This is a genomic window from Streptomyces sp. NBC_00872 (genome assembly GCF_045161915.1).
Lineage (GTDB): Bacteria > Actinomycetota > Actinomycetes > Streptomycetales > Streptomycetaceae > Streptomyces.
In genome coordinates this window covers 4,829,734-4,887,404 of record NZ_CP108806.1, presented here as the reverse complement: position 1 = coordinate 4,887,404, position 57,671 = coordinate 4,829,734, and the positions used below count along the sequence as shown (strand labels likewise).

At 69.0% G+C, this 57,671-nt stretch carries 40 protein-coding genes, 4 tRNA genes, 1 other RNA gene and 1 pseudogene (2 of these 46 only partly in view); 19 read left to right on the top strand and 27 right to left on the bottom strand.

Translation table 11 applies throughout. The features are described from left to right. The 3 genes in view from purL to purS are tightly spaced (each overlapping or abutting the next) and all read right to left on the bottom strand, a layout consistent with a single transcriptional unit that may run on beyond the window. A protein-coding gene (purL, locus tag OG214_RS20875) for a phosphoribosylformylglycinamidine synthase subunit PurL (RefSeq protein WP_363082357.1) crosses the window boundary here: on the bottom strand, nucleotides 1-1,484 show its 5' portion. The gene continues 775 nt to the left of window position 1, outside the view; the window shows 1,484 of its 2,259 coding nt (coding positions 1-1,484); it begins with the start codon at nucleotides 1,482-1,484; its stop codon lies off the left edge, out of view. Then, on the bottom strand, nucleotides 1,484-2,164 hold the full coding sequence (gene purQ / locus OG214_RS20870; RefSeq protein ID WP_363082356.1) for a phosphoribosylformylglycinamidine synthase subunit PurQ: 681 nt from the start codon (nucleotides 2,162-2,164) through the stop codon (nucleotides 1,484-1,486). The genes purL and purQ overlap by 1 nt, the downstream gene beginning before the upstream one ends. Next, nucleotides 2,161-2,466, bottom strand: coding sequence for a phosphoribosylformylglycinamidine synthase subunit PurS (gene purS, locus OG214_RS20865; RefSeq protein ID WP_363082355.1), 306 nt, complete (start codon nucleotides 2,464-2,466; stop codon nucleotides 2,161-2,163). Before purS ends, purQ begins: the two co-directional genes overlap by 4 nt. Before the next feature lie 437 nt (nucleotides 2,467-2,903). Between purS and OG214_RS20860 the strand changes: the two genes are divergently transcribed. The 9 genes from OG214_RS20860 to OG214_RS20820 all read left to right on the top strand — a co-directional run bounded on the left by OG214_RS20860 (nucleotide 2,904) and on the right by OG214_RS20820 (nucleotide 9,984). Further along, nucleotides 2,904-3,239, top strand: coding sequence for an Lsr2 family protein (locus OG214_RS20860; RefSeq protein WP_363082354.1), 336 nt, complete (start codon nucleotides 2,904-2,906; stop codon nucleotides 3,237-3,239). A 130-nt stretch (nucleotides 3,240-3,369) separates the two neighbouring features. Then, nucleotides 3,370-3,441 (top strand) — tRNA-Gly (locus OG214_RS20855). A 68-nt stretch (nucleotides 3,442-3,509) separates the two neighbouring features. Continuing rightward, nucleotides 3,510-3,582, top strand: a tRNA-Gly gene (locus OG214_RS20850). A gap of 668 nt (nucleotides 3,583-4,250) precedes the next feature. After that, entirely contained in the window at nucleotides 4,251-5,819 is a 1,569-nt protein-coding gene (locus OG214_RS20845; RefSeq protein WP_405985594.1) for a multicopper oxidase family protein, read from the top strand. 121 nt (nucleotides 5,820-5,940) lie between these two features. Continuing rightward, nucleotides 5,941-6,915: an ABC transporter ATP-binding protein gene (locus OG214_RS20840; protein WP_405985593.1), complete on the top strand. Its 975-nt coding sequence runs from the start codon at nucleotides 5,941-5,943 to the stop codon at nucleotides 6,913-6,915. A 20-nt stretch (nucleotides 6,916-6,935) separates the two neighbouring features. Continuing rightward, entirely contained in the window at nucleotides 6,936-7,808 is an 873-nt protein-coding gene (locus OG214_RS20835) for an ABC transporter permease (protein WP_405987563.1), read from the top strand. A 54-nt stretch (nucleotides 7,809-7,862) separates the two neighbouring features. Then, nucleotides 7,863-9,236 carry a sensor histidine kinase gene (locus OG214_RS20830; RefSeq protein ID WP_405985592.1) on the top strand — a complete coding sequence of 458 codons (1,374 nt, stop codon included), beginning with the start codon at nucleotides 7,863-7,865 and terminating at the stop codon, nucleotides 9,234-9,236. Further along, on the top strand, nucleotides 9,233-9,889 hold the full coding sequence (locus OG214_RS20825) for a response regulator (RefSeq protein ID WP_405985591.1): 657 nt from the start codon (nucleotides 9,233-9,235) through the stop codon (nucleotides 9,887-9,889). The genes OG214_RS20830 and OG214_RS20825 overlap by 4 nt, the downstream gene beginning before the upstream one ends. Before the next feature lie 22 nt (nucleotides 9,890-9,911). Beyond that, a tRNA-Gly gene (locus tag OG214_RS20820) sits at nucleotides 9,912-9,984 on the top strand. Between the two features lie 60 nt (nucleotides 9,985-10,044). Here the strand turns inward: OG214_RS20820 and OG214_RS20815 are convergent. The 6 genes from OG214_RS20815 to ffs form a co-directional block, all read right to left on the bottom strand. After that, nucleotides 10,045-10,947, bottom strand: coding sequence for a phosphoribosylaminoimidazolesuccinocarboxamide synthase (locus OG214_RS20815; RefSeq protein WP_363082348.1), 903 nt, complete (start codon nucleotides 10,945-10,947; stop codon nucleotides 10,045-10,047). A gap of 159 nt (nucleotides 10,948-11,106) precedes the next feature. Further along, nucleotides 11,107-12,603, bottom strand: a complete 1,497-nt coding sequence (locus OG214_RS20810; RefSeq protein ID WP_363082347.1) for a N,N-dimethylformamidase beta subunit family domain-containing protein — start codon at nucleotides 12,601-12,603, stop codon at nucleotides 11,107-11,109. 199 nt (nucleotides 12,604-12,802) lie between these two features. After that, entirely contained in the window at nucleotides 12,803-14,695 is a 1,893-nt protein-coding gene (locus OG214_RS20805; RefSeq protein WP_405985590.1) for a hypothetical protein, read from the bottom strand. Nucleotides 14,696-15,334: 639 nt separating this feature from the next. Continuing rightward, the gene (gene purD / locus OG214_RS20800; protein ID WP_363082345.1) at nucleotides 15,335-16,588 is read right to left on the bottom strand and encodes a phosphoribosylamine--glycine ligase; all 1,254 of its coding nucleotides are present in this window, start codon (nucleotides 16,586-16,588) and stop codon (nucleotides 15,335-15,337) included. Nucleotides 16,589-16,770: 182 nt separating this feature from the next. After that, on the bottom strand, nucleotides 16,771-19,185 hold the full coding sequence (locus OG214_RS20795; RefSeq protein ID WP_405985589.1) for a DNA polymerase III subunit gamma and tau: 2,415 nt from the start codon (nucleotides 19,183-19,185) through the stop codon (nucleotides 16,771-16,773). Nucleotides 19,186-19,235: 50 nt separating this feature from the next. Beyond that, nucleotides 19,236-19,334: signal recognition particle sRNA small type (gene ffs / locus OG214_RS20790), an RNA gene on the bottom strand. Nucleotides 19,335-19,406: 72 nt separating this feature from the next. Between ffs and OG214_RS20785 the strand changes: the two genes are divergently transcribed. Further along, nucleotides 19,407-19,494 (top strand) — tRNA-Ser (locus tag OG214_RS20785). A gap of 259 nt (nucleotides 19,495-19,753) precedes the next feature. After that, nucleotides 19,754-20,806, top strand: a complete 1,053-nt coding sequence (locus OG214_RS20780; RefSeq protein ID WP_405985588.1) for an NAD-dependent epimerase/dehydratase family protein — start codon at nucleotides 19,754-19,756, stop codon at nucleotides 20,804-20,806. Between the two features lies 1 nt (nucleotide 20,807). On the opposite strand, the gene OG214_RS20775 is transcribed toward OG214_RS20780, so the two are convergent. The 4 genes from OG214_RS20775 to OG214_RS20760 form a co-directional block, all read right to left on the bottom strand. Then, nucleotides 20,808-21,932: a DNA-binding protein gene (locus OG214_RS20775; RefSeq protein ID WP_405985587.1), complete on the bottom strand. Its 1,125-nt coding sequence runs from the start codon at nucleotides 21,930-21,932 to the stop codon at nucleotides 20,808-20,810. A 993-nt stretch (nucleotides 21,933-22,925) separates the two neighbouring features. Continuing rightward, nucleotides 22,926-23,324 (bottom strand): hypothetical protein, encoded by a 399-nt coding sequence (locus OG214_RS20770; RefSeq protein ID WP_405985586.1) that lies wholly within the window; start codon nucleotides 23,322-23,324, stop codon nucleotides 22,926-22,928. Between the two features lie 246 nt (nucleotides 23,325-23,570). Next, nucleotides 23,571-24,113 carry a hypothetical protein gene (locus OG214_RS20765; RefSeq protein WP_363081101.1) on the bottom strand — a complete coding sequence of 181 codons (543 nt, stop codon included), beginning with the start codon at nucleotides 24,111-24,113 and terminating at the stop codon, nucleotides 23,571-23,573. Nucleotides 24,114-24,141: 28 nt separating this feature from the next. Continuing rightward, nucleotides 24,142-30,333 carry a ricin-type beta-trefoil lectin domain protein gene (locus OG214_RS20760; RefSeq protein WP_405985585.1) on the bottom strand — a complete coding sequence of 2,064 codons (6,192 nt, stop codon included), beginning with the start codon at nucleotides 30,331-30,333 and terminating at the stop codon, nucleotides 24,142-24,144. Between the two features lie 99 nt (nucleotides 30,334-30,432). On the opposite strand from OG214_RS20760, the gene OG214_RS20755 reads away from it, so the two are divergent. After that, nucleotides 30,433-33,744, top strand: coding sequence for a DNRLRE domain-containing protein (locus OG214_RS20755; RefSeq protein WP_405985584.1), 3,312 nt, complete (start codon nucleotides 30,433-30,435; stop codon nucleotides 33,742-33,744). A 258-nt stretch (nucleotides 33,745-34,002) separates the two neighbouring features. Continuing rightward, on the top strand, nucleotides 34,003-35,217 hold the full coding sequence (locus OG214_RS20750; protein WP_405985583.1) for a hypothetical protein: 1,215 nt from the start codon (nucleotides 34,003-34,005) through the stop codon (nucleotides 35,215-35,217). 314 nt (nucleotides 35,218-35,531) lie between these two features. Here OG214_RS20750 and OG214_RS20745 read toward each other — a convergent pair whose 3' ends face one another. Continuing rightward, nucleotides 35,532-36,674, bottom strand: a complete 1,143-nt coding sequence (locus OG214_RS20745) for a hypothetical protein (RefSeq protein WP_405985582.1) — start codon at nucleotides 36,672-36,674, stop codon at nucleotides 35,532-35,534. Between the two features lie 188 nt (nucleotides 36,675-36,862). Between OG214_RS20745 and OG214_RS20740 the strand changes: the two genes are divergently transcribed. After that, nucleotides 36,863-37,723, top strand: a complete 861-nt coding sequence (locus tag OG214_RS20740; protein ID WP_405985581.1) for a tetratricopeptide repeat protein — start codon at nucleotides 36,863-36,865, stop codon at nucleotides 37,721-37,723. Nucleotides 37,724-37,806: 83 nt separating this feature from the next. Here OG214_RS20740 and OG214_RS20735 read toward each other — a convergent pair whose 3' ends face one another. Together OG214_RS20735 and OG214_RS20730 are read right to left on the bottom strand one after the other, a co-directional pair. Next, nucleotides 37,807-38,862, bottom strand: a complete 1,056-nt coding sequence (locus OG214_RS20735) for a hypothetical protein (RefSeq protein ID WP_405985580.1) — start codon at nucleotides 38,860-38,862, stop codon at nucleotides 37,807-37,809. Between the two features lie 55 nt (nucleotides 38,863-38,917). Next, on the bottom strand, nucleotides 38,918-39,328 hold the full coding sequence (locus tag OG214_RS20730) for a transcriptional repressor (protein ID WP_363083066.1): 411 nt from the start codon (nucleotides 39,326-39,328) through the stop codon (nucleotides 38,918-38,920). 634 nt (nucleotides 39,329-39,962) lie between these two features. On the opposite strand from OG214_RS20730, the gene katG reads away from it, so the two are divergent. Then, nucleotides 39,963-42,194: a catalase/peroxidase HPI gene (katG, locus tag OG214_RS20725; RefSeq protein WP_405985579.1), complete on the top strand. Its 2,232-nt coding sequence runs from the start codon at nucleotides 39,963-39,965 to the stop codon at nucleotides 42,192-42,194. A 157-nt stretch (nucleotides 42,195-42,351) separates the two neighbouring features. Here katG and OG214_RS20720 read toward each other — a convergent pair whose 3' ends face one another. The 6 genes from OG214_RS20720 to OG214_RS20695 form a co-directional block, all read right to left on the bottom strand. Then, nucleotides 42,352-43,761: an oxygenase MpaB family protein gene (locus tag OG214_RS20720; protein ID WP_405987562.1), complete on the bottom strand. Its 1,410-nt coding sequence runs from the start codon at nucleotides 43,759-43,761 to the stop codon at nucleotides 42,352-42,354. A gap of 158 nt (nucleotides 43,762-43,919) precedes the next feature. After that, nucleotides 43,920-44,633: a polyprenyl diphosphate synthase gene (gene uppS / locus OG214_RS20715; protein ID WP_405985578.1), complete on the bottom strand. Its 714-nt coding sequence runs from the start codon at nucleotides 44,631-44,633 to the stop codon at nucleotides 43,920-43,922. A gap of 371 nt (nucleotides 44,634-45,004) precedes the next feature. Beyond that, nucleotides 45,005-46,228 (bottom strand): HTTM domain-containing protein, encoded by a 1,224-nt coding sequence (locus OG214_RS20710; RefSeq protein ID WP_405985577.1) that lies wholly within the window; start codon nucleotides 46,226-46,228, stop codon nucleotides 45,005-45,007. After that, complete coding sequence (locus OG214_RS20705) at nucleotides 46,218-46,790, bottom strand: DUF5819 family protein (protein WP_405985576.1); 573 nt, start codon at nucleotides 46,788-46,790, stop codon at nucleotides 46,218-46,220. The genes OG214_RS20710 and OG214_RS20705 overlap by 11 nt, the downstream gene beginning before the upstream one ends. A gap of 289 nt (nucleotides 46,791-47,079) precedes the next feature. Further along, nucleotides 47,080-48,489: an ice-binding family protein gene (locus OG214_RS20700; protein ID WP_405985575.1), complete on the bottom strand. Its 1,410-nt coding sequence runs from the start codon at nucleotides 48,487-48,489 to the stop codon at nucleotides 47,080-47,082. A gap of 544 nt (nucleotides 48,490-49,033) precedes the next feature. Then, the gene (locus OG214_RS20695; protein WP_405985574.1) at nucleotides 49,034-49,435 is read right to left on the bottom strand and encodes a thiol-disulfide oxidoreductase DCC family protein; all 402 of its coding nucleotides are present in this window, start codon (nucleotides 49,433-49,435) and stop codon (nucleotides 49,034-49,036) included. A gap of 117 nt (nucleotides 49,436-49,552) precedes the next feature. On the opposite strand from OG214_RS20695, the pseudogene OG214_RS20690 reads away from it, so the two are divergent. Beyond that, nucleotides 49,553-49,729, top strand: a pseudogene (locus tag OG214_RS20690) (VapC toxin family PIN domain ribonuclease); the annotation flags it as partial. 55 nt (nucleotides 49,730-49,784) lie between these two features. On the opposite strand, the gene OG214_RS20685 reads toward OG214_RS20690, so the two are convergent. From OG214_RS20685 to OG214_RS20675, 3 genes are all read right to left on the bottom strand, one after another. Then, nucleotides 49,785-50,168, bottom strand: coding sequence for a hypothetical protein (locus OG214_RS20685; RefSeq protein ID WP_405985573.1), 384 nt, complete (start codon nucleotides 50,166-50,168; stop codon nucleotides 49,785-49,787). A gap of 87 nt (nucleotides 50,169-50,255) precedes the next feature. Next, the gene (locus OG214_RS20680) at nucleotides 50,256-51,095 is read right to left on the bottom strand and encodes an alpha/beta fold hydrolase (protein WP_405985572.1); all 840 of its coding nucleotides are present in this window, start codon (nucleotides 51,093-51,095) and stop codon (nucleotides 50,256-50,258) included. A 66-nt stretch (nucleotides 51,096-51,161) separates the two neighbouring features. After that, complete coding sequence (locus tag OG214_RS20675) at nucleotides 51,162-52,130, bottom strand: DMT family transporter (protein WP_405985571.1); 969 nt, start codon at nucleotides 52,128-52,130, stop codon at nucleotides 51,162-51,164. A gap of 221 nt (nucleotides 52,131-52,351) precedes the next feature. Between OG214_RS20675 and OG214_RS20670 the strand changes: the two genes are divergently transcribed. Continuing rightward, nucleotides 52,352-53,308: a LysR family transcriptional regulator gene (locus OG214_RS20670; RefSeq protein WP_405985570.1), complete on the top strand. Its 957-nt coding sequence runs from the start codon at nucleotides 52,352-52,354 to the stop codon at nucleotides 53,306-53,308. Nucleotides 53,309-53,484: 176 nt separating this feature from the next. Beyond that, complete coding sequence (locus OG214_RS20665) at nucleotides 53,485-54,018, top strand: EF-hand domain-containing protein (RefSeq protein ID WP_405985569.1); 534 nt, start codon at nucleotides 53,485-53,487, stop codon at nucleotides 54,016-54,018. Nucleotides 54,019-54,145: 127 nt separating this feature from the next. Here the strand turns inward: OG214_RS20665 and OG214_RS20660 are convergent, their stop codons facing one another. Beyond that, a complete protein-coding gene (locus tag OG214_RS20660; RefSeq protein WP_405985568.1) occupies nucleotides 54,146-54,988 on the bottom strand; it encodes a class I SAM-dependent methyltransferase in 843 nt (280 codons plus the stop codon). 318 nt (nucleotides 54,989-55,306) lie between these two features. Here OG214_RS20660 and OG214_RS20655 point away from each other — a divergent pair, with 318 nt between their 5' ends. After that, on the top strand, nucleotides 55,307-56,617 hold the full coding sequence (locus OG214_RS20655) for a hypothetical protein (protein WP_405985567.1): 1,311 nt from the start codon (nucleotides 55,307-55,309) through the stop codon (nucleotides 56,615-56,617). 123 nt (nucleotides 56,618-56,740) lie between these two features. On the opposite strand, the gene OG214_RS20650 is transcribed toward OG214_RS20655, so the two are convergent. Continuing rightward, nucleotides 56,741-57,671, bottom strand: partial view of an LLM class flavin-dependent oxidoreductase gene (locus OG214_RS20650; protein ID WP_405985566.1) — the 3' portion only. The gene runs 218 nt beyond the window's last position; the window shows 931 of its 1,149 coding nt (coding positions 219-1,149); its start codon lies off the right edge, out of view; it ends in the stop codon at nucleotides 56,741-56,743.

The following is a 57,671-nucleotide window of genomic DNA, read 5'->3' as shown; positions in this document are numbered from 1 at the left end:
GCGAGCGCGAGCTGCGCGCCGGTGTACGGGTCGAGCTTCGCGTACCGGCCGTTGCCGTCCGTCGCCATCGCCACACCCAGGTTCGACTCCTCGTCGATCCGGACCATACCGGCGTCCTCGGGCTGCGCGAGCACGGTGTTGCCCTGGACGAAACGGTCGTACTGGTCGGTGATCCACGCCTTCGACGCCTGGTTCGGCGACGCGACCAGCTTGAGGACCTGCTCCCTCAGCTCGGCCGACGTGACCGGGCGCGGCAGCTTGTTCGCGTCGTCCGCCTGGAGGGCGTCCTGCCACTCGGGACGGGCGTACGGCCGGTGGTAGACCGGACCGTCATGCGCCACCGACCGCGGGGGTACGTCCACGATCTGCTCGCCGTGCCAGAAGATCTCCAGCCGGTCGCCCTCGGTCACCTCACCGATGACGGTGGCGATGACGTCCCACTTCTCGCAGATCTCCATGAAGCGGTCGACGTTGCCGGGCTCGACCACCGCGCACATCCGCTCCTGCGACTCGCTCATGAGGATCTCCTCGGGCGAGAGGGTCGCGTCACGCAGCGGGACGGTGTCCAGCTCGACCCGCATACCGCCGGAGCCCGCGGACGCCAGCTCGCTCGTCGCGCAGGAGAGACCCGCGCCGCCGAGGTCCTGGATCCCGGCCACGAGCTTCTCGCGGAAGATCTCCAGGGTGCACTCGATGAGGAGCTTCTCCTGGAACGGGTCACCGACCTGTACGGCGGGCCGCTTGGCAGGTCCGGTCGATTCGAAGGTCTCACTCGCCAGGACCGACACGCCGCCGATGCCGTCGCCACCGGTACGGGCACCGTAAAGGATCACCTTGTTGCCGGGACCCGACGCCTGCGCGAGATGGATGTCCTCGTGCCTCATCACACCGATACAGCCGGCGTTGACCAGCGGGTTTCCCTGGTAGCAGGCGTCGAAGACGACCTCCCCGCCGATGTTCGGCAGGCCCAGGGAGTTGCCGTAACCGCCGATGCCCGCGACCACACCGGGCAGTACCCGCCTGGTGTCGGGGTGGTCGGCGGCGCCGAAGCGCAGCGGGTCCACGACCGCGACCGGCCGCGCGCCCATGGCGAGGATGTCGCGGACGATGCCGCCGACACCGGTGGCCGCGCCCTGGTAGGGCTCGATGTACGAGGGGTGGTTGTGCGACTCGACCTTGAAGGTGACCGCGTACCCCTGGCCGACGTCCACGACGCCCGCGTTCTCGCCGATGCCGACGAGCATCGCGTCATTGGCCGGGACCTTCTCGCCGAACTGCTTGAGATGCACCTTGCTGCTCTTGTACGAGCAGTGCTCGGACCACATGACGGAGTACATGGCCAGCTCCGCCCCGGTGGGCCGGCGCCCCAGGATCTCCCGGATCCGGGTGTACTCGTCCTCCTTGAGGCCGAGGTCCTTCCAGGGCTGCTCCGCCTCGGGCGTGCCGCTCGCGTGCTTGACCGTGTCGAGGGTCTTGATGGGCATCAGGCGCTTACCAGCTTCTTCAGGATCGAGGTGAAGAATCCCAGGCCGTCGGTACGGCCCGTACCGATCAGCGGCTCCACGGCGTGCTCGGGATGCGGCATCAGGCCGACGACATTGCCCGCCGCGTTGGTGATGCCGGCGATGTCACGGAGCGAGCCGTTGGGGTTGCCGTCCAGATAGCGGAAGGCGACCCGGCCCTCGGCCTCCAGCTCGTCGAGCGTGCGCTCGTCGGCGACGTACCGCCCGTCGATGTTCTTGAGGGGTACGGAGATTTCCTGGCCCGCGGAATAGTCGGCGGTCCACGCGCTCTCCGCGTTCTCCACCCGCAGTTTCTGGTCGCGGCAGATGAAGTGGAGATGGTTGTTGCGCAGCATCGCGCCGGGGAGCAGATGGGACTCGGTGAGGATCTGGAAGCCGTTGCAGATCCCGAGGACCGGCAGCCCGGCCTTCGCCTGCTCGATGATCGTCTCCATCACCGGGGAGAACCGGGAGATGGCCCCGGCCCGCAGATAGTCGCCGTAACTGAAGCCGCCGGCCAAGACGACCGCGTCGACCTGGTGAAGGTCCTTGTCGCGGTGCCAGAGGGAGACGGGCTCGGCTCCGGCGATCCGGACGGCGCGAAGGCTGTCCCGGTCGTCGAGAGTGCCGGGGAAGGTGACGACTCCGATACGAGCGGTCACTTCGGCTCCCCGACCTTCTCGGCCTCGCCCTGAGCCTTCTCGGCGTCGCCCTTCTCGGTCCCCTCGACCTTTACGACGAAGTCCTCGATCACGGTGTTGGCGAGGAAGGTCTCGGCCATCTCATGGATACGGGCGAGGGCGGCGTCGTCGACCGGCCCCGCCACCTCCAGCTCGAAGCGCTTTCCCTGGCGGACGTCGGCGATGCCCTCGAAACCCAGACGGGGCAGCGCGCGCTGCACAGCCTGTCCCTGCGGGTCGAGGATCTCCGGCTTGAGCATGACGTCGACTACGACGCGTGCCACTGGCACTCCCGGTGGTGTGGTGCGACTGGTTCTGCTGCTGTTTCTGCTGCTGCGTTCTCCGGGGAATCCCCGGGTCCCGGGGAATCCCCCAGACCCCCCGAGCTTCCCTCAGCGTACCCGGCCCGAGAATCTACGCGGGTAGATACGACCTTGCCGGATCGCCCGCCGATTTCGGCCACGGAGCAACGCACTGGAAAATCCATGGAAAAACCATGCCTCCCCATTGCATGGGACACGCTGATGCAATTGGCTGGGCTTCACAATGCGGCGCCTGCCGCTGTACAAAGGAATACAGCGGAAAGCAACATTGAACCCGAAGTCCCCAGAAGTGCCAGCTAGCCCCCTGTTAACAGCCGGAAGGCCGGTATCGCCGCACGTCAGCCGTGTTTCGCAGACGGCAGGGACCGGGCGGGTACCGCAAGAAAGGACCGATATCCGTGGCGCAGCGCGTAGTGGTCACGCTCTCCGACGACATCGACGGCGGAGAAGCGTCGGAAACGGTCACGTTCGGCCTGGACGGGAAGTCGTACGAGATCGACCTCAATCCCGCCAATGCAAAGAAACTACGCAAGGCCCTGGCACCGTTCATGGCCGCAGGCCGAAAGCAGACAAACGCCAGCAAGCACGGCAAATCCCGAACGACCTACCGGCACACCGCCCTCGCGCCCGCCCCGGCGGCCGTTCGCGCCTGGGCCCAGTCCCACAGGATGGAGGTACCGGCGCGCGGCCGGATCCCCAAGCGGGTCTACGAGGCGTTCCGCGAAGCCAGTTGAGCCGGCGTCGGCCCATGGGGCCGGCCGGGCGACGCGGCAGCGCACCGAGTTGCACAGCACCCCCACTGATCGGCTAGAGTTTGGACCACGCCGAGGGGCAAGGCCGAAAGGCCAAAACCTCGCCGAGCGTGCGGGTGTAGTTCAGTAGCAGAACGCCCCCTTTCCAAGGGGGAGGCGCAGTGTGCAATTCCTGTCACCCGCTCTGCATCGCTCTTCGGTCCACTCAGTGGATCGGGTAGGGTGATGGTCGCGCCGATCGCTCGGCGCGGTGCGGACGTGGCTCAGTTGGTAGAGCATCACCTTGCCAAGGTGAGGGTCGCGAGTTCGAATCTCGTCGTCCGCTCGGAAGCGAAGGTTCTGGTCGAAAAGAACGGCTGGAGATCTTCGCAGCACGAGATCGTTCGTAGTACGGGGTTGGTTGATCCGGCTGCGAGCAGCATCTGATCAGTGCATCAGGCACTAGTACGTATGGACGCCCGGCCGGTTTTATCGGCCGGGCGTTTCTGTGTGCGCGTATGCCTGCGCGCGGTCCGGTCCAGCGGGACGCCGCGCGGCCCGGTCCAGCGGGACGCGCGGTGTTCGGCGGAGTGAGCGGTGCCCAGCGGAGTACGTGAGTCCTGCGGGACGCGCGGTGTCCGCATCGGTCGGCCTGGGTGCGCTGTAGATGATCAGAGCGTGTGATGAACGGCACCACACCGAGCGACAAACCCGCCCAATTCCCCAGCGGGTCGATCTCCGTGACGGCGAATCCCGCACGCCAGAATGACCGGACGATGCCGTCACCGGCGCGGATTCCACCGCATTGCGCCGGATTGCTCAGCCCCGGCATCACAGTCCCGGCGTCCTGTCAGGGCGTCACGGCGTCACATCAGACCGGAGACCATGATGCGGACTCATCGGACTCGTCAGACACCTTGGACTCGTCGGACTCGTCGGACTCCTTGGACTCGTCGGACTCGTCCCAGAGGAAGTTGGTCCTTCGCCGGGGCGGTCGAAAAGGCCGGGGCGCGGGTGCTCCTCGCCGCCCTCACCGCCCTCGCCCTGATCTCGGGCTGCGGCGACCACTCCGGTGCGTCGCGGCCGATGACGGGCCCGGCACACTCGTCGTCCTCCGCGTCCTCCGTGTCCCCCGCCGCCGTCGTCTCGCCGTCACCACCGCTGACGGCCGCCCGGCCGACGGGCGCGCTCCGCAACCCCCCTGAAGTGGTGAGCAGGAACGGCTTCCTGAACACCCGCATCGTGGTCGAGCGCAAAAGGGTGGAACTCGCGGGCAAGAAGCTGTGGGCACTGACCTACAACGGCCGGTACATGCCGCCGACCCTGCGTATCAAACCCGGGGACCGCGTAAAGCTGGCGATGGTGAACAAGATCGACCAGATGACGAACCTGCACGTCCACGGCTTGCACGTCTCACCGAGCGGTCACTCCGACAACATCTTCCTGATGATCGAGCCCGGGGAGACCTACCACTACTCGTACCAGTTCCCGCGCAACCTCGCGGCGGGCACGTACTGGTACCACCCGCATCCCCACACGCTGTCCGCTCCCCAGACCGCCGGCGGGATGTCCGGGATCATCATCGTCGACGGACTGAAGCGGTATCTGCCGAAGTCACTGCGGAACATCACCGAACGGGTCGTCGCGCTCAAGGACTTCCAGCGGGTGGGTGACCAGATCAAGACCGCGGATCTGAGCATCGGCGCGCCCACGACCCGCGTGGTCAACGGACAGCTCAACCCCGCCATCCATATCCGGCCGGGCGAGACCCAGCTCTGGCGGATCGCCAACATCGGCGCCAACATCTTCTACAAGGTGGTGCTGCCGGGCCACAGATTCCGGGTGATCGCGCGCGACGGGAACCCTGTCACCAAGACATACTCCGTCGACACGATCATCATTCCGGCAGCGGCCCGCTATGACGTACTGGTGGAGGGCGGTCCGCCCGGCACCACCGAGCTGAAGACACTCCCGTACAACACGGGTCCGGCGGGCAACCAGTTCCCCGAGGCGACGCTCGCCACGCTCGTCTCGCGAGGGGAGGCCCGGACTCCGGTGAAGCCGCCCGCCGCCTTCGCGCCGGCCCGGGACCTGGCCAAGGCCAAGCTCGCCGCCCGTAGGACGATCACGTACACGGAGAACGCGGCCGGCACGGAGTACTACATCAACGGCAAGCAGTTCGACCCGAACCGCATTGATTTCACGGGGCAGTTGAACACCGTGCAGGAGTGGACGGTCCAGAACAACAGCGACGAAGTGCACTCGTTCCATGTGCACACGAACGACTTCCAGTTGATGAGCACGAACGGCAAGCCCCAGACGTTCTACGGCTACCAGGACACGGTGGACGTGCCGGCGCGCGGGAACATCGTCGTCCGGACCGCCTTCGAGAACTACACGGGAAAGACGGTGCTGCACTGCCACATCCTCAATCACGAGGACAAGGGCATGATGTCCGTCCTGGAACTCGTCGACGGCCCGCCCGGAAACGGGACCGGGACCGGAACCGGGAACGGGACCGGGACCGGGACCGGGACCGGGACCGGTAGGGACCCGGCGGCACCGGGGGTGAAGAAGGACTGACCGGCGGTCCGTGGCTGTCCTTGCCTGCCCCCGCCGGTCCGTGGCCGTCCATGACATATGTCATCGGCGGCGGTGACAGCACGCACTGCCGGGCGTCCCGGTCGGCGGGGAGCCTGAAGACATGACTGAGTCTTCGTCTTGGCTGAGCGAACCGCCGGGCACCGAACCGCCGGTGATCGATGTGGACGCGCTGCGGCGTACCTACGCGGGCGGCTTCACCGCGGTGAATGGCATCTCGTTCTCCGTGGCGCGGGGCGAGATATTCGCGCTGCTCGGGACGAACGGCGCGGGCAAGACCTCCACCGTCGAGTTGCTGGAGGGCCTCGCCCGGCCCAGCGGAGGAACGGTGCGGGTGCTGGGCAGTGATCCGTACACCCGGCGGCCGGTCGTGCGTCCCCGTGTCGGGGTGATGCTCCAGGAGGGCGGCTTCCCTTCCGATCTGACGGTCGCCGAGACCGTACGGATGTGCGCGGGCTGTACGAGCGGGGCGCGGCCCACCGGTGAGGCGCTGGAGCTGGTGGGGCTCGGCAAGCGGTCCGGCGTACGGGTCAAACAGCTCTCCGGCGGTGAGAAGCGGCGTCTCGATCTGGCGCTCGCACTGCTGGGCCGGCCCGAGGTGCTCTTCCTCGACGAGCCGACGACGGGCCTGGACGCCGAAGGGCGGCGCGACACCTGGGAGCTGGTACGGCACCTGCGGGACGGCGGCACCACAGTGCTGCTGACCACGCACTATCTGGAGGAGGCCGAGACCCTCGCCGACCGGCTGGCGATCATGCACCAGGGCCGGATCGAGGTCTCGGGGACCCCGGCCGAAGTGACAGCGGCGCGGCCGGCCCGGATCCGTTTCCTGCTGCCGGCCGATGTCCCGGCCGGGCGGCTGCCGCTGTCGCTGCGGGCCGCGGCGGAGGGACGGCGGGTGGAGATCCGTACCCATCAGCTCCAGCAGGACCTGTGCGAACTCCTGCGGTGGGCACGGGAGTCGGACGTGGAGCTGGAAGCACTGGACGCACGGTCGGCCTCCCTCGAAGAGGCCTTTCTGGAAATCGCGGCGCGGAGCGCGAGCGCGGGACCGGTCGAGATGGTGGGGGTGCGATGAGCATGGGGGATACGGCAAAGATGGGCACGGCACGCACGGGGGACAGCGGAGAGAGTACGGCGGGCGTGGGCACGGCAAGTACGAAAAGTACGGCGGGGGCGGGGGCGGCAGGATCGGCGGGAGCGGGCACGACCACGGTCGCGGGGCGTCTCGGTGCGCTCGGGAGGGCCGAGTTCACGCTGCTCGTGCGGAACAGGACGGCGCTGTTCGCCGCGCTGTTCGTGCCGGTGGCCATGATCGGGGCGATCAAGTCCTCGCTCGGGGGAATCGACCTGGGCAGGACGGGGATGAATGCCGTCGAGGCCGCCCTGTCCGGCGGGATCGGCATGGTGCTGATCATGGCGGTGTACGCCAATCTCGCCTCCGCGTACACCGCTCGGCGTGAGGAACTGGTGCTCAAGCGGCTCCGTACGATCGAGGTGTCGGACCGCGAGATACTCGCCGGTACGGCACTGCCCGCCGTGTCGCTGGCGTTCGTGCAGTCCGCCGTGATGATCGCGGCCGGAGTCGCCTTTCTCGGGATACGGGCGCCGCAGCGGCCGGTGGTGCTCGTCGGCGGGCTGCTGGCGGGACTGGTGCTGCTCACCGCGCTGGCCGCCGTGACCTCCGCGTTCACCCGTACGGTGGAGAGCGCCCAGCTCACGACCATGCCATTGTTCATGATCTCGGTCCTCGGCTCGGGACTGTTCATCCCGCTGGAGGCGCTGCCCGAGAGGATCGCCTCCGTGTGCGAACTGCTGCCGGTGACAGGGGTGATGACTCTGATCAGGGCGGGGTGGCTGGGCGGCGGGGAGGTGTACGACCTCTTCGGGGCCGCGCTCGGCGCGCTGGCGTGGACGGTGCTCGCGGTCTTCGCCGCGGAGCGATGGTTCCGGTGGGAGCCACGGCGCTGAGCCGCGGCGCCGCGTTCGAAAGGCCGTGAGGGGGAGCTGGATGGAGAGGGCACGATGTCCCGGCTGACGGGCTGGTGGCACGGCAAGAGCAAGCCGGTCAAGGTGGAGATCTACACCCGTTGGTCGTTCTACTTCCTCGGGGTCATGGAGCTGGCGCTGATCGGCGTCCCGTCGTTGACCGGCGGTCACGGCCCGCTCAGTGGATGGCTGTTCCTGCTGGTCTGCCTCCAGGCCGCGCTCTGCTGTGTGCTCCAGTCCCGGGCCCTGGACTGGCGTCTCGGCCGACGCGAGCGGCCCGTAAGGCTGACCGTGACCGTGGCCGTGATCTCGGCGGAGGGCACCTTCGTCGCCCTCGTCCTGCGCAGCACCGATGTGATCACCGATGACAGCCAGAACGCACTGCTGCTGTTCGGTTTCGCGGTCTTCGGGCTGGCGTCGATCACCATGGGTCTGCGGACACATGGCCAGATGGTGTACGCCGTGCTCGGCACGGTGGGTGGTACGGCGGCCGTCTCCCTGGCGCTGTCCCTGCCGGCCAGGATCATCGTGGCCAATACCGTCGGGATCGCCCTCGCGGGCACGGCCCTCGTCTTCACCTATGTCTTCTCGGCCTGGCTGCTCAAGGCCGTCTGGGACCTGGACGCGGCCCGGGAACTTCAGTCACGGCTCGCGGTCGCGGAGGAACGGCTGCGCTTCGGGCGCGATCTGCACGATGTCATGGGCCGCAATCTCGCGGTGATCGCGCTGAAGAGCGAGCTGGCGGTCCAGCTCGCCGAGCGCGGTCGGCCGGAGGCCGTGGCCCAGATGACCGAGGTCCAGCGGATAGCGCGGGAGGCACAGCGCGAGGTACGGGATGTCGTACGGGGATATCGCGCGGCGGATCTGCATACGGAACTCGAAGGAGCTCGTGGGGTGTTGACGGCGGCGGGCATCGACTGCCTGATCGAGGGAGCGGACGGTCTGGTCCAGGGGGAGGACGGTCCGACTGGTGGTGCTGGGCGGGGCGGGGCCGGAGCCGGTGGCCGAAGCGGGAGCGGTGGCCGGGGTCTTCCGGCCGAGGTCCAGTCGGCACTGGGGTGGGTGGTGCGCGAGGCGACGACGAACGTGCTGCGCCATGGGGACGCGCGGCGGTGCACCGTACGGCTGTCGGAGAGCGGGGAGGACGGCCAGGCGGATACCGACGCCCGGGAAGCGGTTCTCGTCGTCGAGAACGACGGTGTGCCGACGGACGTGATCCCCTCCGCCGAACGCGTACGGAACGGTTCGAACGGCGGCTCCGGTCTCGCCGGGCTGCGGGAGCGGCTCGCCGCGCTGGACGGCACGCTGGAGGCGAAGCACACGGGGGATGGCTGTTTCCGGCTGACGGCGCGGGTGCCGCTGACCGCGCCGGGCCCTGGCCCTGTCTCCGCCGAGGTCGTCGCGGTATGACTTCCCTGCCCCGCCAGGGCGCTCCCGTACCCGGTCCCGTATCCGCTCCCGTACGCGTTCTGCTCGCCGACGACGAGCATCTGATCCGGGGCGCGCTCGCCGCGCTGCTCGCGCTCGAAGACGATCTGCTGGTGGTCGCCGAGGCGGCGTCCGGGCCCGAGGCGCTGGCGATGGCGCGGGCGCACCGGCCCGATGTGGCCGTTCTCGATCTCCAGATGCCCGGTGCCGACGGTGTGAAAGTCGCCACATCGCTCCGCACGGAACTGCCCGGCTGCCGGACGATGATCGTGACCAGTCATGGCAGGCCCGGCCATCTGAAGCGGGCGCTGGCCGCGGGCGTCCGGGGCTTCGTGCCCAAGACCGTCAGCGCTCGGCAGCTCGCCGAGATCATCCGTACCGTGCACGCGGGAAACCGCTTCGTGGACCCGGAATTGGCGGCCGACGCGATCTCCGCGGGGGACTCACCGCTGACCGCGCGGGAGGCGGAGGTCCTGGAGCTGGCGGCGGACGGTGCGCCCATCGCGGAGATCGCGGAGCGTGCCTCGCTGTCGCAGGGGACCGTACGGAACTATCTCTCGTCCGCCGCGTCCAAACTCGGGGCGGAGAACCGTCATACGGCTGTGCGTCTCGCACGGCGGCGAGGTTGGGTATAGTGGCAGACGCGCCACGGCGCATGCGGACGTAGCTCAGTTGGTAGAGCGCAACCTTGCCAAGGTTGAGGTCGCCAGTTCGAACCTGGTCGTCCGCTCAGAAAGAGGAAGCCCCCGGTCGGTCGACCGGGGGCTTCTTCGTGTCACTGTGGCCGGCTCTACTGCCAGGTGTTGCCGGTGAGCTGTTCGTACACCTCCACATACCGCGCCCGGGTCGCCTCGACGACCTCCGGTGGCAGCGGCGGCGGCGGCTGCTCGCTCGCGCGGTCCCAGCCGGAGGCCGGAGAGGTCAGCCAGTCGCGTACGTACTGCTTGTCGTACGACGGCTGCGGATGACCCGGCTCCCAGGAGTCGGCCGGCCAGAAACGCGAGGAGTCGGAGGTCAGCACCTCATCGGCGAGCACCAGCCGGTCGTCGACGTCGAAGCCGAACTCGAACTTGGTGTCGGCGAGGATGATCCCGCGGACCCGGGCCAGGTCACGGGCGAGGCTGTATACGTCGAGGGTCGTCCGGCGCAGCAGGGCGGCGGTCTCGGTGCCGACCTGGCGAGCCACCTCCTCGTACGACACGTTCTCGTCGTGCTCGCCGACGGCCGCCTTCGTGGCGGGGGTGAAGATCGGACCCGGCAGCTCGGAGCCGTCGACCAGGCCTTCGGGGAGCGCGAGTCCGCAGACGGTACGGGACTCGTTGTACTCGGTGAGTCCCGAGCCGGTGAGATAGCCGCGCGCGACGCACTCCACCGGGAGCATCCGCAGCGGTTCGCAGACCAGGGTGCGTCCGGCCCAGTCGGCGGGGGCGCCAGGGGGGACATCACTGGAAATCACATGGTTCGGTACGAGTTCGGCAAGCCGTTCGAACCACCAGAGCGAGAGCTGGGTGAGAAGCCTGCCCTTGTCGGGGATCTCGGTGGGCAGCACCCAGTCGTAGGCGGACATACGGTCACTGGCGACCATCACGAGGTCGCCCGCCTCGTTCCGGTACAGATCCCGCACCTTGCCGGTGTGGAGATGCACCAGACCCGGCACCTGAAGGGGCTCGGGCTTTTCGACGAATCCGGACACGGTTCCTCCCCGTGGTTCTGTCCGATCTTGAAGATCGCCTCGATTCTCCCGTATGCCGGAAGGCGCAGCTCGCAGGGGTCCGGCGCGCGCCACGCGTCCGCCCCCGAGGGCGTGGCGCGGGGGAGGCGGCGCAGGCGGGATACGGGGTGCGGGAGGGAGTCAGTCCCGTTTGCAGATCCGGTCCAGGAGATTGGCGGTCGCGCGCTGGATACGGGGATCGACATGGCCGGGCCGGTCCAGCGCCGGGGACCAGGCGAAGGTTCCCGAGGCGAAGACCAGCGCGCCCGAGGGAGCCCGGTAGAGCGAGGTCTCCTGGTGACGCCGGGCGTTCTCGCTGTCGCGGTACGGGGAGTGCGCGAGCAGGATGCGGTCCTGGTGTTCGGGAAGCGGGGTACGCGGGAAGTAACGGTCGGCCTCGCCCGCGACGAGTCCGTCGATCTCGTCGCCCTCGGTCGCGCCGGTGGCTTCCCAGAGCCAGTGATCGGCGTTCCGTACGACCATGGGGTGGGGTTCGGGGATCCGGCCCGCGTACTGGATACCGAGAAGCTCCTGCTCGGGCCTGTCCACCTCGCGCCAGAGCGCGGGACGTCCGGGACCGCGGCGCTTGCGGCAGGTGAGCAGCCGGTCGGGGACGCCGGAGGCCGAGGGGCCGAGCTCCACCTGCCAGTACAGGGTGTTGGCGGAGAGGAAGACGAGCGAAGTGCCCTGCTCGCGCGCCAGCTCGACGGTGCGGCGCATGGGGACGGACCAGTACTCGTCATGGCCGGGGAAGACCAGCCCTCGGTAGCGGGTGGGGTCGACGCGGCCGGCGTGCAGATCGCGGGTGTCCGCGTAGGCGAGGTCGTAGCCGTACCGCTCGGCCCAGCGGATGAAGTCGTAGGCGTGCCCGACATGGAGCGGCAGACCCGCGCCCGCGTAGGGGCGGTCGAAGGAGACGGTGGTCGCGGCGTCCTGCTCGCCGAGGAGCCCGCCCTTCTCGTCCCAGGCGTGGTAGAGGCTGGCGCCGGTACGACCGTCCTCGGGGTAGAGGTTGTACGCCTGCCAGGTGATGTCCGGGAGCAGCAGGAGCAGATCGGCGGGGTGGCTGTCGCGGACGGTGAAGGGGATGTGCGAGCGGTAGCCGTCAACGGTCGTGAGGACGGCGACATGCGCGCCGAGCTCCCAGTGCGACGGGATCTGGAGCCGCCAGGAGAGCCACCAGTGATGGCAGGAGACCGTGCGGTCGGCGGCGAGCGGTGGCGGCTGGACGATGCCGGAGAGCCGGGGGCTGGTGGTGATCTTGCGGGCGCCGTCGCCGCCGTAGTGCCCGATCCGGTAGATGTCGACCGAGAACTGCTGGGGCGGGTCGACGGTGACATGGAAGTCGATCGCCTCGCCGGGGGCGACTCCGCCGGTGGAGGCGAAGCCCTTGATCTGACGGCGTACGTCGTCGGCGGTGTGGAGGCCGCCGCCGCGGTCACGCCCCAGGGTCGGATCCGCGTACCAGGGCACGAGCTGACCGGTGTCGTCGAAGTAGTTCTCGCTGCCGCGCAGCCAGGGCAGCGGGCCCTGGCCGAACGGGTCGCTGACCGCGTGGGCGAGAGCGCCCGACTCCCATCGCCGGATCTGTTCCGCCTGTCGGATCTGGTCCGCTCGTCGGATCTGGTCCGCCCCCATCGCACGCCCCTCCTCCGCGTCCGCCGCGCCACATCGGGTGGTACGGCCGTTTTTGCTACAAGCACCGGCCTCCAGCACATCACATAACGCATGCGGCTCGTCACCGTTCGTCGCGAATTGGCGTTAACGGAACGTCCCGATCCGGATGTGAGATGTGATAAAGGAGATTCGGTGCGGGGCGGGCGTGACCGAAGTGGGGTCACACGAGGCGTACGGGCTTCTCCGGCCGTACGCCGAGCGAGGCCAGCCAGGAACGGAGCGGTTCCGCGTCACCTCCCTCGACCAGACTGAGGACGCGCCCGCCCAGATCCGTACGGCGTTCGCCGTCGATCAGCAGGGTCGGTCCGTCGAGCCAGTCCAGACCGGGAGTGGCACCCGCCGTGTCGACGGCCGAGCAGCAGACCATCGCCGTCACATGGTCGGCGAGCAGCTCCCTGCCGGTACGGGGCGGCTGGAGCGGCGAGAGAGGCAGCGGGTCGGTGCCCCAGAGGGTTACGGAATCGCCCACGGCCCCGGCCGGAACGGGCGGGGCAGCCGCCTCCTCGCGGGCCAGCTCGGCGCTGATCCCGGCGGCCAGGGCGTCACCGGCCTGGGCGTGTCCGTGGGCCTCACCGTCGGCGCTGTCGGCGCTGTCCTGCCGGGAGGTGCCACCCGCCGGGCCTGTACCGCCCGTACCACCCGTGTCCCCCGTAGCGCTCGTGTTGCCCGCCCCGCTGGTGTCCCCCGTACCGCCCGTTTCCCCCGTACCGCCCGCGCCGCCCGGGGCGCCCTCCCCGCTCGGGGCGCTCGGGGCGCTCGGGGCGCTCGGGGCGCTCGGGGCGCTCGGGGCGGAGAGATGGTCCATGACCCGGGCCAGCGTGGGACCTGGTGCCGTCGCGGAAGAGGCGGTGTCCGCCGGGCGACGTACTCCCAGACTGTCCAGGACGCGGTGCAGCCTGGCCGCTTCCGTACGCCATTTACGGTCGACGACCTCCTCCGGATACTGCTGCCAGTCCACCGGGGACCAGTCGGGTCCCGCTTCTGCCGGACCGCCGTGGAAGAGACGCGCGGCCAGCAGGGACGCCGCCTCGTCGACCGCGCCCGGCTCTTCGAGCAGATCGCAGGCGGGCCGCTCCCCGAGCCGGGAGGTGAAGCCCTCGGCCAGACGGTCGCGACGGGACAGCTCGGTGAGGGCGGACACCACACCCGCGTCCAGACGGGAGGGCCAGCGGCCCATGCGCCAGGCCGGCAGCGCGACCCGGGTCAGCAGCCGGTCCCAGCCCGCGTACGCGAGGCCCACCTGCTCCTGGGCGACGATCCGCAGACCGTAGTCCACACCCTGTGCACGCTCGGAGGCCGCCGCCGCGACACCCCGCTCCATCTGGGCGGCATGCTCGCCGCAACCGCGCAGCAGCAGCCGGGCGATCCGGCCGACCAGGCCGAACGCCGCTTTCCACAGCAGCCCCCGGCCCGGACGGAACGCCACGGCGACGGCCGCGTCGAGCCCGCGCACGAAGCGGCGGGCAGCGGCTATGTCCGGGTGCGCAGAGGGGCCCGTACCCGCGACGACCGGCGCGAGCACGGCGCGCAGCTCGGCGACCCGCATCCACCACAGGAAGGGCGAACCGATCACAAGGACGGGCGCGGCGGGCGTACGCCGTCGGCGGCCGGCGCCGGGGAGCGCGGGCCCAGGCGCGGGCGCCTGCGCGTGCGCGGGGTGCGTACGGTCCTCCAGCCAGCTGTCGCAGTCCGGGGTCAGCGCTATGGCGGAAGGGGCCGGCACTTCGAGCCGCTCCGCGAGATCGCGTACGAGCCGGTAGAGGTCGGGAGCGGCCGACTCGCTGACCGCGACGGTGGGGCTGAGGGCCGGCCTGGCGAAGGCGATCACGGCGGCGACGGCGGCACCGAGCAGCAGCACGACCGCCGCGAAGGCCGTCACGGCCCAGCGGGCCGCGTCCCAGCTCCCCCCGTGGAGATGGCCTGTGGCCCCTCCGACCAGCAGCACGACGGCGACGGCCGCGGGCAGCAGGGCCACGGCCAGCGCCCTGCTGCGGACACGCAACACGGCGAGGGCCCGGACACGGGCGCCCTGAGCACCCAGCTCGTCACCCATACCTGAGCTGGAACCGGAGCTGGAACTGGAACCGGACATGGTCGGACTTCACCCCCTCTGCCCCTGCACCGCTTTGCTCACTACCCCACTGTGGCACCCGTCACTGACATCGCAATGTCGATGGGCCAAGTGCCGGAACGCATGCGCCGCACCCTAGTTGGACCCCGCCGACCCGTCATCCGGATGGGCCATTCGTCACTCGATGGAATGGCTCTGGTCAAAGCTGCTGACGAACAGGGCTGTGAGCCCGGTTCCCAGGCGGGGCGGGGCCGGTCGGGCCGGGCGGGCTCGGCTCCGGTACGGGAACGGCCGCGCGTTGCGCCGTTCGGCGGAGGGCCGGGAGGCGGACGCACAGGAGGTATGCGTGGCAGTGCGCGCACGCCACGCGTGGCGTGCGCGCAGTGCGTGGCCAGACGTGGCGCCACGGCTGGCATGCGCCACGGGGCACGCGTCTGGTGCCACGCCACGCATGCCCTGCGGGGAGCGTGGCGGTGGCAGCGTGGTGGGAGCAGCGTGGTGGTACGCGCAGGGGCTCGCGCGACGCCGTAGCGGGCGGCCCCGATCCCCGGTCGGATCCAGGGACCGCTCGGTCGGATACGGGGGCCGTCCGGTCGGATACGGGGGCCGCTCCGACCGGCGTCAGGCCTTCGCGGCCTCGCTCGCGATGTCCGTACGGTGGTGCGAGCCCGCCAGGGTGACGCGGTTCACCGCCGTATACGCCCGCTCACGGGCCTGTGTCAGGTCCTTGCCCGTCGCCGTCACCGACAGCACGCGGCCGCCCGCGCTCACGACCGTACCGTCGTCGTCGCGCCGGGTTCCGGCGTGCAGTACGTACGCGTGGGGCGCGTCGTACGCCGCGATGTCCGCGAGGCCCTCGATCGGGTCGCCGGTACGCGGTGTGTCCGGGTAGTTGTGCGAGGCGACGACCACCGTGACGGCGGCGTCGTCCCGCCAGGTCAGCGTCGGCAGGTCCGCGAGCGTCCCCTCGGCCGCCGCCAGCAGGACACCGGCCAGCGGGGTCTTGAGCCTGGCCAGCACCACCTGGGTCTCCGGGTCGCCGAAGCGGGCGTTGAACTCGATGACCCGTACCCCTCGGCCCGTGATCGCGAGACCCGCGTACAGCAGCCCGGAGAAGGGCGTACCGCGCCGGCGCAGTTCGTCGACCGTGGGCTGGAGGACGCTCTCCAGCACCTCGTCCACCAGTTTGGGCTCGGCCCACGGAAGAGGGGAGTACGCGCCCATGCCGCCCGTGTTGGGGCCCTCGTCGTTGTCGAGCGCGCGCTTGAAGTCCTGCGCGGGCTGGAGCGGCAGGACCGTCTCGCCGTCGGTGATCGCGAAGAGCGAGACCTCGGGCCCGTCCAGGAACTCCTCGATGACGACCCGCTCGCAGGCGAGCGCGTGCTCGCGCGCCTTCGCGAGATCGGCGGTGACGACGACGCCCTTGCCTGCGGCGAGCCCGTCGTCCTTGACGACATACGGCGTACCGAAGGCGTCGAGCGCGTCGTCGATCTGCTCAGGGGTGGTGCAGACATAGCTACGGGCCGTCGGAACGTTCGCCGCGGCCATCACATCCTTGGCGAAGGCCTTGGAACCCTCCAGTTCGGCGGCCTCCTTCGACGGGCCGAAGCAGGGGATGCCCGCGTCCCGTACGGCGTCGGCGACCCCCGCCACGAGCGGCGCCTCGGGACCGACGACGACGAGTCCGACCTCCAGCTCGATGGCGAGACGGGACACGGCCGCGCCGTCCAGCGCGTCGACCGGGTGCAGCTCGGCCACCTCGGCGATACCGGCGTTGCCGGGCGCGCAGTGCAGAGCGGTGACCGCGGGGTCGAGGGAGAGAGAGCGGCACAGGGCGTGTTCGCGGGCGCCGCCGCCGATGACAAGGACCTTCACGGGAGGCAGCCTAGCCCGGAGGGAGCATCCCGCTGTGTACGGGCCTTGGACCGTGTGCGCGCCTTGGACAGGGGGCCGCTGCTCGCACGGACCTTGGAGAGGTTGGAGCGGGGGCCAGAGAGGTTGGAGCGGGGGTCGGAGGGGCCGCTGCTCGCCGGACGGCTACTCGGTCGTACGTTCCCCTACTCGTTCGTATATTCCTCCACCACCGTCGCCCCCAGCTCGCGCACGATCAGGTCATGGCCGGAGAGCGCGGAATCGACCAGATCCGGATCGTCCTCCTCCGGAGTGTCGTCCTCCGGGGCCACGGGGGGCGGTGGCGGGGGCGAGGCAGGCCGGTTGTCGGAACGGGGCGGCTCGTTCCGGGCCTGCCCGGAACCCGGGGACTGCGCCGCGGGCGCGTGGGGCGCGGGCGCGGCCGACGAGGAAGCGGCGGCGGGCGGGGCGGACCGCTGAGCCGATGCCGCGCCGGGGGCGGAAGCCGATGCCTGGGGACGGCCTCCGTAACCACCGCCGCTCCCGGTGCCTCCGGGGTTCCCAGGACCACCGCCGGTCCCGGTCCCGTTCCCGGGACCGCCGCCGGAGCCGCCACCCCCGTAACCGCTACCCCCGTAACCACCGCCTCCGTAACCACCGCTGTTGCCGGCGCCTCCACCAGGACCGCCGCCGTAGCCGCCGCCACCGCCACCGCCCGCACCGCTCCCGGACGGCGGCTGGGAGCCGCCCGAGGGGTCGATGATCGCCTCGACCTTCCACTGCACGTTGAAGTGCTCGGCGAGCGCCTGCTTGAGCACGTCCTCGCTGCCGCTGCTGGTGAAGTTGTCACGCGCGCCCGCGTTGATGAAGCCGAGCTGGAGCGTCGTACCGTCGAACCCCGCCACCTGCGCGTTCTGACTGAGCAGGATCCAGGTGAAGCGCCGGCGGTTCTTGACGGCCTCCAGGATGTCCGGCCACATGTTCCGCACCTGGCCCGCACCCTGCGCCATACCCGGGCCGGGGCCCGGACCGTGGCCCTGACCTGGCCCCGGCCCCTGCGCTCCGCCGGGAGCGGCGGCGGCCGGCTGCGACGGCGCGGCCGGGGCGGCGGGCGCGGGGGTCTGCCGACCGGGCGCGGCCCCCTGTCCCGGTGTCGACGCGGTGGGCCAGCCGCCGGGACGGCGGCCGGTGTCCGGGGCGGCGGCGGCGCCGGGCCATGCTCCGGGACGCTGCGGCTCCGCCGCGCCTTCAGGTACGGGCGGTACGGACGGCACGGGCGTACCAGGGGGCTGTACCGGCGAGGGCGGGGGCGAGGGCGGGGGCGGGGGCATTTGGGCAGCCGCGGGTCCGGCGGGCATCGGGGGCGGTACGGGCGCGTGCGCCTCGGGGCCGGGAACGTAACCGGCCGCCGGGCCGGGCCCCGGGCCCGAGAACGCGGCTCCCTGGGCCGTGACGGCCGCTGCCGCTCCCCGCTCCAGGCGGTCGAGCCGCGCCTGCACCGAGCGCTCGTCGTCGAAGGCGGCCGGCAGCAGCACGCGGGCGCAGATCAGCTCCAGCTGGAGACGGGGTGAGGTCGCTCCGCGCATCTCCGTCAGCCCGGTGCTGACCAGATCGGCCGCCCGGCTCAGCTCGGCCGCGCCGAAGACCGACGCCTGGGCCGTCATCCGCTCCACGACATCGGCGGGCGCGTCGATCAGCCCCTTCTCCCCCGCGTCCGGCACGGCGGCCAGAATGAGCAGGTCACGCAGCCGCTCCAGCAGATCGGCGACAAAGCGCCGCGGATCGTTGCCCCCCTCGATCACCTGGTCGACGATCTCGAACGCCGCGGCCCCGTCCCCCGCCGCGAACGCGTCCACCACGGTGTCGAGCAGTGACCCGTCCGTATAACCGAGCAGGGCCGTCGCCATGGCGTACGTCACACCGTCCTGGGCCGCGCCCGCGAGCAGCTGATCCATGACGGACATCGAGTCACGCACGGACCCGGCACCGGCCCGTACGACCAGCGGCAGCACCCCGTCCGCGACGGGAATGCCCTCCTTGCCGCACACCTCGCCGAGATACTCACGCAGCGTCCCCGGCGGAACCAGCCGGAACGGATAGTGGTGCGTACGCGACCGGATCGTCCCGATGACCTTCTCGGGCTCGGTGGTCGCGAAGATGAACTTGAGATGCTCCGGCGGCTCCTCGACCACCTTCAGCAGGGCGTTGAAGCCCGCCGAGGTGACCATGTGCGCCTCGTCGATGATGTAGATCTTGTAACGACTGCTCGCGGGACCGAAGAACGCCTTCTCGCGAAGATCACGGGCGTCGTCCACACCTCCGTGCGACGCGGCGTCGATCTCGATGACATCGATCGACCCCGGCCCGTTCCTGGCGAGGTCCTGACAGGACTGGCACTCACCGCACGGGGTCGGCGTGGGCCCCTGCTCACAGTTCAGACACCGCGCGAGGATGCGCGCACTGGTCGTCTTCCCACAGCCCCGAGGCCCGCTGAACAGGTACGCATGGTTGACCCGGTTGTTCCGCAGCGCCTGCTGCAAGGGGTCGGTGACATGCTCCTGCCCGATGACCTCGGCGAAGGACTCGGGACGGTAGCGGCGGTACAGCGCAAGGGACGACACACCTACGACGATATCGGCCCCCTCCGACATCGCGCCCGAACCACCACCCCAACGCGAGCGCCCCCCACGCACCCGCCAGAGCCGACCTACCCTTGCTGCCTTCCGGCCCTGGGGGAGTTCAGTCAGATAGCGCCACGTGAGGGGCTGCGCCCACAGTACCCGATCCCCACCCCCGGGAACGAGTTCGCGAGCACGGCTCGGCGTCTTGTATTGTTTGCCGCGGAGGATTCGCCTAGTGGCCTAGGGCGCACGCTTGGAAAGCGTGTTGGGGGCAACCCCTCACGAGTTCGAATCTCGTATCCTCCGCCATTGCTCTCACCGGGCAATACGTCGTAGGGCCCCACCGGTCGCGGTGGGGCCCTTCGACGTTCGTAGTTGCAGTTTTAGTTGCAGTTGCCGAGATCAGTCGGCGGGCGGCCGCTGGTCCGGCCGGAACCGGAGGAGCACCATCTCGCATCGCCGAGGCGTGCGGCGGCGCGGGCTTGCGGACCGAGCAGCCACGGCTCACCGTCCCAAGTATTGAGCCGTACCGGGCGTGACTCGCTCAGCAAGGTTTCCCTGTACGCCGATGACTCCTCCGCACAGGGGCGGCAAGATCGCAGGCATGAGGATTCTCGTTATCGGCGGCACTTGGTTCCTGGGGAAGCGCATCGCCTGGGGAGGGCTGGCGAGAGGGTGGGCGGTTACCACCTTCAACCGGGGGCGGTCCGGACACGACGTCGAAGGCGTCGAGCCCGTTCATGGGGACCGTACGGACCGGAATGACCTCCGTCGCCTTGCCCTGCAAGGGCCGTGGGACGCCCTTATCGACACGTCCAGTTCCGACTTCCCGCCCCGCGATGTACTCCTGGCTACCACTGCCCTCCGTGCTGTGGCCCGGCGATGGGTGCACATCTCCACCGTGTCCGCCTACCAGGGCTGGCCGCACCAGGCCCTCACGGACCACTCGCCGCTGCTGGACTGCCCCGCCGACGCGGACGAGACGTACGGGTACACCGGCGAGGACGGCAGCCCCACCGTCTACGGCTTCCAGAAGGCCGGCGGAGAGCAGGCCGTGACCGAGGTGTTCGGTGACTCGGCGGTGTTTCTGCGCCCCGGGGTCATTCTGGGGCCCGGCGAGTACGTTGGCCGACTTCCCTGGTGGTTGACCAGGGCCAAGCGCGGCGGGAAGATTCTGGCGCCCGCTCCGAGCGGCCAGCGCATCCAACCCGTCGATGTCCGCGATGTCGCCGAGTTCGCACTCGACCAGGCGGCCGGCGAGACGAGCGGCGGGTACAACGTCACCCACCCCGACGGCATCACCTTCGCCGGCTTTCTCGGTGAGTGCCTGGCCGTCACCGGCGGGGTCGGGACGCCGGAATGGGTGGAACCGGGCGTCCTGACCGATCACGGCGTCGCGCAGTGGACCGAGTTGCCTCTGTGGCGGACGCACGCGGGTGTGTGGTCGGTCGACTCCAGCCGGGCACTGGCCGCAGGTTTGCGGTGCCGGCCGATCGCCGAATCCATTCGTGAAACGTGGGCGTGGCTTGCCGCCGACGGGCGTCCCGTGGACCACCCGAGGTGGGCGGAACACGGGATCGCCCCGGAGAAGGAGGCCAAGATCCTCGCTTCTCTGGCCTGAGTCAGGCTTCCAACTGGAGCAGCGCGGAACGGGTGCTGAGCTGGTGAGCGCTCGCGGTACGAGTGAAGTCCTCGACGCGGTCACGCAGTTCGCGCGGCAGCGTCGAGGTGCGGTACGCCGGTTGCGTGAGGAACTGCTGGATCTGGCCCGTCCGTACGAGGACCCCGGTCACGCGCTGGTCCCCAGGGATATTCCATAGAGGCGTCAGCGCGTCAGCCGCTCCCTCGATGTCGTTCGACAGGAGCCGGGCCATGGCGAGGTCCGCGGCGGCACCTCCGAGGACGTGCGCCGAACGGCCGGCCTGTGGCTTCCGGCTGATGAGTTCGAGGGCCTGGCGTGCCGACTGCTCGGCTTGGTCCCCGTCGTGGATCAAGAGTGCGGTCGAACTGCTGGACATGGCCAACCGCTCGGCGCTGAACCCGAATTCACCTCCGATACCGTCGTGGAGATCGTCGCGTGTCCCGCTGTCGGCCTCCAGGGAGAGCCGGAGAGTGTGGCGGGCGGAATCGGTGTCGCCGAGGTATCCGTGTGCGCGCGCTTCGATGGCCAGAAGCCGGCGTCGGGCGATGTCGCCCAGGCCACCGTACGTCTGGGCCCGTCGCGCCTTGCTGACGGCCTCGGCGGGCATGCCCGTGAAGTAGGCGACGTACGCGAGGATGCCATCCGCGTACGCCCGCAGAGGCTCGAAGCGCGCACTCTCCCCGTAGAGGTCAGCCGCACGGGCCAGGCGACGAGCGTTGGTGAAGGAGCCGAGGTCGAAGGCCGCCGCAGCGAGCAGCGCCATCGTCTGGCCTGTCAATTCGAGGAGACGCTGCTGCTGGGCGGGAATCTGCGTGCGATCCCGCTGGCTCTGAAGCTCCTCCTGTAGCACTCGGCCGCGCCGAAACGCCTCAATCGGCGGGAGGGAAGCGTAGGCGTGCGCGAGCGACGCCACGTCGTCGGTGAGCTGGTCGAGGCTGGTGTCGGAGACGGACGCCGCGGCTGTCGCGCTGGCGTCGTCCTGAGCATCGCGTGCGGTCATGTTGATCTCGTGCTCCAGATTGAACGCGGGTGCCGGGGAATCTTCGGCGAGCGGGGGAGGAGTCAACAGCGCCGCGACGTCACAGCCGAACATGGCCTGCAACACGCGGCGGGTATCAGCGGACAGCGACTCCGGGCGGGTCCGTCCCGCTCTCCACCGGAATACCGTCCGCTCGCTGCACGTCGGGTTGTTGACAAGCCGCTGCCCGAAAGCGCTGTACTCAGCACCCTTGGATGGGCTGAATTCTGACGCCATCGACCTCCTCGGCAACGCCCTCCTCAACCTCAACGAGACCACCAGCCGACCCGACGACGGTGACGATCCACCGCTTTGTGCAGCACTCGTCCGCTGACGTTGCCGTCAACTACTGCCGTCCGACACCGAAGAAACCCCACCGGAATCAAATCCAGAGGGGCCAACCTCATATCCCTACAGCCTAATCCTCTCGGACCTTTGCAAGCTTGTGAAAGGCGATCTGGCTATCTACGGTCTCGCAAAGAGAACCAACATCTCCCGCCTTTTCGACTAGCCCATCAAACCATTTCTCCCCCGAAGTTCAATTCAGCGGAAGTCGCGCTTTGGGCCAGCTATCCAGAAGGTCTCGGGCTAGCTGCAAGCTCTCCTCTACAGTACCAACAGATCCATTTGCCGCAGGTATCAGGACGCTGTCCTCAACTTCATTCACTGCAGGCGGGCTACCTTGAGCTTGCTGAGAGACAGCAAAGGCACGAAGCTCTTGGACAATGTCCTCAATCGTCGGCCTTACATCTAAACTCAGGCCAGCCTGCTCGGCTAGACACCTAGAAGCGTCACGGTAATTCTCCACATGACGAGAGAATTTGACAGCCTCCTGTACCCCAGAACTCGTGACAAGACGCTGACCAACGGTCAGGGAAATGACGGGGAACTCTCGTGTGAGTGCATGGATGTGCACGGTCGGGAAGTACGCATCACCAGAGGTAGATCGGTCGAGCGTGACGCCTTGGAGCACCGGGCCGATGCGCCTGAGCAGTCTCAACGGTCGCCATACAACGAACTCTGAGTACGCACTTGCCCAGTCCTTTGTAACCCGCTTGACTGTCGCTACATCTACCTTGCTCACGGGTTCACCTCCACTGTCAGATTCACACCTGGGACGTTTAGGGCGTTTTTATCCGCTTGCCACTTCCCGATCCCCAGGCCGGGATTCTTGACAAACTTGTAGTCATACACGATACCGCCAGCCGGATCAAAGACATCTGGCCGTGCGCTTCCCGTCGCGCCTCTTGGGACGGGAAATTTCCTCAAGTAGCTTTGTTCGGTAATCAGACCACGATTCCCGTAGATGCCCTGGTAGCGAGTAAGGAGAGCATCGGGATACGCATGTTCCCGAGACCGTCCCACTGCCACCCAGTCGAGCTTGAGCACGAGTGGCAATGGCTTGGACCAGGTCCGCATTTGAAGGGTTCGTCGAGCCATTGCAAGAGCAGGCAGCTCCATTCGGAGCAGTTCCACCATTGCAGTTATGGACGAGGACCGGCGTAGCCCCCGCCAGCACATAGTACGTGTGCTACGCGAAGCCTTCGACCTGCTTTTTCGCAGGTCAAGTACGGTCTGCTGGTCCGGTGACGTGCGTGAGTGTCCGTGGTTGTGCGGGATTGTTGCCGACGACCGGGGTGGCCGGGGTGCCGGCAGCGACCCCACCGGATTCGTTACGGTGGGGCCTGTTGCCGATGCGTCAGCGTCTCGTTCAGCTGCTCAGACTCACTGCTCAGACTCATTTGACTCAACGGATTGTGCGACTCTGCGATATTGAAGGGCCCCTTCTCCTGCCACCTTTCGCACTCCCGCGATGCCTTGCACGCGTGCCGCAGTAACCGATTTCTCCTGGCAGGCGAGCTCGAATTCTTCAGGCCCTGGGCCCGCCAGCGCCTGCAATAGTGACGCCGCATCCATAGCCTTTTGGAATACTTCGGCCACGAGATCTGGACTTGCCTCACGAGATATCGCTTCAAGCCCCAGTCCGACAACATCGAGGCCCGCCCTAAAAAACTCCGATTCGGAGCGCCCAGATGGAAATGTTGCCGACAATTCTTGATGCGCCACTAGTCCCTCTTCGAGGGCTGCCGAATTCAATTCACGCCCCTCATATGACCTCATGCCCGCTCGCAGCCCGGCATCTACACGATAGTAGGAATCCTCGAAACCGGCAGCCTCCGCAAGAATATAGAGGGCACCCCCGATCCGCAGGGACGTTGCACAGCAGAGGGCCCCTGTCGCTTCGGCAGTCAAACCTTCCAATTCCATACTAATTCAGTCCCTTCTTGTCCGACAATCACCAAGCTGCGGAAGTTTCCGATGTAAGCGTCGCGCCACGTTGGACCAGAAAATTCTCGCAGCGCGGGCAAATCGGGCGACTTACGATCAACAACCTAGGCTGCAGCTGAAGCCCGCCCACGACCTCGTTGAATAGCTTCACCTCGGCATGCCACAGATTATCCCGCGTAACCAACCTAGCTGGTTGCGGAATTCGGAAGCCAAAGGTGGTTTCACCAAGCCCAGGAAGCGGTGCGAATTGGGCAGGAGTCATATCAGCACGAGCACCCACGGCAAAGAAATCGAGTCCCCTATCCGCTGAGACATCCACATGCAGCCCACCCATCGTTCGAAATCCCGCCCCGCCCCCCGCGGCATCCGTAATATCGTCAACCAGGCCCTGCAGATGACCTTCATTGACGGCCCCACCACCACAGTTATGGACGAGGACCGGCGTCGTACCCGCCAGCACATAGTACGTGTGCAGGTCACTGACCGTGAGGTTGTGGACGGTGGCCTGCTGCGTCGTCCAGCGCTCAAGCGCGGTTATCTGGACGTGGGTGCCGGCGCTGGTGCGGAGCCATTGGCCCGGCCTCAGGGCGGTGGCATCGACCCACTCGCGCAGTTCGGGGACCCAGAAGGGGTGGCCCTCGGTCGCGGTGACCGTCGCCGTCCGGTCGCCCTGGGCGCCGTCGGTGTCGACGGTCACCTTGACGAGGTGCTTGACGCCCTCCCCGCTGATCTCCGCCGTGACCGTCTCCACCGCGGTCTCGCCGGTCTCGGGGTCGGTGGCCAGGACCTTGTCGCCGTTTTCGACGTCCTCGATCGGCTTGGTGGTGCCGTCGGCCATCAGGACCATCGTGCCGGGCGTGAAGCTGTTGTCGACGCTCGGGCAGCTCGCGCCCCCGCCGCCCGACTGTTTGCCTGCCTGTGGCCTGGCGGGAGGCTTCGCAGCCGCCGACTTCTTCGCCTTCTGGACCGCGTTGCCAGTCTTCTGCGCGGCCTTCTTCGCCAGTCTCGTGGCGGCCTGCTGCGCCTTCTTCCTTATCTGTGCGGCCAGGGCCGCCGCCCGCTTCTTCGCCTCCTTGGCCTTCTGGGCCAGCTCCCGGGCCTTCCGCGCCAACTCGATGATCTTGCGGGCCTTCTCCTTGGCCTTCATCCAGGCGTCGACGGCCCCGGCGATCCGGGACGCCGCCTTCAGGATCGAGGGGATCTTGTAGAGCTTGGACCACGGGATGGCCTGGACGAAGAGGCTGCCGCATGCCCACAGATCACCCCGGGAGAAGCAGCCCACCACGTCGTTCCAGCCGACGAACTCCTTCAGCGCGGCCCAGCCGACGGACAGGATGATGTCCGACAGTGAGGTGTTCAACTGCTGCTTCGCCCAGGCCTCGTCGCCCGACGACGGGCCGCCGTCACCACCGCCGCCGACACTCTCCGAGGCCAGACCCGACGGATCCGCGAAGGTCACCGGATTGTTCTCGCAGTACACGTACCCGTTCATCTGCACCGGATCGGCCAGGTCCAGCACCGGATCCACGGACAGGAACCGGCCCGTGACCGGGTCGTACTCCCGCGCCCCCAGATGCACCAGGCCGCTGCCGTTGTCGTCGTCGCCGCCCACGTAGGTACGGTCCGAGCGCCAGGCGCCGCTCTCGGCACGCTCGTTGCCGAACGGATCGGTCTTGGAGAACTGGACCCTGTTGCCCTCGGCGAGCGCCACGTTGATGTACGCCGTGCCGTTCTGGTCCGCGATCTGGACCGACTGCGTCGCCGCACCGCTGCCGGTCGCGTGCCGCATCACCGTGGGCGCGCCCGGCTGCGCGTAGTAACGCTCCACCGAGGACAGCGACTTGTCCGCGTTCATCGTGACCGTCGCGTCGCCCAGGTACAGGGTGCGCTCGTTCGCGCCGATCGCCATCAGCCGCTGGCCGGAGGCGTCATAGATGTACTTGGTCTGCTCGTTCGGCGTCCAGGTCTGCGAGCTGCCGGAGTCGCAGGTGTAGAGCTGGAGATCGGTGCCGTTCGCCGAGTTGGAGCCCGGTACGTCCAGGCACTTGTCGGACGACTTGTGCTTCAGCGCACCGTCGGACGTGGCCGTCCACTGCTGGTCGGCCGCCCCGGTGCAGTCGGCGATCACCACCGCCGTCCCGGCAGCGGTGCCCCCGCCCTTCGGCATCGCGCACTTGCCCAGGACCTTCAGCGCACCCGTGGCCGGATCGCCCGAGGAACCGGAGGACGAGCGGTCGATGCGCAGTTGCTGCGCCTTCGTCCCATTGCACTGCCACAACTGAAGCGCGGTGCCGGCGGTCGTGGACGAGGACGACAGGTCCAGACACTTTCCCGCCAGGCCGACCCAGGCCCCCGCCCCGTTCTCGCCGAAGCCGGTGACCTGGGCGACCTGCCCGTCCCAGGTCCAGTCCAGCGCCTGTTCGTCGCCGTCCCAGGTACGGGTCTCGGTGTCGCCCGTGGCGTTGTAGGTCAGCTCCGCCGCCTTCGTGACCCGCGGTCCGCTGTCGGCCCTGTACGTGGTCGACATCCCGGTGAGGGTGTGCGGCTGGGAACCGTCCTCGGCCCCGTACGCGTAGGTCGTCGTGGCGTCCTTCTCCTCGTCGAGCCCGGGGTCGTGCTCGACGAGCTTCTTCCTGTTGCCCATCGCGTCGTACTCGTACGACTGCCAGTAACCGTCCGCCGCGGCCGTGACGTTGGCCGTGCCGTCCGCGTACTCCGGCGCCGCGACCGTCTTGCCCGGCGCGGTGCACGCCGACGGTGCCGTCCAGGCCTCGGCCAGTTGTCCCAGCGCGTCGTAGGTGAAGCACTGGCGGTCCGTCACCCCGTCGACGCGGTCCGCGATCGAGGTGACGTTGCCGGCCGGGTCGTAGGCGTAGGAACGGGCGTTGACCCGGTGATCGGCCACCGTCGTCGTGTCGCTGATCGACTCCCGGTCGACGATGCTCTGCTGCAGCTCACCGCTCGACTCGTCGAACAGATTCGTCGTCCACACCCGGTTCGGCTGCTCGCCGCTGGTCGTGCGCAGCACCTCGCCGTAGGGCGAGTAGGTGGTCTCCGCCGCGTACCAGTCGTCCCCGGACGTCGAGACCGGCAGGCCGTCCTCGTTGTAACGGACCACCAGTCGCTCGCTGTCCAGCGTGCCCACCGCCGGCAGCGTCGCGGATGTCAGCAGACCCGTCTTCGAGTAGTCGTAGCTGTAGGTGTACGACTCCTTCAGCCCGTACTCGGCCGCCAGCGCCGCCGGCAGCGTGACCGTCTTGCCGGTCGGCTGGTAGTCGGCCGTGTAACCGGTCACGGAAGTCTTGTAGCCCTGGTCGTCCGTGTACCGGGTCGACGAGGCCGGCAGCCCGAGACCGCCCGGCAGCGTGTCGTACAGGGTGGTCGTCAGAAGCTGGCCTGCGGCGTCGTCCTCGTGCTGCTCGATGACGCGGGACAGTACGTCGTACTTGTTCCACACCGTCACACCGCGCCCGTTCTCCACGGTCACGGGGCGGTCCGCCACGTCGTACGTCGTCCTCGTCGTGCCGGTGTCGGGGTCGGTGGCCACGGTCTGGCGGCCACGCGCGTCGTACTCCCAGGACCACTCGTTGCCCTCGGAGTCCTCCGCCAGAACCATGTCCCCGCGTGGGTCGTACGTGTACTCCGTGCTGCGGAAGGTCTCGCGGGCCGCGTCCGTGAAGGTGTCCACCCGGACCGTGCGGCCCAGCGCGTCGGAGTAACTGCGCTGCGCCGCCGCGCCCTCGGGTTCGATCACCGTCGAGTTGTCGTAGCCGTACTCGTTCCTCGACGCCTTCCGGGGCTTCGCCACACCCGCCTCGTACGGCGTCTCCGTCAGCACCCGGCCCAGTCCGTCGTACGCGTACAGCGTCGCGTTCGGCACCTGGGAGTCCGAGTCCAGCTCGAAGGGTATGGAGGACGGCTCGCCGGTGGCGTAGTAGGCGTTGTTGGTCTGCGCGATCGTGCCGTTCCTGGTGTAGAGCACGTCCGTGATGAGCCGGCCGTCGCCGACCGCCGGCTCCTGTTTCTGCCGCTCCCGGCCCAGACCGTCGTAGATCACCACGCTGTCCGCGTAGGTGCCCTCGTTGGTCAGCGCCGACGTCACCACCGACACCGGTTGGCCGATCGTGGTGTTGTAGGCGACCTTCACCGCCGGAGCGGTGGCGGTGGTCCCGGTGGCGGCGCCCCAGGCGGCCGTCGTACGCCCCAGCGCGTCGTAGGCGTACTCGGTGGTACGGCCGTTGGCGTCGGTCTCCTTCAGCGAGGTGCCGCGTCCCGGCTCGACGTAGGTCGTGGCGGTGTGCCCGAGCTCGTTGGTCGTCTCGATCGAGTACACCTGCCCGGAGTCGGGCACGTACGTGGTGGTGTCGGTCGTCCCCACGGCGTCGTCGGCGGTCTTGACCCGCCCGTAGTCGTCATAGGTGATCGTGCCGCTGACCGTCCAGCCGCCGCCGGTGCCGCTGACGTCCCAGGTCTTGGTGGCCTGCCCGATCGCGGGTGTGGCGGCGAACTCCCCGCCGTCGTACGCGACACGGGAACCCGAGATCCAGTCCTCGGCCTCCGCCGACGCCGCCTGGGCGCAGGTGCCGGCCGTGGTCAGCGTCTGCTTGTCCAGGCCGATCAGGTGCTTGGCCGTGTTGTGGACGTACGACATGACGGTGCACGTCTGGTCGTCCGGGTCCGCGGTGTCGCCCAGCGACTCGACCTGGACCGGCAGTCCGTAGTCGTCCTCGTACTCGGTGACGGTCTTCGTGGTCCGCCACGTCGGGTTCCCGTTCGCGGAGTCCGAGGCACGGGTGACGGAGATGCTTTCGGCGTCCTGGACGCGGTAGGCCTCCAGCGGCGGGATTCCGTCGCCGCGGGTGCGCGAGGCGAGCAGTATGGCCTTCGGTTTGTCGACGGAGCGGGTGAGGAGTTCGCCCCCGTTCGCCGTGTAGGTGAGGGTCTCGGCGACCCGGCCCTGGAAGGCCTCCTCGTCCTTGGCTACGGCCTGGCCCGCGGAGTCCTCGACTGTCACCGAGCGGGTGGAGCCGTCGGGCAGCAGGTCGCCGTTCATCCCGCGGAAGTAGCGGGTCGCCGACAGGGACTGCCGAGTGCCGGTGTACGGGGTGGCGGAGTTCTCCCCGGTGACCGTCTTGACCAGGGAGAAGCCTCGCCACTGGTCGTAGGTACGGGTCTTCTTCTTGGAGAACTCCGCCTGGTTCAGCGCCCAGGCGCCGCCGCCCTCGTCGTCGTAGTCGTAGGAGGTGTTGACGTCCGGGACGCCGGTGACGGCCGGCTTCTCCTGGACCGACTCGACGACGTACTTGTTGAACCAGTCGATGGTCTCGTCGCTCTTGTCCGGGTCCGGGTGCCAGTAGACCGGGAAGCACAGCCCGGTGTTGTCCTCAGGTTCCGGGAAGCCGCTGCCTGTCTTGCAGGAGCCCGTCGGCGCCCTGTAATTGACGAGAGTCTCGCCGCCGTACTCGCTGACGACCCGGGCGATACGCAACCGGTCGAAGACCGGGTTCGGGTCCCCGGCGCCCTCCTGCACCCGGTTGGGCATCGACAGGCTGTTCGCGACGAACCGCACCGGGTTGAGGGTCTTGGTGGTCTCTCCGTCGGGTTCGTAGCCGGTGCGGGTGATGGACTCCAGCCACAGCGCGGCGCCCTCGTCCGTCAGGTCGGCGGGCAGCGACTGCTGGAGTGTCCAGCTGTCGACCGTTGTCTGCGCGGTCGAACCCTGGTTGCGCTGGGCCTTCGTGGTGACCTGGGTGAGGCGCTTGCGCGACCAGAAGGTCGGTACGGGGACGAAGCAGTCTTTGTCGGCGGCACCTGAGCAGTACAGATCGGCCGGGGTGTCGTACCAGACGCGGTTCTTGTCGAAGTCGCCGGACGTGAAGTCGGCCTCGCCGCAGACTCCTTCGCCGAAGCAGCGTTCGTCGACGGCGAAGTCCACCCGCGCGAGGGGCTGGGCGTCGAACAGGGAACTCTCGTCCTGGCCGTACTTGATGGCTCGGAGGAAGCCGCCCCGGTGGTAGAGCACCGGATCGGCGAACTTCATGTTCTGGGCGTAGTAGTTGTTCTCCCTCCCCCACCACAGCGACATGGCGTGGCCCTGCGGGTCCACGACGTAGTCGAGATTCCAGCGCCAGGCCTGAGTGCAGAAGGAGTCCTCGAACTTCGTCGCGTAGCACGGCTCGCCGGGCTGGTTGCCGGCCACGGGGGCGGCCAGGACCGAGGCGGTGGTCGCCTCGCCGCTCTCCCAGCCGGGGAGTTCGTTCCGCCCGAAGTAGTACTGGGTGCCGTCTCGTCGGGCCCGTTGGACGAGGAAGCGGCACAGGAGAAGGCCGTCGCGTCGGGCAAGCGCGTCGAGGTGGAGGCCCTGCGCAACGAGACCTCCACGACCTACGCCAGGCCGGACGGCAGCTTCGAACTGATCGCCTACGGGGCTCCCGTACGGGCCAAGGTGGACGGCGTCTGGAAGCCGATCGACACCACGCTCACCGCCGTCGAGGACGGCTGGACGCCCAAGGCCGCCGCCGACCCGGTGGTCTTCTCCCGCGGCGGAGACGGCGAGGCCCGAAGCTCGAACGGCACGGCCGGAGCTACGAGCAGTCGTACGTCCGCCCGCCGCGCCGTGTACCGGGTCACCGACAGCGGCGGGACCCTCCAAGCCGCCGACGACAGCGCCACATACACCGATCTGGCCACCCTCACCACTGCCGGCCACCAGGTCACCCTGAGCTGGCCGGGCGCGCTGCCCGAGCCCGTCATCAACGGGGCCGCCGCTCTGTACCGGAACGTGTTCACGGATGTCGACCTGCTGCTGACCGCCCAGGACAGCGGCTTCACCCACGTGCTGATCGTGCACAACGCCGAGGCCGCCGCCAACCCGGCGCTGGAGAAGCTGAGTTACGGACTCTCCTCGCCGGACCTGTACTTCCGGCTCGACCCGGTCACTCAGGTCGTCACCGGCGAGGACGCCGGGGGCGAGGAGATCACGGTGAGCCCCACCCCCTACATGTGGGACTCCGCCGGCACCCGCGCCGTCACCGACGGGGACGACCCCGAACCCGCCGAGCCCTCCGAGGACCCCTCACCCTCCTACTCGGAGGAGCCTGGCGAGGAGATCAGCGAGGCACCGGAGCCCCCGCCCCTGGACACCGAGGGACCGACGCCGACCGCGGAGCCCGAGGAGACCGGTCCGTCCCGTACTCCCGAGCCCCCGAGCACCGACGATCCGTCGGCCGCCGCGTACGGGGGTTCCGGGACCGGTGGCGGTATCGTCCCGGCCGGCCTGCGGCGGGCCGCCGCCCCGACCGATGCCGAGGTATGGGCCCTTCCTGGACTCGCCGGACCCGACATGAACGCCCATGTCGCCGTCGCGGAAGCCGAGTTGAGCGCTCCCGGCACCACCTCCAGCACCCTGGGCATCGTCCCGGACAAGGGCCTGCTGACCGCCGAGGACACGGAGTACCCGGTCTTCATCGACCCGACGATCTACGGCAAGACCAGAAACTGGACCACGGCCTACGACCGTTTCCCCACCTCCAGCTTCTACGACGGCGCCCACTACAACACGGGCACCACAGAAGCCCGGGTCGGCTACGAGGCCACCACGTGGGGCACCTCCCGGTCCTTCTTCCGCCTCGGCTGGGACCGGAACATCAAGGGCGCCACGGTCACCTCCGCCTCGATCAGTCTGCGCGAGACCTACGCCTGGTCCTGCTCCGCCCGTTCGATGGAGGTGTGGCACACCGGCAGCATCTCCTCCAAGACCACCTGGAGCAATCAGCCGTCCTGGCTGTCCCTGATCGGCACCAAGTCCTTCGCCCACGGCTACAACTCCTCCTGCCCGGACGCGTACGTCTCCTACGACGCCGCTTCGATCGCCCAGGACGCCGCGGACAACGGCTGGTACTCGCTCACCCTCGGACTGCAGGCGTCGGACGAGAAGTCGGCGTACCCGTGGAAGAAGTTCAAGGCCGAGGGTGACGGCTCACCGCGGCTCAACCTCGTCTACAACCGCAAGCCCGCGGCCCCCAAGTCGCTGGACCAGACACCCGGCGGCGTGAGCTGCGACCGCACCTCGCCGGCCCAGCACATCGGCAAGCGTGACCTGGTGCTGTCGGCGAAATCCTCCGACCCGGACGACACCTCCGTCCAGCAGAACCTGAAGTACCTGCACTTCCAGGTGTGGCGGAGCGACAACGTCGACGACAAGATCGTCGACGAGAAGGTCACCGTGGACAGCTCCGGCAAGGCCTCCCTCACCGTGGCCAAGTCGGAGTTCGACAACAAGAAGATCTATCGGTGGCACGTACGCGCCATTGACGCGAGCGGCGCGGGCTCCGCCTGGTCACCGACCACGGCCCCGACGTTCTGCCACTTCCTCTTCGACAGCGACGTCCCCGAGGAACCGATCGTGACCTCCACCGACTTCCCCGAGACGGACGAGGACGGCAGCGTCTGGTCCAAGGTGAAGTTCGGCACGGCGGGCGGCTTCACCATCGCGCCCGACAGCGACGAGGACGTCGTCAGGTTCGAGTGGTCCTTCAACACGACGGGCTATCTCGGTGGCAAGGACGTGGCGGCCGGCGCGTCGGTGACCGTGGACCTCAAACCGCACTTCGCCGGTCCCAACGTCTTCTACGTCCGCGCCGTGGACAGCGGGGGCAACGTCTCGCCCGGCACCAAGTACATCTTCTACGTCACCCCGCGCGACAAGGCGGACGGACCCGGCGACTTCACCGGCGACGCCTACCCCGACCTGATCGGTATCCACGAGGACAGACAGCTCTGGACCTACCCCGGCAACTCGGCCGGCAACGTGGGCGTCGGCCTGTCCGCCGCCCACCGGAACGGCACGCCGCTCGACCCCGAGGAGTACGCCGACTACTGGGTGAGCGCGGCCGGAGAGCCCGCGCTGCTCACCCACGATCGGGACGTCCAGCCCGGAGACGGCATCAACGACCTCTTCGCCCGGATGCCCGACGACAAGCTCTACGTCTACAAGGGCGACGGCTACGGCGGTGTCGACATCGCTCAGCGCATGAGCGTGCTGCTGCCCGAGAACGGTCCCGCCCCGGCCACGTTCACGCAGATGATCGCCGGGGACATCAACCTGGACGGACAGTCCGACCTGTTCGTCCGCACCGAGGGCGGCGGCTTCTGGATCCTCACCGGCTACACCGGTACCAGTTTCACCACCGCGACCAGGGTCGCCGCCACGACCTGGGGCGACCGCGACCTCGTCTCCGTCGGTGACCACAACGCCGACGGCGCTCCCGATCTGCTGTTCCGTTCCCGGACCTCCGACCGTCTCGTCCTGCGCCACGGTGTGAAGGACACGGTGAACGGCGGCTCCACCGTCGCCTCGTTCGCCACTGCCGCGGACTCCCTCTACGGCAACGACACCGTCTACGCCGAGGGCTGGAGCGAGGCGACCACACCCATCACCCATATCCGCGGCACCCCGGACGTCAGCGGGGACGGCATCCCCGACATCTGGGCCCTCGCCGCGGACGGCAGTGTCCAACTGCACGCGGGAGGCAAGCTCACCATCGGTGCCGCGACCGCCGTCGTCGCCTCGTCCGCGGCGTGGGGCACCAACAAGCTCACCTTCGGCTGACGAGGTGAACGGGACGGCGCTCCCGTTCACCAGACACCGAAGAAGGTGCTCCCGTTCACCGGACACCGAGAAAAAACAGCGGGCCCCGGCGGAAGGAATCCGCCGGGGCCCGCTCCTGTGCCCGTGCGCTCACGACCGCTGATGATTCGAGGTTAAGCGCCCGGTCACACTGCCGCCGTGGCGGCGCAAACTCGCCCTCGTACGACTTAGTCCGACACAGCGGACAGCTCGTCCGTCGGCAGATCAGATGGAGTCATCGTGGGAAGTTTCACCCGAAGGAATTTCATCGGCAGAGTCGCCCTGGCCGGCGCGGCCGTGGTGGCGGGACCGGTAGTGGCCGCACCCGTGGCGGGGGCGGCACCCGCGGCGGCGGCACCCGCGCGGGAGGTCGAGACGTGGGAGCTCATCGGCAAGGACGTGTTCACCGGCGAGGCCGAGAGCTCGCGCGGCCAGGGCGTCACCACTGACGGCACCCACTGGTACTTCTCCAGCAGCAACGGGCTGGAGATCACGGACATGCGGTACAACACCATCTTCAAGAGCTCGCCGGCCATTCCGGCCGAATTGGCCAACCCCTCGCCGCTCGCCTACAAGGGCCTGAACCACATCGGCGACATCGACTACGCCAACGGCAAGCTCTACATCTCGCTCGACACCAGCACGCGCGACGCGGTGACCGGCAGCAGATACGACACGCCGGTGTTCGCCGTCTACAACGCCGCCCATCTGAGCTTCACCGGCCACGCCGCTGCCCTGAACCCGCCGCACGGCGTGCAGGACATCGCGAGCTGGGTGGCCGTCGACGCGCACAAGGGCCTCGCCTACGGCATGGCCTACGACAACGCGACGGAGATCGCCGTCTACGACCTGCGCGACTGGACGTCCAAGAGATACATCCCGCTGTCGCAGTCGATCGACCAGGCCCAGGGCGGCAAGATCCATGACGGCTGGATGTACTTCGCCTCGAACGACGCGGGGAAGAACATTTCCCGCGCCAACCTGAAGACCGGCGAGGTCCAGGTCCTCTTCAATCTCAAGGTTCCCTACGACCAGGAGGTCGAAGGCCTGTCGTTCCTGGAGACACGGAACGGTCTGACCCTCAACATCCTCAACCGGGAGCAGCCGGACCCGAACGGTCCCAGCAACGTCACCTTCTATCACTATCGGTTGAAGGTGACGGGCACACCGGTCATCAAGGGCTCGCCGAAGGTCGGCGGGTACGTGACCGCCGACCCGGGCAAGTGGGTCCCGGACGCGAAGTTCAGCTACCAGTGGCTCGTGAACGGCAAGCGGGTGGCGGACGCGACCAAGTCACGGTTCCACCTCGTGGGCAAGTACCTCGGCAACAGGGTGAGCGTTCAGGTGACCGGCACATGGGCCAACGGGACGTCGAGCACAGCCGAGTCCCGGCCGGTGACGGTCGGTCGTGCCCGGCTCCGGCACGAAGAGGTGAGGGGTCACCACGGACACTGACCTCCGTTGTGACGACGTGGCCGGGCCGCACTACCGGCGCGGCGCGGTGACGCTCACCATCCACCGGATCACCACCACCGTCTGAATGGCCCGGCGACGGCCGGCGGGCCCACGAAGGTCGGCCAGGGGGGTTGCCGGGGGGCCGGGGGGCCGGGGGGCCGGGGGGTGCCAGGGTCTCGGCGGCGGGCCGGCCGGGCCCAGAGGAGTCCGCCGACCTTGGCGGCCATGTCCTTGAGGGGGCGGTCGGTCAGCAGTGCTGGTACCGGTACCGGCGGCGCGTCCGGGCCGACCGTCAGCTGGGCTCTTGAGACCAATCAGCCATCGAACCGGTTCCAGTCGACAGGGAGGTCGGCCAGCGGGTCCAGGGCGCTTCGGTGGGTGGCGCCGGCCCAGACATCGAATGCTTCGCGGTCCTCACTGCTGACATGCATGACGAGGCCGGGGGCCACATAGAAGTGTTTGGGTGCCCAGGGCCAGAAGGGACGCAGGGGCACAAGGTGCAGCGCTTCGGCGAGTTGCTCGACCTGTGGTGCCGTGAGTTTGCGGGTCAGGGCGAGGTAGTCGGCGCCCATGGACGCCTCGAAGAGGGAGAACTGAAGCAGAAAGCCGCTGAGCGGTTCCTGTTCGGCGATCGGCTCCTCGTCGAATTCACGGAACCAGACAGTCGGATCGGCTTCGGGTCCTTCAAGCGTCCACAGAAGTGACCAGAAGAAGCCTCCTTGGTTCTCGACGCCGAAGACGAGCATCTCCCCGACATGGTCGGTGTGCAGGTCTGGCTCGGGCAGGATCCTGTTCTGGATTCCGAGGACACCCGGCCGCCGCTTCGCCAGCCGGTACAGCTGCCTCAATCCGCCGGGAAGGCGTGACACAGAGTCGCCGACAAGCGATTCGGTGGCATCTGCGGTGGGGTACCAGCCGCTGACGAACTGCTCCAGAGCCGCCGCACGGTCACCGTTCACATTCCTCAGCCATTCCAAGCCCGGCAAGTGCTCAGGTGGAAGTGGTGGACGTACTCGGTTGAGGAGTTCTCTGCTCAAGGGTGCTTCAAAGCGCAGTTCGCAGCCGGTGAGAACACCGTCGGAGGTACCGGCCTGGCTCACTCGGGCAGTACCCAGGTACAAAACTCCACCTTCGACGCGGACCGCGATATGGATCGGCAACGAGCTTTCGTCCACGCCCCGAGGCGACCCCATCAGTCGCTCTGTGACCGGTGCCGGTGCGGGCCCGATGAGGCGGACCTCCTCAGCGCTCCACACACCGCTGCTGCCGGGTGCGTCACCCGCTTCCGCGACGATCACCATTCCGACCGGGCCGATGACGACGCCGGCGCCTCCCACCGTGAAACTCCCGGCTGTCACCGTGAAGCGCCCGGCTGTCACCGATCCGCCGACGAGCATGGGTACGCGCTCCTGATCGAACACCGGTGCTGGAATCACGGCGGGAACCTGATCATTCATTCCCGCATCATCCCGGGCGACGCGGCGCCCGTACCGGCGGCCCGATGGGCAAGGCAGCGTGATGGCCGACCGCGCCCCCGTGCGGGCCCTCTGAGCTGGCTCACCCTGCTGAACGGTCCCGGTACGCGCGTGTCAGAATTCCGCGGTTCCCGCTACTCAGCGTCGGCGGGGTGAACGGAGGGGGCGGAATGCACGAGGACAAGGCCCGGGAGCTCTACGAGCAGGCCCGTGAAGCATGGGCGACGGAGCAGTGGCAGGTCGCGGCGGACCGGTACGAGGAGTTGCTCGGCCACCTCCCCGACGCGCCGTCGAGTGCTCACTGGTGGTACGACGCGGCGCTGGCCCACAAGTTCCTGCGCAACTGGGACAAGGCGTTCGCCCTGGGCCGGGAGGCAGCGGCACGGGCACCACGTGGCGAGGGTGATCCGGCGTTCTGGAACCTCGGCATCGCGGCAACAGTGCTGCGGGAATGGGCCGTTGCCAGGGACGCGTGGACAGGCTTCGGGATCACCCTGCCGGAGGGAGAGGGCGAGATCTTCGGCTCTTTCGGCATCTGCTGCGTACGCCTGGACACCGACAGCGCACACGAGGTCGTCTGGGCCGTGCGGCTGTGCCCCACCAGGGCACGGGTCGTCAGCGTTCCCGTCACCCCAGGGCGCCGCTTCGGAGAGGTCGTACTGCACGACGGCGAACCCAAGGGCCAGCGGACCGTGGACGGACGCGGCCACAGCGTCTTCGACGAAATCCTGCGCTTCGAGACGTCGGACCTCCCCACCCACACCGTGACGGTCTCGGCCGGAGCGGCCTCCGACATCGACGCGCTGGAGACGGTCTTCACCCAGCAGGGCTACGGCGCGGAACCCGCGAGCAGCTTCGAGTTCCTCTGCGCCTGCTGCAGCGAAGGAAGCCGGGAACAGACACGATCCGTCCACGCCGGCACCCAGCAAGTGTCGGCCGCGGCCCCGGTCGACGAGATCCCCGAACTGCTCGACACATGGGCAGCGGCGGGCCCGGAGCGCTCCTGGGCGGACCTGGCCGTCGTCAGCTGAACCCGCCCCGAGCAGTGGCCGCGCCGCGTTCAGGGCGCGTCGCGTTCAGGGCACTTCGCCGACCTCCCGATGCGGGAACCGGGTCAGCCGATGAAGGACCCGGGGGCGGCGGACACGGCGGGTCCGTCCACGAGGGTGTTGCCCTCGGCCAGTCGCCGGAACCGCGACGTCGACGGCAGACCGTTCTTCAGCTCGGGTCCGCAGATGGTGCCCTGTCCGTTGACGAGCATCGCTCCATGACTCGCCCACCGGGCCGTTTCGCCGCCATCCCGGCCATGGCGGCCCGTCGTGAACGCGCCGTATCCCTGGGAACCGATCAAGAACTCGCCCGGACCCGCTATCGCCTTCCGGCCCGTGGGAGCGGGGGAGGTGGCCGAGACGATCTCGCCACTGTCCAGGTCGAGGAAGAAGGCCCTCCCGATCCTGCCTCGTGTGTCGCTGAAACCGGCCGCGACCCTGTCACCCGACACAAGCAGCGGCTCCCAGTGGTCGACACCGACTTCTTCCGGCACCCAAGGCGGGAGCGGGCGCGTCTCCCAGCCGGTCTCCGCACTCATCCCGAGCACACCCGGATACGACACGGCGCCGAGCACGACCGGCGTCGACCACAGACACGCTCCCTCGCGTGTGTACCGGGCTACGCGAGGCCGCGGCGCGGGAGGCAGGGGAGGCAGGGGAGCCCGCGGCACGGGAGCCCGCTGAGTCCCCTGCGCCCGCTGCGCCGCCTGAGTCCACTGCGCCCGCTGAGTCCGCGAACTCCGCAGCAGGCGGGAGGCGCCGGTCCAGGCGACGCAGAAACCGTCGTCGAGCAGGACGAACGCGCCGACCTCCTCGTCGGGTCCGCACTCCGGGACGACGGTGGGGCCGGTGGATCCGTCCGGGAGGACGCCCTCCAGGACCCGGCCGGTCCGATCCGGGTACGCGATCCAGAGCGTGCCGTCCGCGGACAGCCGCGATCGCGGCTGTCCCGTCCCGGCGAACGTCCGCCGCCAAGCCACCGCGCCCGACAGGTCGACCACCGTCACGACCGTCTCCAGCGGGCTTGCCCCGTAACTGGTCACGTACAGCGGGCCGGACGGATCGGGCGCGGCCACGGACCGGACCTGCCCCGGCATGGTGACGCGCGACAAGAGAGTCATGCGTCCGCGTCCTGGCGTCCCCGGGCCGGGCCTGGCCGCACGCCCCGGACAGGACCTAGCCGCAGGACGGACACAGCCCGCGGTAGATGACCTCGGCACCCGACACCGTGAAACCGAAACGTTCCTCCGCCGGGAGGTCGGCCAGTGGGTTTCCGGTCGGGTGGACATCGCGGATCGTGCCGCAGCTGGAGCACACCAGATGCTGGTGCGGGTGGCGCGCGTTGGGGTCGTAGCGCTTGGCGCGGCCCTCCGTGGAGACCTCCATGACCTCACCGAGGGAGACCAGTTCGCCCAGGGTGTTGTAGACGGTCGCCCGGGAGATCTCGGGCAGTCGCCGCGCCGCGAGCGCGTGCACCTCGTCAGCCGTGAGATGCACATGGTCGCCGTCGAGGACCTGCGCGACGACACGCCGCTGGGAGGTCATCCGCCAGCCACGTCCTCGCAGTCGCTCCAGCAGGTCGCTCATATCAGTTCACCTATTCAGGTTTGTACGGATACCCGAGGTTTATCAGTGGACGTCCGGATTCTAATTAAGTATACGTTTGGTCTGCTTCTTGACTTGGACTCCGTCCATCGTAGGATCGGTTCCGGCGATAGCCAAGGGACAGGAAAATTCCGGTACGGCAGGAGACACAGACGTGATGGGACCACCCCCGACGAACTGTTCGGCGCCGGCCTGCGGGTGACGGCCGCCCGGGGCGCGCCGCCCGAGACCGTCCAGGCCTCCGGGGCCCGGGGGCGCGAGCGCGTGGGTCATGTCTCCCCTCACGTCACGTGTGGGGCTCATGTGTGACTTTCGACGCGCTCACCGCCACGGGACTCCCGCGCCGCGTCGGCCGCGCGGTCAGCGGGGTGCCTGCCTCACCGCACCCGCGGGCCGAGGCTTCTCGTCCACCAAGGCCTCTTGTCCACCAAGGCCTCTTGTCCACCAAGGCTTCTCGTCCACCAAGGCCTCTTGTCCACCAAGGCTTCCTGTCGGCCACGGCTTCTCGGGCGACGAAGCCGACGTCGTCCGCCGGCCCCCTGCCCCAGTTGTTCCCAGTTGTCCCACCGCCCGCAGTTCCTGAGCACCGTGATCCGCCTGGTCCGGAAGGATTTTCATGTCTGAGAACCATGATGCAATCGTCGTAGACGCGAAGACGGAGAGCGGAGGTGGCTGCCCGGTCGCGCACGGGCGTGCCCCGCACCCGACGCAGGGCGGCGGAAACCGCGGGTGGTGGCCGGAGCGGCTCAACCTGAAGATCCTCGCCAAGAACCCCGCCGTGGCCAACCCCCTCGGCGAGGAGTTCGACTACGCCGAGGCGTTCAAGACCCTCGACCTCCCGGCGGTGAAGCGCGACATCGCGGAGGTGCTGACGACCTCGCAGGACTGGTGGCCCGCCGACTTCGGCCACTACGGCCCGTTCATCATCCGGATGGCGTGGCACAGCGCCGGCACCTACCGGATCAGCGACGGCCGCGGCGGCGCCGGGGCCGGTCAGCAGCGCTTCGCGCCCCTCAACAGCTGGCCGGACAACGGGAACCTCGACAAGGCCCGCCGTCTGCTGTGGCCGGTCAAGAAGAAGTACGGCCAGAGCCTCTCGTGGGCCGACCTCATGATTCTCGCCGGCAACGTCGCCCTGGAATCGATGGGCTTCGAGACCTTCGGCTTCGCCGGCGGACGCGAGGATGTCTGGGAGCCCGAGGAGGACGTCTACTGGGGTCCCGAGACCACCTGGCTCGACGACAAGCGTTACACCGGTGACCGGGAGCTGGAGAGCCCCCTCGGCGCGGTCCAGATGGGCCTCATCTACGTCAACCCGGAAGGCCCGAACGGCACCCCGGACCCGCTCGCCGCGGCCCGCGACATCCGTGAGACGTTCCGCCGGATGGCGATGAACGACGAGGAGACGGTCGCCCTCGTCGCGGGCGGCCACACCTTCGGCAAGACGCATGGCGCGGGCCCGGCGGACAACGTCGGCCCCGACCCGGAGGCCGCCTCGATCGAGGAGCAGGGCTTCGGCTGGCGCAACAGCTTCGGCACGGGCAAGGGCGGCGACACGATCACCAGCGGTCTGGAGGGTATCTGGACCAACACCCCGGTGACGTGGGACAACAGCTTCCTGGAGATCCTCTACGGCTACGAGTGGGAGCTCTTCAAGAGCCCCGCCGGTGCCAACCAGTGGCGGCCGAAGGACGGCGCCGGGGCGGGCACCGTACCCGATGCCCATGACGCGTCGAAGAGCCACGCCCCGACGATGCTGACGACGGACCTCGCGCTCCGTGTCGACCCGGCCTACGAGCAGATCTCGCGGCGCTTCCTCCAGAACCCCGACGAGTTCGCGGACGCCTTCGCCCGCGCGTGGTTCAAGCTGACCCACCGTGACATGGGCCCGATCGTGCGCTACCTCGGCCCGGAGGTCCCGGCCGAGACGCTGGTGTGGCAGGACCCGCTCCCCGCCGTGACGCACGAGCTCGTCGACGCCGAGGACATCGCCTCCCTCAAGAGCCAGATCCTCGCCTCGGACCTCTCGGTGTCCGAGCTCGTGTCCACCGCGTGGGCGTCGGCCTCGTCCTTCCGCGGCAGCGACAAGCGCGGCGGCGCCAACGGCGCGCGCGTCCGCCTTGAGCCGCAGAGCGGCTGGGAGGTCAACGACCCCGACCAGCTGGCGACGGTGCTGCGCACCCTCGAAGGGATCCAGGAGAGCTTCAACTCCTCCCAGAACGGCGGCAAGCGCGTCTCGCTCGCCGACCTGATCGTGCTCGCCGGAGGTGCGGCCGTCGAGCAGGCCGCCAAGGCCGCCGGCGTCGACATCGAGGTCCCCTTCACCCCGGGCCGCGCGGACGCGTCGCAGGAGCAGACCGACGTGGAGTCGTTCGCCGCGCTGGAGCCGGCCGCCGACGGGTTCCGCAACTACCTCGGGAAGGGCAACCGGCTGCCTGCCGAGTACCTGCTGATCGACCGGGCGAATCTGCTGACCCTGAGCGCCCCCGAGCTGACGGTCCTCGTCGGCGGTCTCCGGGTCCTGGGCGCGACCTACCAGCAGTCGCAGCTCGGTGTCCTCACCACGACCCCCGGGTCTCTGACCAACGACTTCTTCGTCAACCTGCTCGACCTGGGGACGACGTGGAAGGCGACGTCCGAGGACGCGAACACGTTCGAGGGCCGCGACGCCGCCACCGGCGAGACCAAGTGGACCGCCGGCCGCGCCGACCTCGTCTTCGGCTCGAACTCCGAGCTGCGCGCGCTCGCGGAGGTCTACGCGAGCGATGACGCGAAGGAGAAGTTCGTGACCGACTTCGTCAACGCGTGGACCAAGGTCGCGAACCTCGACCGGTTCGACCTCGTCTGATCATGGCTCATGGCGTACGGGTCGACCCACGCGGGCCGACCCGTATGCCAGCCCGTACGCCGACCCGTACACCGGCCCGTACGCCGACCCGTACTTGAACCCGTACGCCGACGCCACCGCGACGGCACCCGGCACGTGGCGCGCGGTCCGGCGCGCTCTACGCCCCGGCGAGCAGCGGGTCATAGGCGCTCGAACGCCGGCGACCCGACATGAACGAGAGAAAGTCCTGCACGAACGCGCTGCGCGAGTACCTTTCGTCCGCGTCGGCCACAGTGCGCCGGAACGCGGTCCGGAACAGAGCCCGGTACTCGTCCGCGTCGATGAACTGGTTGCCGTCCGTGTCGGTGACCTCGAAGAGCACCTCGGCGACCCTGATCAGAGCGGGCCCGGCGAGAGAGGGAACGGCGGCGGCGTACTCCTCCTTGCTGATGCGGCCGTCGCCGTCGGTGTCGAGGGCCGCCTGGAGTTCCCTCCACCACTCGGCGTACGCGTTGTAGAGCCTGGTCTCCTCCGGTTCGTCCAGATCCAGGCGGGACGACAACTCCCGTGCCATGGCGGCGAGATCGGGCCAGTCCAGGAAGCCGTCCCCAGTCTGGTCCAGCACCGCGTCGAAGAACTCCTCCGCGCTCCGCCCCGGCGCGGCTCCCCCGTCGGGGCCAGGCTGTACGGGAAAGGGCGTGATCAGCCTGAACAGCGCGCCGGCCCGCTTCATCCGGCCGCGCAGCGCCGTGATCGTCGCGGCCCGGGGATCGTCGCTGTCGGCGGACAGATAGAGCAGGTCGGTGAGTTCTTCCGTCCGGATCCAGCCTTCGGGCAGGAAACGTGCCAGACCGGCGGCCATGTACGCGCTCTGCATCAGCGTCTGGGCGCCGGGGACCTCGGGCAGACCCGCCCGCCGGCGGAAGGGTTCCGGGAGGGACGCCACGGTGATAGTGCCGATGACCGGACCGGCGAGCGCGCGGCCGGCCGCCCATACGGTGGGCAGGCCGTCCAGCAGGGGCGGCGCCGGGAGATGGTCGAAGAGCTTGTAGAGGATGATGCGCAGCGCCTGCGTGTTCTCCAACTCCGTCTGGACCGTGTGGTCGTAGTACTGCCAGAACTCCCGCAGAGTGGGCGGCAGATGGCCGGCCTGATCCCCCAGGGCCGCGAGGAAGGCCTGGAATTCGGCGTACAGCTTTTCCATGGCGCTCTGTTCGAGCGGCTGCCCGCTCAATCGGCACATGGTGACGGCGCTCTCGAACAGCGTCGCGACCACCCAGGCACGGACCTGGGGGTCCATCGCGTCGTAGGGCCGGTTCCGTGCGTCGGTGCCGCTCAGCCGCGTGTGCAGACGGTTGAGCCGCGCCGCCTCCCTCTGCCGTGCGTCGTCGTCGGCCCCGAACATGCGCTGGAGACTTACGAGGGTGTTCCGCAGCCGTCGCCACGGGTGCGCCACGAACGTCGAGTTGTCGATCAGGGCCGCGCCGATCTGCGGGTGGGCGGCCTCCAGCACCGTGGCCCGGACCATGGCCAGTGCCCAGCGCGGGTCGTTGAAGAACCGGTGGAACTGCGAGTCCGGGCCGAACAGGGATCCGAGCTGCGCCGCGTCACGGTCGCGGTCGCCAACGCGGTCACGGTCGCGGTCGAGGCCGCCGACGCGGTCGCGGTCCCCGCCACGATCGCGGTCTCCGTCGAGGTCAGTGGCACTGGAGCCGGTGCGCCTGGAGTGGCTGCTGCCTGTGTCGGTCACTGGTGAGGTTCTCCGTTCGCCTTCTGCGTCACGCCGCCGAAGCGGCGATTGCGTTGCTGGTAGGTGTGCAGACACTCCATGAAGTGCGGCGCGCGGAAGTCGGGCCAGAGCACCGGCGGGAAGATCCATTCGGCGTAGGCCACTTGCCAGAGCATGAAGTTGGAGATGCGCTGTTCACCCGAGGTCCGGATGACGAGATCCACATCCGGTGTGTCGGCGAAGGGCAGATGAGCGGCGAAGTGCCGCTCGTCGACGGCATCGGCCGACACCCCGCTGCGGATGAGGGACCGTGCCGCCTCGACGATGTCCCTGCGTCCCCCGTGATCGAACGCCACGGTCAGCGTCATGCCTCGGTTCATGCTGGTCAGCGTCATCAGGTCGGCGAAGTCCCGGGCCAGCGCCGCGGGGATTCTCGGGTCCGACACACCGAGAAACCGGCAGCGGATGCCCCGCGCGTGCAGCAGCGGGGCGTGTTTGCGTACGACGCGGCGCACCAGCCGCATGAGGAAGTCGACCTCGTTGCCTGGGCGTTGCCAGTTCTCGGTGGAGAACGCGTACAGGCTCAGCCACTCCACCCCCGACGTCCGCGCCGCCTCGATGACGTCGATCACCGTCGCCTCCGCGGCCCGGTGACCCGACGTACGCGGTAACGACCGCCGTGCCGCCCACCGGCCGTTCCCATCCATCACGCATGCGACATGACGCGGCACGCTCCTCCGCCGGCCTTCGGCGTCCGGGCGACGCGTATCCGTCTGCGCACGCGTATACGTATGGGGCGACGACGAGGCGGAAGTCCCCACGACTCGTTCAGCGGTCACCTGTGCCCCCTGCTGTCACAACACGGTTCCCCTCCGTCTCGCACCCACCGCTCCCCCGGCGCGGCGCCCTCGCCGCGAGGCTGTGTCGCGGACGGACCCAGGAACCCCACGACCGCCCAGCGCCACTCGGATCGGCCTTCAGCAGAGTGCCGGTACCGCACCCCGGGCGTATCGCGATCTCCGCATGTTCACCCGCAGCATGTCCGTCCGATTTCGCGACCTCGTGGCGGATCCGTCTCCGGTCTCATCGCGTAACGAGACGATCAGCGGACGCTCTGTACCGCCACCGGGCCGGGCTGAGACGGGACGGTCACGGTGCCGTCCCTGGGCGGGCGCGCCACGACGGCTTCGTCCTGTGGAGGCGTACGCCGCCACAGACGCCCCAGGAACCGGTAGAAGCGGTCGGGGAGGAACACCGCGTCCGCGATGATCATCGCGCCGGAGAAGAGCGGCAGTCCCATGAACACCGCGATACCGATGTGCATGCCCAACAGGAGGGCCAGGACGGGGTACTTGAGCCTGCCGAACAGGACGAACGGGAAGGCGACCTGCAACAGGACGGTCAGATAGCCGACGACGGTGATCAGCGTGGTGTGGCCGTCCGCCATGAGGGACAGCGCGGGCCACGGCCGGAACAGGTCGAGGTTCAGTACGTAATGGAGAGCGGTCCCGTTGCCCCAGGAACTGCCCTGCACTTTGTACAGGCCGGCGGAGCCGTAGAGGACGCACACCTGGGCGGCGATGACGAACATGCCGCAGTTGTGCAGCACCGTGACCAACGTGGTGCGCATGTCCCGGAGTTGAGCCCCGAACCCGTTCCTCACCGAGTTCGACACACCCGCAGGACCCGCGCGCCACTTCGGTGCTCCGCCTCCGGACGTCCGGAGCCGGTTCCTGCGCGCGTCGAGGGACCAGCGTCGGCCGCACGCGGTGAGAACGAGATAGACGGCCATGAGGAGGATGAGGTTGTCTCCCCCGTCCGTCATGAAGATCGCCCTGGCGTGGAACGACGCCACCACCGCCGCGAACAGCACGGATACGGCCCTGGTCCGCCAGCCCAGCGTGAACAGCACGCACGTCACGACGGCCACCGCGTAACAGACCTCGAAATACGCCCTGCTGTCGGACAGGGTGAGGACGCTGACCCAATCCGTCTGGTCGAACAGTTCCTCCGCCAGCTCCGGCGTCCACGCCGAACCCGGTCCCCAGATCTCGTCACGGTGGGGGAACTCACGCACCAGGAAGGCGAGATAGAGCAGTCCGTACCCGATGCGCAGCACGGCGGCGGCGTACAGGGACACCGGGCGCTCGGTCAGCGCCGCCGCGAGCGCACCGGCCCGGCTGAGGAGCCGTCGCGCGATGTCCGCGCACGCGCGCAGGCGGATACGCGGCTGAGACGCGGGAGCAGCCGTCGACGCGTGCGACGCGGAAGCGGCCAACGACGCGGAAGCGGCGGAAGCGGCGGGCGACTTGTGTTCAGTTCCCATCGGGGGTCACCTTCCACCAAGGGAGAAGACGGGTGTCGACGGGCGCCTGTGCGGTCGTGGCCGCCGACCGGCCGGCGTCCGCGGGGGCGGACGCGGAGATGGGCCGAGCGATCACACGAAGCTGGATGGACTCGAATGTGCCGCGGTGATGGGCGGCGACACGGTTCACCGCGATATTGCGCAGATACTTCTGCATCATCACGGCGCGTTCCGAACGCGGCTCGTCGTCGCCGCCGTACAGCTCGGAGTACGAGGTCCAGGCCCGGCGCAGCATGTTCTGCGTCGTATGGCTCGGGAAGACATTGTGCTCGACCGCGGAATTGTCGACCTCGGTCAGATCGAACCAGGCGCTCACCCGGACGGTGCCGTCCTCAGCGGTGTGCGCGGTCCTCGCGGAGATCTGCCGGTTGACGGACTCCGGTTCCGGGGCGAACAGCCGCCAGTTCTGCTCGAACAGCGGGTAGACCCACGCGGTGATCTGCCGACCGAACTCCCGGGAGACCGGGTTCGGCGGGGCCACATGCAGAAACACCATGAGCACATGGACCAGGGAAGCCGTCACACACAGAAGCACGGCGGCGCCGATCCCTGCCTTCAGGGGGAGGGCCGGCCGTGCGGGTCCGTGTGCCGGGGGCGGTTCTCCGGATGATCGCGGTGCTGCCGGTCCGGTGTCCGTCCGCTCCCGGTCCTTCACATCCGCTGATTCGACGCCACCCGGCACATCCCCACCCGGCCTTTCCAACTCGGTGCTCACCTGCGTGTTTCTCGTACCTTCTGCGCGTACCTTCTGCGATGGCGCGGGACGGGATCGGGAAACGATCCGTCCCGCGCCACCGGTCGTGCTCGTGTTCTCAGCCGGTGACGACCGTGCGCTCACCGGTCATGTTCGGCTTGTCGCCGTAGCCCTGGTGGCCGCCCCAGGTGCTCGGGACGCGGCGCTGCTCGGGGCCGTTGTCCTGACCGTGCTCGGGACCGCCGTGCTCCGGACCGCCGTGCTCCGGCTTGCCGTGCTCGGGACCACCGTGCTCGGGACCGCCGTGCTCAGGGCCGCCGTGCTCAGGGCCGTGTCCGTGCTCGGGCTTGCCGTGCTCGGGACCGCCGTGCTCCGGCTTGCCGTGCTCGGGACCGCCGTGCTCCGGCTTGCCGTGGTGGGGGCCGCCGTGGTGGGGACCGCCGTGGTGGGGGAAGTGCCCGTGGTGGGGGAAGTGTCCGTGGTGCGGCTTGCCCGGCTTGTGGTGGTGACCGTGGCCCGGCTTGATGGGCTTGACGGGCTTCCCGCCGTTCCCACCGGTGACATTCCCGCCGCTGATGTTGCCGGCCGTGTTGCCCGCGACGACGCCGCCGGACAGAACACCGCCCAGAACACCGCCGTTGGTGACACCGCCCGTGATCAGACCGCCGAGTACGCCGCTCGTGGCGCCGCCGGTCGTGCCTCCGGTAGTGGCACCGGTGGTGCCGCTCGTGGTGGCGCCGGTGGTCGCGCCGGTGGTACCGGAGGTCGTGGTCCCCCCGGTGGTCGTGCCGGCGCACTGCGGGCGCGTGATCCTGTTGGTGTCCAGCGTCACCGAGCCGTTGCGCGCCAGCGCCCGGCCGTCGATGCTCGCGTTCGTGGTCACCGTGATCGAGGTCAGGGCCATGATGGTGCCCACAAAGGTGGTGCCGGTGCCCAACGTGGCCGAGCTGCCGATCTGCCAGTACACGTTGCACGGGGAAGCGCCGTTGATCAGCAGCACCCGGCTGGCGGACGCCGTCGTCAGACCCGAACCGACCTGGAACACCCAGACGGCGTTGGGGTCACCCTGCGCGTCCAGGGTGAGGGTGCCGGTGAGCCCCAGCGTCGACGAAGCGGTGTAGACGCCCGGAACGAGCGTCAGACCACCGGCGTCCGGCGGAAGAGCGGCGTCCGTGGCCTGTCCGGCGGCGTTGTTGTACGCCACGACCAGGTCGGACTGCGCCTGAAGGGCCACCGCGTCGGCGGAGTGCTGCACCCCGTTCACCAGCCCCGGCGGGAACCCGCTGATGGCCGTACCCGGGCTTACCCCGAGGTCTCCGGTGATCACCGAGGGACCGGTGTTGGTGACCGACTGACCGGCCAGAACGGCGAAACTGGTGGCCGTACCCAGAGGTACCGGTGTGGCGATGGCATTCGCCCGAGTTGACGTAGCGGCGACCACGGTGGCGGCAAGCAGTACGGTGAGTACCGCCCCAACCCAGGTCGACATCGTGCGCCATAGAGCCGTGCCAGGGAAATTGAGCGTCATCGAGGGACCAACTCCTGAGTGAGACGGTGGCGTAGCGGGCACTTCCCGGTTTGCGCGGGCCGTCCTTTTCTGTCGCTGGCATACAACACCGCCGAGTACGCATTTATGTGACGCATACGAGTGATTTCCATAAACGCGCTACACAACGGCTATTTCAACGCGGGTGTTCATCGGCGTGTTGTGCGTCCGCCCGGGGCCCGGCGCATACGAAATCGGTTCGGCGAGTACTCCCGACCGGACGTCGGCCTTTGCAGAGGAAAGGGAGTTTCGTCGCGCCGGTTCCTTGCCGCCTTGCCGAGAATTACCTTGGCGCACTACATTCTCATCGTTCGATCGGATTAATACGCCATCCGATACCGCAATGGACGCGAATCCACCTCAGGCCCGAAAGGGAGACGCGAAAGCGGACGCGAAAGGTGGACGTGAGTGCGCGCGGCGGGCATACGGCGGGCATACGGCTGACAGGAAGCGCGCGATAAGAAGCGCGGCCTCGTTCCGTCGCGGCCCGAATAGCCGGTTCCGCTCCTGACCGACGCGACAGGGCCTATTCCGTAGGACGTGGCCCTGGCCGGTGTCCTGCCGGCAACGCGCAGGCCGGAGTACCGCCCGGCATCCGCGAACGGTTGTTGGCGACAAGGCGGTAGACACCGTGGGCGAGCCAGCGAAGGGGCGGCAGAGTGAGCATTCCGCCCAGGTATGCCCACCCCTTGCCCGCGTGCAGCAGAAGTTTGGCGACGGCCTGCGCACCGCCGTGCACAGTCCCGGTCGGCGTGATCCACAGCAACTCGTACTCGGCTCGTCGCCGGGTGATGCCGAGAGAGTCCAAATCCGTGAACTGCCATGGGGCGATGGCGCAGCGAAGCCGCAGATGCCGTTCAAGGAATGTCACCGAGGTCGTACAGAAGGCGCAGTCGCCGTCGTAGACGAGTACAGGTCGGGTCTGCATGACGTCATCATGCCCCAGCGACCCATAACGACCGGGCAGGCTGACCGCCGCAGGCACCCATCACCTCACGGCCGCCCAAGCCGCACCGCCACGGGACCCGCGCCCGTGATCCCACCGCAGGCGGCGCTGACCAAGCGCGGCCTGCATCGTAGTGCCGGGGCGGTGGATCTGGTCGTCGCCGCTACGGCGGAACTACAGGGCCTGACGCTCCTGCACCGTGACGACGACTACGAGTGCATCGCCGCCGTGACCGGTCAGGCACTCCAGTGGTACGGCCCCGAAGCCGGAAAGTGACCGCTGCCGGCTCCCCGGTCGCCCTGGTTCCCGGGGGGCGATGGGAGCGCTGGGGTCAGGCGAATTGGAGCACGACGTTCTTCTGCACGCAGTGGAGGAGGACGATGACGAGTTGGCGGGCGTCGTCGATGTGTGCTTGGAGGAGCGGGGTTCGGGTGGCCTCGCTCTGCCACTGGGCCATGACCGTCTCCAGACGCGGAAGGATCGCGGCGCATTCGGCGGCCGAGAGCTCGCCGTCGTCGTCCGGGTGATCGAGGAACGGTTCCAGCGGGGTGGAGACGGAGCTCCATGGGCGGTCGCCGCCGAAGCCCCACATCTGGGAGAGAGTGATCCCCTCGGCCTCCGCCAGCCGCCGACGGAACGCCGCGAAGCCGGAGTAGGACCAGGAGATGTCCGGGCCGATGGCATCGTCGTCGTCCGGGAACAGACACAGCCCCACGCCCGACCCCTCTCCTCATCTCCCCGTCGAACGCACAGGATCGGGCAGTAAGGGCGGCGACGGCAACTGAGATATCCGGCCGCGCCCTCAGGAGGCGCTTGCCGTGGGGGTCGTCGGGTCCTGGGCTGTGAGGGCGGTGACGAGCCGGGCGGCGAAGGCGGCCGGGTGTTTCGCGTAGCCGACGTGGCCGCCGGGGAACTCCGTCAGGTCCTGGCCGAGCCGGGCGGCGAGGACCGCTGCCGGGCGGTGGACCGTGTGGGTACGGGAGTCGTGGCCGCCCGCCACCACGACGCGTTCCGCCAGCGCCGCGAGTGCGGTCAGGTCGGGGCGGAAGCGGGTGGACGGCCGTAGCGTGTGGGCCAGGAAGAAGGCGGTGTTGTCGTGGGCCTCGGGCAGCTCCGGCGCGGGGCGGCCACCGAAGATCGCGCTGAGTTCCCGTAACGCCGCTCCCGCGCCCGCGCTTCGGAACGTCTCGTACACGCCGTCGAAGAACGCCCGGTGTCTCTCGGCGTCCGGCAGCAGTTCCATCGCCGGCGGCTCGTGTGCGACCGTCGAACGGACGCGGTCCGGATGGCGGACCGCGAGTTCGAGCGCGACGAGCGCGCCCGCGCAACTGCCGAACACCTGAGCCGGTTCGTCCGCGGCGCCCACATGGTCGAGCAGGCGGTACGCGTCGTCGGCGTGGACCTCGATCCGCTGGTCGACCGGCGGACCGTCGAGCCGACTGCGCGAGTTGCCGCGTGGATCGCAGGAGACGACGCGGTAGTGCGCGGCGAGGACGGTGGCGAGGCCCTCAAAGACCGCCGCGTCGGAGTTGCCGCCCGGGAGGAGCAGGAGGAGCGGTCCCGCGCCGCGTACTTCGTAGTGAAGTCTCGCCCCGGGCACGGTCAGTGCGCCGGTCTCCGGTCCGTCCGCCCCGTCCGCCACCGTCCGTCACCCCCAGGGTCAGAGCCCGTAAGACGCGATGAGTGACCGTAACTGTACAGAGAGAAGTCAGCGGGACGGTCCGGTCTGGGCATTCGTCACCGGATCGGGCACGGACGAGGCGGCCTGCGCCTCCGTCTCCTGCTTCTGGCCCTGCGTGTCCGCCTCCTGCTTCTGGCTCTGCTTCCCGCCCTGTTGCCTGCCTCGCGTCAGGCCCACTCCGAGAAGCACCACCGCCATGCCCGCGACGACGCGCATCCCGATCTCCTCGCTGAGGACGATCGCGCCCAGCACCACCGAGACGACCGGCAGCAGATAGCCGACGGTGGCGGCCGCGGTGGGGCCCTCGTCCGCGATGAGGCGGGAGTTGAGGTGGAACGTGATCCCCGTACCGAAGATGCCCAGAACGACGATGGCGATCCACGCGGTGGCGGTGGGGGCGTCCGGGGCGGCGGTGGCCGCGGGGAGGACGGGCAGGGTGAGGCCCGTCGCCATGACCAGCTGGGCCGCCGAGAGCGCGAGCGGGGCTGTTCCCCGGCCGATGAGATGACGGGCCATATAGGCGAAGGCCACGGCGTAACTGACCGCCGCTGCCATGAGGGCCAGCGCGCCCCCGCCGGTCAGACCGGCCTGGTGCCAGGGCGCGAAGATGAGCAGGATCCCGGCGAAGCCGAGCAGAAGGCCCGTCAGACGCAGCGGGCGGAAGCCGCGCTCCGTGCCGATCGCGATACCGATCGCGAAGGACCACAGGGGAGTTGTGGCGTTGAGGACGCCGGCCACGCCGGAGTCGACGGTCTGTTCGCCGACGCTGAACAGAAAGAACGGCAGCGCGTTGCAGAAGAAGGCGGCCACGACGAGATGGCCCCATGTCCTGCGGTCGCGCGGGAGCGTCTGGCCGGCGGAGCGCGCCAGGACCAGCAGGACGAGCGCTCCCAGCGCGCAGCGGATGACGGTGATGTGGAGGGGGGCGAGGCCGCCCTCCAGGGCGAGCTTGATCCAGAGGAAGCCGGATCCCCACAGCAAGGCGAGGACGGCCATGCGTATCAGGGTTCCGCGTGAGCCGCTCAGCACTGTCCGCCTCCTGGCGTGTGGTCCGCGTACGAGCATGTCTGACGATCGGTCAGATGTCCTGCTCCGGCCGCGCGTTCTGGTCGTACGGTCTGGTCGTACGGTCTGGTCGTACGTTCTGGTCGTACGGTCCCCCGGTAAGTCCTGTAAGACAAGCGAAAACATTCGAAGGAAGAGTTAAGCTCTTCTACATGCTGGACAGACGGCGTATGCAGTTGCTGCGGGCGGTGGTCACCAGTGGGTCGGTCACCGCGGCGGCACGGAATCTCGGGTACACCCCTTCCGCGGTCAGCCAGCAGATGGCCGTGCTGGAGAAGGAGGCGGGGATCGCACTGCTGGAGCGGACCGGCCGCGGTGTACGGCCGACCGAGGCGGGACGGGTGCTCACCGACTACGCGGCCGTCATAGACCGCCACTTCACCGAGGCGGAGACCGAACTGGCCGAGCTGCGGGCCGGGCGCACGGGCCGGGTGGCGGTCCGTTACTTCGCCACCGCGGGCGCGACGCTGGTGGCACCCGCCGTGGCGGCACTCCGCCGCGAACAGCCAGGCGTACAGGTCGAGTTGAAGCTGAGCGACCCCAGGGATCCGCTGCCGGAGGTACGGAACAGGCTGGCCGATGTCGCCCTCGTGGTCCGGCCGCGGGACCAACTCGCGGCCGACGGCATCCGGTTCGTCCATCTGCTGGACGACCGGTACTCCGCGGTGCTGCCCGAGGGCCACCGGCTCGCCGCCAAGCGGGAGTTGGATCTGACCGACCTCGCCGACGAACCATGGGTCGGCAGCGACCAGCCCGGCCCCTGTCTGGAGCCCGTACTGGACGCCTGCGGCTCGGCCGGTTTCAGCCCGAACTTCGTGGTGGAGAGCGGCGACTACGACACCGCGCAGGGATTCGTCGCCGCCGGGCTCGGCATCAGCCTGATCCCGGAGATGGGTCTCGGCAACCGCCACCCCGCCGTCGTCGTACGCCCGGTCCGCAACCCCGAACCCATCCGGACGATCTACGCGGCGGTACGCGACCCCTCCCCCGCCCAGCCCGCCGTACACCGACTGCTGGACGCCCTGCGCAACACGACGGCCCCGCACCGCGCCGAGCAGAGCGCCGAGCACGCCACCCGGCAGGCCGCCGAACACGGCGACGAATACTGACGAGTTCCGGGCCGACGCCCGTCCGGACCGCCCTGCGCACAGGGCATGGAGACGGGCAAACGTACGTTCACTCCTTCTGATGAACGTCCATAAGGTCGCGGACGCAAGGGCCGCCGCCTCGCATAGTGAGAAACGAAACGTCTCCCTGGCCACAGCCTGATGAAAGGTGAGACACCTTGCGTACGGAAGCAATCAACCGGGCCAAGCTCGTTTTCACACTGTTCGACGTCAATGAGAACGGCTTCCTTGAGGCCGACGACTTCGACCTCATGGCGACACGCGTCCTCAAGACGGTGCCCGAGGCCGATGAAACGGCGAAGGGCGCGATGCTGGCCGCCTTTCAGCGGTACTGGACGACCGTGGTCGGCGAGCTGGACTCCGACCATGACGGCAGGGTCAGCCTCGACGAGTACATCGCCTGCGTCCTTACCCCGGAGCGCTTCGACGGGGCGATCGGTGAATTCGCCGAATCGCTCGCCGGACTGGGCGACCTGGAAGGGGACGGATTCATCCGGCGGCCTGTCTTCGTCGCGCTGATGACGGCCATCGGATTCCAACTCCCCAATATCCATGTCCTCTTCGACGCTTTCGGGCCGACGGATTCCGATCGGATCGCACGGGAGACCTGGGTCACCGGCATCAAGGAGTACTACGGCCCCGACATGGCGGGCATCCCGGGCGACCATCTGGTCGGAAGTGCGGCGGCCTGAGAGCCGCAACACCGCAGCACCGCAGCACCGCAGTACCGACACTCCGGAACGCCTGAACACCGAGACGCCGGAACGCCGTGGATCGTCGGGGCGCGCCTGCCATCGTGGCGGGCGCGCCCCGCCGTTCTCAGAGCGCCCGCCGCCGGCCCCACGCCGTAAGGACGGCGAGGGAGAGGTCATGGAAATCGGGGGACGCCAGTTCGCGGTACGCGGCGTCGAAATCGGTGTCGTCCGCGAGGCCCGCGGCCACGATGGCCTGCCGTGACTGCTCCAGATTCAGCCGCCACCACTCCGCCTCGTCGTCGCCGCCGCTGACGAGTTGGATCCGGGCGTCGAGTCCGATGTCGACGAGGCCCGCCCTCCTCAGCGGCACCGGCAGGGTGCGGGCCCAGGCGGTGTCCGACCCCACCGACCGTTCGAGATGGGTACGGAAGGCACGCATGATGGTGCGGTAGGCCGGGTGCGGGGAGTCGATCACCGGGAAGGACGCCGGTTCCTCCAGCAGCAGGACACCGCCCGGCCTGAGCCATTCGGCGAGCCGGGCCACCGCCTTGTCGGGATCGGGCAGATGCATCACCACATACCGGGCATGTACGAGGTCGAAGGATCCCGGCGGGAAGTCCTCGGTGTACAGATCGTGGCGCAGCACCCGCACGCCGTGGTCCGTCAGCTCTTCGAGGAACCTGGTGTCCAGATCCGTCACCGTCACCCGGGCACCCTGCCCGGCCAGCCAGCGGGCCACCGACCCGCCGCCACCGCCGACTTCGAGGACCTCGTCCCCCGGTTTCAGTCCGAGCGCCGTGATGCGCGAGCGTGTCGCCCCGTCCAGGAGGGACTCCAGCAGCCCGAGCCGTCGCCGCTCGCTGCTGATGCCGTGGCTGAACATCCCGTTCCGGTAGCGCTCCTGCGTCCACTCCCAGCGCTCGCCCGATCCCGATGTCTGCTCCACGGGAGGGATGTACGCGTCCATGGTGCGGTCTCCTCTGCTGCGATACGGACTGTCCACCGATACGGGCCGTCCGCCCCGACCGAATGGGCAGAGCCGGTGCCTTTCCCGGCACTGGCTGTAGAGCGCTGTCACGATGGCAGCCCCGGAAGACCGGCACCCGGGTTTCCCGGTCAATTGGCTCGATCCCGGGCAATTGGCTCGATAGAGCAAGCCGTCCCGCCGAGCAGAGCAAGCCGTCCCGCCGAGCGTTTGCCCGTACAACCGTTCCGGCACCTCGGGTGTCTCCCTTCACACGGCTGTTCAGCTGTCATTCATATGCGCGCCACCTCGGAGGGCACCATGAGATCTGCGTCAACGGCCCGCGCGCTGAGGGCGGCGGCGGCCGGCGCGGTCGCCGTCGTGGGGCTGGGCTGGGGGCCGGCGGCGGCCTCCGCCGCCGCGGCCGACCCGGCGGCGCCCGAGCTGGCGGCGCCCGAGCTGGCGTTCGGGCAGACCGCTCCGGTCGACGGGATACGGCCCGGAAGCGCGAGCGGGATCTCGTTCTCGGTGACGAACAGGGGGGACGGGCCCGCCACCCGTGTGGCGCTGTTCGTCACCGGCACACAGGGACTGTCCTTCGCCGAGAAGTACTCGAACTGCGTGTACGAGGAGGTCCCGGCCCAGGACGAGGGAGCGGCGCAGGTGACCGCGGTCTGCGACATCGAGCAGACCCTGGAGCCGGGCGTCGTGTACGTGCCGGAGAAGCCGGTGGGTGTCACCGTCCTGGACCGTGCGCTGTACGAGCACCTCAGCTTCGACATCCAGGCGGACGTGCCCACCTTCCCCGAAGGAACCCAGCACGGCGGCGGGGCCGGTCCGGTGCTGCGGCTCGTCGCGCGGCAGCCGCCGGCCGATCCGGACGCCGTCTACGGCTACGAGCGGCTCGATGTCCCCATCACCGCGCGGAACACCGCGGACTTCGCGCTCACGGGAGCGAATCTCAAGGGCGAGGTGGGCGGGACCGTCACCGCGGAGGTGACGTTCGCCAACAAGGGACCGGCCTGGGTGGCCAATGACGTCAGCTCGCCCATCGGCGTGTTCGAGTTCGGGATCCCGAAGGGCACCACGGTCACCAAGGCCCCGGACTTCTGCGTGCCGGCCGGCCCGGACGGCAAGACCCTCGAAGGGGCGGCCGGGGCGTCGGCCTATCGCTGTACGACTCCGTACGGCTATGTCGACGAGAACACCGAGCTTCCGTACGCCTTCCGGCTGCGGATTGACAAGGCCGTCACCAACGCCGTCGGCAAGGTGGCGTTCGTCAAGGGCGATCACCGTTGGGGAACGCTCCCGTTCGACAAGAACCGGGGGAACAACACGGCCGCCGTGGTCGTCAACGCGACCGGCGCCGGTACCGGTGGTACGGACGACACGGGTGGTACGGGTGGTACGGGCGCCACGGGTGGTAGCGGCTCCGGTGGTACGGGCGGCGGATCGGGATCGGGTGGCGGCGGCGCACAGGGCGGCACCGGCACCCACAGCACCGGTGGTACGGACGGCGGGGCCCTGGCCGACACCGGGACCGGCATCGCCCCGCTCATCGGGGGCGGGGCCGCGGCCCTCGTGATGGTCGGCGGTCTCTTCCTCGCCTCAGGGCGGAAGCCGAACTCCTGACCCTGCCGCCACCCCTGCCGCGGCCTCTCGCACCGCTCCTCTCCTCCCGCAGCCCCGGCCCCCTGTCCGCAGCCCCGCAGCCCGGCCCCCGGCGCCACCCGAAGGGGCGCCGGGCGGGCGGGGTCAGCGGCTCACGAAAGGCACCTGACCGCTCTCGGACCGGGCCTCCGCCGCCCCCGGGTGCTGCCACAGGCCCTGGTCCGCCAGCAGCGGGAGGACTCCCTCGCCGAACCAGTACGCCTCCTCGACATGGGGATGGCCCGACATGATGAACTCGTCGATCCCGAGCCGGTGGTACTCGGCGATCCGCTCGGCCACCTCGCCATGGCTGCCGACCAGTGCGGTGCCCGCGCCACCGCGCACCAGGCCGATGCCCGCCCACAGATTCGGCGAGACCTCCAGGTTCGCGGTGCTGCCACCGTGCAGTTCGAGCATCCGGCGCTGCCCCTCCGACTCGCTGCGGGCGAGCCCTTCCTGGACGGCCCGTACCGCGTCCTCGGAGAAACCGTCCAGCAGCCGCCGCGCCTCGGCCCACGCCTGGTCCGAGGTGTCACGGGTGATCACATGCAGCCGGATGCCGAAGCGTACGGACCGTCCCTCGCGGGCCGCCAGCTCCCGTATCCAGGCGATCTTCCCGGCGACCTGCGCGGGAGGCTCGCCCCAGGTCAGATAGACATCGCTGTGCCGGGCCGCGACCTCGCCGGCCGCCGGGGACGAGCCGCCGAAGTAGACCGGCGGCACCGGGTCGGGCACCCTGGCCAGCTGGGCGTCCTCGACCTGGATGTGCGTACCGTCCAGCGTCACCGACTCGCCGCGCCACAGGGCCCTGACGACCGCGAGGAACTCCCCCGTACGCGCGTAACGGGCGTCCTTGTCGAGGAAGTCGCCGTACGCGCGCTGCTCATGGCTCTCGCCCCCGGTGACCACATTGAGCAGCAGCCGGCCGGGGGCGTGCCGCTGGAAGGTGGCCGCCATCTGCGCGGCGAGGGTCGGCGAGAGGATGCCGGGCCTGAACGCGACCAGGAACTTCAGCCGCTCGGTCTCCCGGGCCAGC

Coding starts and splice junctions, on each gene's coding strand:
- OG214_RS20730 (WP_363083066.1), bottom strand. CDS start 39,328: ATGAGCGACCTGCTGGAGCGACTGCGAGGACGTGGCTGGCGGATGACC.
- OG214_RS20830 (WP_405985592.1), top strand. CDS start 7,863: ATGTCCCGGCTGACGGGCTGGTGGCACGGCAAGAGCAAGCCGGTCAAG.
- OG214_RS20840 (WP_405985593.1), top strand. CDS start 5,941: ATGACTGAGTCTTCGTCTTGGCTGAGCGAACCGCCGGGCACCGAACCG.
- OG214_RS20710 (WP_405985577.1), bottom strand. CDS start 46,228: ATGGGAACTGAACACAAGTCGCCCGCCGCTTCCGCCGCTTCCGCGTCG.
- OG214_RS20805 (WP_405985590.1), bottom strand. CDS start 14,695: ATGGGTGACGAGCTGGGTGCTCAGGGCGCCCGTGTCCGGGCCCTCGCC.
- OG214_RS20670 (WP_405985570.1), top strand. CDS start 52,352: ATGCTGGACAGACGGCGTATGCAGTTGCTGCGGGCGGTGGTCACCAGT.
- OG214_RS20810 (WP_363082347.1), bottom strand. CDS start 12,603: ATGGGGGCGGACCAGATCCGACGAGCGGACCAGATCCGACAGGCGGAA.
- OG214_RS20770 (WP_405985586.1), bottom strand. CDS start 23,324: ATGGTGGAACTGCTCCGAATGGAGCTGCCTGCTCTTGCAATGGCTCGA.
- OG214_RS20835 (WP_405987563.1), top strand. CDS start 6,936: ATGGGCACGGCACGCACGGGGGACAGCGGAGAGAGTACGGCGGGCGTG.
- OG214_RS20780 (WP_405985588.1), top strand. CDS start 19,754: ATGACTCCTCCGCACAGGGGCGGCAAGATCGCAGGCATGAGGATTCTC.
- OG214_RS20660 (WP_405985568.1), bottom strand. CDS start 54,988: ATGGACGCGTACATCCCTCCCGTGGAGCAGACATCGGGATCGGGCGAG.
- OG214_RS20700 (WP_405985575.1), bottom strand. CDS start 48,489: ATGACGCTCAATTTCCCTGGCACGGCTCTATGGCGCACGATGTCGACC.
- OG214_RS20655 (WP_405985567.1), top strand. CDS start 55,307: ATGAGATCTGCGTCAACGGCCCGCGCGCTGAGGGCGGCGGCGGCCGGC.
- OG214_RS20765 (WP_363081101.1), bottom strand. CDS start 24,113: ATGGAATTGGAAGGTTTGACTGCCGAAGCGACAGGGGCCCTCTGCTGT.
- OG214_RS20675 (WP_405985571.1), bottom strand. CDS start 52,130: ATGGCCGTCCTCGCCTTGCTGTGGGGATCCGGCTTCCTCTGGATCAAG.
- OG214_RS20825 (WP_405985591.1), top strand. CDS start 9,233: ATGACTTCCCTGCCCCGCCAGGGCGCTCCCGTACCCGGTCCCGTATCC.
- katG (WP_405985579.1), top strand. CDS start 39,963: ATGTCTGAGAACCATGATGCAATCGTCGTAGACGCGAAGACGGAGAGC.
- OG214_RS20740 (WP_405985581.1), top strand. CDS start 36,863: ATGCACGAGGACAAGGCCCGGGAGCTCTACGAGCAGGCCCGTGAAGCA.
- OG214_RS20735 (WP_405985580.1), bottom strand. CDS start 38,862: ATGACTCTCTTGTCGCGCGTCACCATGCCGGGGCAGGTCCGGTCCGTG.
- OG214_RS20745 (WP_405985582.1), bottom strand. CDS start 36,674: ATGAATGATCAGGTTCCCGCCGTGATTCCAGCACCGGTGTTCGATCAG.
- OG214_RS20695 (WP_405985574.1), bottom strand. CDS start 49,435: ATGCAGACCCGACCTGTACTCGTCTACGACGGCGACTGCGCCTTCTGT.